This is a genomic window from Rossellomorea orangium, from assembly GCF_019334305.1.
Lineage (GTDB): Bacteria > Bacillota > Bacilli > Bacillales > Bacillaceae_B > Rossellomorea.
In genome coordinates, this window is the sequence record NZ_JAHWGH010000012.1 from 1 (window position 1) to 57,671 (window position 57,671).

The following is a 57,671-nucleotide window of genomic DNA, read 5'->3' on the forward strand; positions in this document are numbered from 1 at the left end:
TCCTCGGCTACGCCTGCGGGGTCTCACCTGTCCAGCGTTTCCCGCAGGAGTCGAGCACCTTCCGCTCCAATCAACTGACGAAAAGTTTGACTATCACATAGGAAATGTGGAGACTTCTTATGCCACTGCTTTTTCATTCGTTTCAGACTGTATATGAATAGCAACAATCTTTGAGAAAACATCCTTTCTTTTTAACTACTAGGTTTTTGTCTCAATTGCTGGCGAATCGAATAGAGGGCTTTTTCCACGGTTTGTTTATTCTTTTCCGTGATTTCCTCTTTTCTTGGAATCGGTTTGTAGATGTCAAGGGCATCGGTCCATTCTGTCGGTAATGGGACGCCAGCTTTACTCTGCCACCTTTCAACCCATTTAGAGGGAAAGAAAGAGGTATGGTCCATCCGGCCGGTCATCTCCATCCAGATCAGACTCCAGGCTCTTGGCACGACTCTCCAGATGTCATATCCGCCGCCGCCGACCGCTATCCATTTCCCGTTGCAATACTCATGTGCAAGCTCATGGGCGATGCGGGGGATCTCCCTGTAGATTTCCATCGTGGCCGAGAGATGGGTGAGTGGATCGTAATAGTGTGCGTCCGCCCCGTTCTGGGTGAGGATGACGTCAGGCTTGAAAAATTCAATGACTTCACGGAAAGATGTTTTATAGGCATCCAGCCATGACTCGTTCTCGGTAAAGGCATCTAATGGGATATTGAATGAATATCCATAACCTTTCCCGTGACCGCGCTCATTGATATTGCCCGTCCCGGGAAAGAGGTACCTCCCTGTTTCGTGGATCGACAGGGTACAAACATCCGGGTCATCATAAAAGGACCACTGTACACCATCCCCATGATGGGCATCGGTATCGACATAAAGAACCCTGGCCCCGTACTTTTCCTGTAAATAGCGAATGGCCACCGAGCTGTCGTTATAAATGCAGAAACCCGATGCCTTGCCTTTGAAGCCGTGGTGCAAGCCACCCCCGAGATGAAGGGCATGCTTCGCTTTACCGGTCATGACATAATCGACCGCCGTTAGCGTACCTCCCACTAAATAAGCACTGGCTTCATGCATTCCTTGAAACATAGGGGTATCCTCTGTACCGATTCCAAACCCTTCAGCCTGATCTTGGGAAAGCTCGCCTGCACTCGCTCGTTTGACAGCGTTTACATAATTCGGGTCATGATTAAGAAAGAGCTCGTCATCTGTAGCCATCCGGGGAGGGACGATATCCTCGGGATCAAGAGCATTCACTTCTTTCAGCAAATCCATCGTTAACGTGATCCGGGTTTGATTGAAGGGATGCTCATCAGAGAACCGGTACCCGAGGAGCTCATCTGAATAGATAAAGACTGCATCCTTGTTCATGATGAAATTCCCGGCATGTTTGGCCATAACACGTCATATCCTTCTTTTTTTAGATCGTTGATCACATTCATCGGATTCATCGTACGCACCCTGAATACGAGGATTTTAAATTCTTCATCTTTTTTATCCGGATAGACGAGGACGCTTTGGATATTGGAATTGTTCCGTCTGATGATTCCTGCCACCTCATAGAGGATGCCTGCTTTATGGGGGACCTTCACTTCGATTTGAGAGCCGGGCTGATGAGCGCCGGTCAATTGGATGAGCGTGTACAGCAGGTCCGTTTCCGTAATGATCCCGACGAGCTTATTTTCCTTCAGGATCGGAAGGCAGCTGATATGGTGTTCGTAAAAAAGGGCCGCGACCTCCTCGACGAAATCCAGAGGATGTCCCGTGATCACTTCCGTCTTCATGATGAATTTAAGAGGGTTTTGTAACTCGGAAGTACTTGGCCCATCATGAAAAATGGAAGGTGTTCCGTCTTTGACATCACGGTCGCTCACAATTCCGACGACTTCCATATCGTCATTTGTGATGGGGATATGTTTGATTTTTTTGTCCCTCATCAATTTGATGGCCGATTCGATCGTATCGTCTGCTTTCAATGTTTCGATTTTCGTTATCATTATCTCTTCTACAATCACGTTCTCCACCCCTTCTAGAAAACTGTTACATTAATACATGAAACGATTCATAAACCGCAGCTGGTCGAAGCGTTGAATGGAATCTGCATCCACCCTTTTCCCGATCCTTGCCATCAGGCAGTTTGCCGGATGTGAACTGATTTCAGGATCATCGGTCGCATAATACTCCAAACCGCCGGCGTTCATCATCTTTTCCATCACTTTCCGGTATTCCCATACGTTCAAACCGGTTCCTTTGAGGTCCCAGTGCCAGTAATATTCAGTCGTAATGACGATGAAGTCTTCCATATGATCATCCATCATGGATACCTTTAATAGATTCTTCCCGACGGCCGCCCCACGATATTTAGGAATGACTTCGATGGCACCAAGCTCGATCAGATTCTCCATTTTTCCCTGTGACCACCGTTCAAGGGGATCGGGATATAAATATGTAACATAGCCGACAATGGTATGGTTGTCGCGGGCAATCAGGATCCGCCCTTCTGGTAAACTGGCAATTTCTACAAGAGCCTTGTGCTGCTGGGCAGGAGGTCTGAAAGCGACGAGGCCCTCATGAAAATCAAGGCGGGATAATTCCTCTGCCGAGATCGGCCCTTCGATAACGATGTTTCCTTTTGACGTTTTTAATTCTGTTGCGTTATAGGTTTTTTTCAATTTCATCTGGACACCACCTAAAGATATTCCTCTATTTCATTATACATGAAATTAAAAAAGAGAGAGCGCTTTCACGAAAAATTCAGACGTTTTGAGAGTGAATATTATTGTGAAATATTTAAATGGAACGCCATTTTACCAGGGTTTTGAGCGGATACAATAGGATCACGCTACATGGCAGATTTTTTAAAAAATTGAGAAAATATCTGATTTATACTATAATGAGATTGTAATTTCTTACATAAGGGGGATGCGGTATATGAAAGTGGAAGCGTTACCAGTGACAAAGGGAAACTATAATCTTGAAAGCTATGAAAATACGTACCAATCATTTGATTGGAAAGACGTCGAGAAAGAATTTTCTTGGGCGGAGACAGGTCGCGTCAATCTGGCACATGAAGCGATCGACCGGCATGCAGTATCTTTCAGGAAGAATAAAGTCGCTCTTTATTACCGAGATGCAGAACGTGATGAAAAATATACGTATTCTGATATGAAGAAGATGTCGAACAAAGCAGGAAATGTATTAAAGCGTTTTGGTGATGTGGAAAAGGGTGACCGTGTGTTCATCTTCATGCCAAGGTCCCCTGAACTATATTTCTCCGTATTGGGAGCGATCAAGCTGGGGGCCATCGTCGGACCGTTGTTTGAAGCTTTCATGGAAGGAGCCGTACGGGACCGCCTGGAGGACAGTGAAGCGAAGGTACTGATCACCACGCCTGAGCTCTTGAAAAGGGTACCTGTAAGTGAGCTGCCGAATCTGAAGCATGTCTTCCTGGTTGGAGAAGATGTTGAGGAAGACGATGTTCATGTGGACTTTATGGCTAAATTTGCTGAAGCAAGCGATAAGCTTTCGGTGGAGTGGGTGGACCGGAACGATGGACTGATCCTTCACTATACGTCAGGCTCTACCGGGAAACCTAAAGGAGTCCTTCATGTTCATAATGCAATGATCCAGCATTACCAAACGTCCAAGTGGGTACTGGATCTCCAGGAAGAAGACGTGTATTGGTGCACAGCGGATCCGGGCTGGGTCACAGGGACTTCATACGGTATTTTCGGTCCGTGGTTGACAGGAGCCTCCAATGTCATCGTAGGGGGACGTTTCAAACCGGAGAACTGGTATAAGACGATTGAAGATTACGGTGTGACAGTATGGTACAGCGCTCCGACTGCCTTCAGGATGCTGATGGGTGCAGGGGATGAAGTCGTGAAGCAGTTCGACCTGAGCTCCCTTCGTCATATCCTGAGCGTAGGGGAACCGTTAAATCCGGAAGTCGTCCGCTGGGGGATGAAAGTCTTCAACCTCCGCATCCATGATACGTGGTGGATGACGGAAACAGGCGGACAGCTGATCTGTAACTATCCAAGCATGGAGATCAAACCTGGCTCCATGGGGAAACCATTCCCAGGGGTCAAAGCGGCGATCGTCGATGATCAAGGAAATGAAGTACCTCCGTACAGAATGGGGAACCTGGCCATCAAGAAAGGCTGGCCATCGATGATGAATCAGATCTGGAATAATCCACAGAAATATGATTCTTATTTCATGCCTGGAGACTGGTATGTATCCGGGGATTCTGCCTATATGGATGAGGACGGATACTTCTGGTTCCAGGGCCGTATTGATGATGTCATCATGACATCTGGAGAAAGGGTAGGGCCTTTCGAAGTAGAGAGTAAGCTTGTTGAACACCCGGCAGTTGCTGAAGCAGGTGTCATAGGGAAGCCTGATCCGGTCCGTGGGGAAGTGATTAAAGCATTCATCGCCCTTCGCGACGGATACGAAGTGACCGATGAATTGAAGGAAGAGATCCGTCAATTCGTGAAAAAAGGTCTGGCAGCCCATGCCGCACCGAGAGAAATCGAATTCCGCGACAAGCTTCCGAAGACACGAAGCGGAAAAATCATGCGCCGTGTATTGAAGGCTTGGGAGTTAGACCTGCCGACAGGTGATTTGAGTACAATGGAAGATTAATGGATGGAGGGACCCCCGCTCTATATGAGTGGGGGGTTACTTGTGAGGTGCAAAACGGTTATTCGCAGACCGATTCAAATGGCAAATCACCTAACTTCCACAGTGTAAAGTCCTTAGAGATGCAAAGATCTCTAAGGACTTTTTCTCTTTTTCTTTTGTTAAATGAAGGAGGCTAAAGCCAGTTTGAGAAATAAGCGGAAGAATTCCGGCTATTGATTAAATAGAACTGGGATCACCTTAAATAGACGGAAAGATTCCGCCTATTTGCTCTAAAAACGTGGAAATGGCTAATTTTGCTTTGCTTAATCGGAATATTTCCGCTTATATCCGGAACAAAGCTTTATTCTGCAATCTTAACCGGAAAATCTCCGCTTATTTTAACGATCACTGGTTACTCAATAAAAGAAGGTTCTTATTAAATCACATATTTACAAACTCTCCATGACTAATTTCATTGATTTACTATGTGAATGAAGGAGGTGGTTTTTTTGGGGAAATCACCGTGAATGATATTGTGAGTATGTGTCTAAAATGATTGCAACTGTATACTTATCCGTTCCTTTGAGAGTAGGGGGTTTTCTAAATGTCTACTCATCATGAAACAAAAAAAAGAGGGAGTCGTCACAATGACGTTTCCCTCTTTTCAATCAATCTTTAGTTCTGTGCTGGTGGTTCACCCGGTTCTGTCGGCGGTTCTGTTCCGCCATCGCCTCCACCGCCGTCACCGCCGCCATCATCTTCTGGTGGTGGCGGTTCTGGTTTGTCCGGTTTATCCGGTTTTGGCGGGGGATCGGTTGGTTTATCCCCCGGTGGTTTCGGGTCCGTACCCGGTTTATCCGGCTTAGGATCCGGTTTTGGTTCAGGTGCAGGTGCCCCGATTTGTACCGTGTTCGATCGGGCAGACTCTTTCCCGGCTACATCGACTGCAACCACATAGAAAGAACCATTTCCGACGGATACAGCATAGCTTGCGCCCGATTGGACGCTTCCGACTTTACCGCCGGATGTGCTGTATACACGGTAACCTACGACGTCGCCGCTTGCGGATGGTGTCCAGGTGATTTTGTTACCATTACCGCTTGCATTGACGGTTCCAGGTGCGGCTCCGTCATCGGAAATCTTGTTTTCCGCGACAAGAACATTTTTAAATCGTTCGTCACCATCAGGAATCAGTTTATCCGGGTTCCCAGGGACAGAACCGAAGATGTTTTTCACAAAGTCAGGGTTCAGGATGACACCCGGCTGTGAAAATTCTTCAGGTGTATTCGGTAATGCCAAGTATTTCTTTCCGTTTACCAACACGTAACGGCTCATGAGTAAGCTGTCATCCGTTTTGGTCGGTACGAATTTAGCGTTGAATAAATCACTTTTTACAAGTCCTGCCTGGCTGCACGCTTCTGATGGAAGCAGTCCGGAGATTGAACAGAAGGATCTTCTGACAATGCCTTCAGGCTGCTTGAACGAGGCATCAGGGTCAATCAGCTCAGGAGCCAGGTCCCTGACATCATTTAGTAAATAAGACCATAAGCGGATATTACGCAATCCGTAATGTCCATATCGAGCTCGTGATGCAGCTGTATTCAATGAAGAAGGTGTATCATAACCGAACCAGGTTCCGAAGGTGATGCTCGGATTTGTTGCCACAAACCAGTGATCTTTATAATCCTGACTCGTTCCGGATTTACCGGCCCAGTCTGAATTGAAGTTCAGGAAGGTTTTCGCGTAACGTCCGGTACCAAGGTTATGATCCAGGGTATCCCTCATCATATCGATTGTTAAATAAGCTGTTTGCGGACTGAATACATCCACAGGGTCAGATTTATGTTCATAAACGACCGTACCATCTTTTTCAACAATTTTGTCGATCATGAACGCATCGATGAATTTCCCGCCATTGGCGAATGTCGTATAGGCATTCACGTTTTCCTCGACGGTCACACCTTCAGTGGTTGCTCCAAGTGTTAACGAAAGGTTATTGTCATATCTGCTGGATAGGGAGGTAAAGCCCATTTTCAGCAGAAATTCTTTAAATGGATTCCGGTTATAGATATTCGCATACGTCCTTACGGCAGGAATATTCAATGACTCCGCCAGGGCGTATCTCGCCGGGAAAAGTCCGCGTTCCCTAAAGGAGTAGTTCTCCGGTTGCCAGCCATTGATGTTAACGGCAACATCAGGAATCGGTGAACCTGGTGAAATATAACCGTATTCCAGTGCAGGCGCGTACGCCAGCAAAGGTTTCATTGTTGATCCGTTCGATCGATGTGATTGGGTCGCATGGTTGATTTGTTCCAATTTAAAATCACGACCGCCGATGAAGCTGATGATGCGGCCTGTTTTATTTTCAATCATCACGGCGCCTACTTGGACCGGCTGTTCCACCTCTACATCTTCACCTGTATCAGGGTCTTTTACCGTGATGGTTTTGGTAGGACCGTACATATCATACGCATCCTTCGTTTTCTGCATTTGGTCATAAATCTTCTTGTTGATGGTCGAATGAATTTCGTATCCGCTTTGACGGACATTCCGGTCTGCCAAAGTATGGTACTTGTCTTCAAGCTCATCATTGTTCTCAAGATCCTGTTCAGAGTAACCATCTTTCTTTGCGAGAACATTTTTCATGATATCCACCGCTCTGCTCTCAAGTTCGGCAGTCAGCCATGGATACTGCTCTTGAGGTGATGGCTTCGGCTTCACGAAATCCTTTGAGATGTCATAGGCAACGGCCTCATCATACTGCTTTTTCGTAATATATCCTTCGCGGTGCATCCGGTACAGGACCGTGTTTTTACGGCTCATCCCGGCTTCAAGATTCTCTTTCACTTCACCATTATTTTTAAATGGTGTATAAGAGAAAGGTGCCTGAGGAAGACCTGCGATGAATGCTGACTGTGGAAGGGTCAGATCCTTTGCTTCCACTCCGAAGATGCCTTTTGCGGCTGATTGAACGCCTGCGATGTTTTGACCGGAGGAATTTCGTCCGAGTGTCGCTACATTCAGATAAGCTTCAAGGATTTCATCTTTTTCAAAGAATCTCTCTAAGCGAAGAGCGAGAAGGATTTCCTTCGCTTTTCTCTCAAATGATACTTCATTCGTGAGGATTTGGTTTTTGATCAGCTGTTGAGTGAGTGTACTCCCACCCGATTGAGTGGATGAATTCGTGAATTCCTGAAGTACGGCACGCATGATCGCTTTTGGCACGACACCGTTATGCTCGTTGAAGTATTCATCTTCCGTGGCAATGACGGCATTTCGCAAATCTTCCGAGATATCTTCAAGCTTCACTTCTTCACGCTCCAGATCTGTCCGGAGCTTCCCCAGATACACATCATCCGAGAAGTAAAGACGAGAGGTTTCCTCGTAGTTGTAAATGTCCTTTTTCATTTGATCATAAGGACGGATCGGTTCTTCCTTGACGAGTGAAGCGAAATAGCCCGCTCCGACTCCTCCTGCAAAGGCAAATCCCAGTACGAAAATCACGACAAGGATCAGTGACAGGTTCCAGAATACTCCGTATGTAATTCTTGCTCGTTTTTGAAATCTAGTATTTGAAAAGAACCTGATTGCAGGGTCTAATTTTTCGAGAAATTTGTTCCATTTTTCCTTCATATATCATTCCCCCCAGAACATTCCCATTATAGCATATTAACAAGAAGGCTGTCGTAAAAAGTCAAATAAAATGGTCTTTTATCACGTGTTTAGTTGACTATTATTTTGGAATATGGTAAAAACCTAATATAGTGATCGTAATGATAATCCGTCATTTGACTGGATTTCTGTACAAATAATACATGCAATGAGAGGAATAAGTAGTCTGCCTTCCCTGTTACAAAGAGAGTCAGTGGTTGCTGTGAACTGACACAAATGGCCGATGAATTACATCCTGGAGCTTTTGTCGTGAACCTTAGTAGCGGCAAACGGTGAGAGCCGTTATCTCTATAGAGTGAAGGATGTTATTCCTTAATTTGGGTGGTACCGCGCGACAGCGTCCCTGCATATATGCAGGGACTTTTTTGTCGTCAGCTTGTTTATCAAAAGGAGGAAAAAAGGATGGATTTATTAAAAGACTTGGAATGGCGTGGGATCACGTATCAGCAAACGGATGCGGAAGGTTTGAAGGACCTTTTGAATAAAGAAAGCATTTCGATTTACTGCGGGATCGATCCGACTGCGGACAGTATGCATATCGGGCATCTGCTTCCGTTCTTGACGCTTCGCCGCTTCCAAAACCAGGGGCATCGTCCACTTGTACTTGTCGGAGGGGCGACTGGATTGATTGGTGACCCGAGTGGGAAAAATGAAGAGCGTAAACTGCAGACCATTGAAGCCATTCATGGAAATGTAGAGAGCATTAAAGTTCAACTGGAGAGCATTTTTGATTTCGATGGAGACAATGGTGCCGTGATGGTGAATAATTACGACTGGATCGGTGCGATGGATGTTGTCACATTCCTGCGTGACTTCGGTAAGCATGTGGGCGTGAATTACATGCTGGCGAAGGATACAATCTCCTCCCGTCTGGAATCCGGTATTTCATTCACGGAATTCACGTATACGATCCTTCAGGCGATGGACTTCAATCACTTATATGACAACTACAACTGTAAGCTGCAGATCGGTGGAAGCGATCAGTGGGGGAATATCACAACGGGCCTTGAACTGATCAGACGCACACATGAAGAAGAGACGAAGGCATTCGGCTTCACGATTCCACTTGTCACGAAAGCGGACGGAACGAAATTTGGGAAAACGGAAAGCGGAGCGGTATGGCTCGATCCGAAGAAAACGTCTCCTTACGAATTCTACCAGTTCTGGATCAACGCGGCTGATGCCGATGTCGTGAAATACTTGAAATACTTTACCTTCCTTTCACATGAAGAAATCGATGCATTGGCTCAATCCGTTGAAACGGAACCTCATCTTCGCAAAGCACAAAAGACGCTTGCTGAAGAGATGACGAAACTGATTCACGGGGAAGAGGCATTGGATCAGGCCATTCGCATAACTCAAGCCTTATTCAGTGGTGAGATCAAATCATTATCTGCTTCTGAAATACTGGAAGGATTTAAAGATGTTCCATCCTTTGAGCAGGCGAAAGGAGAAGAGGTTGCATTGATCGATCTCCTCGTCAATGCAAAAATTTCTCCTTCCAAACGTCAGGCACGTGAGGATGTAGGAAACGGTGCGATCTACATCAATGGTGAACGCGTTACGGATCTCCAGCATGTAATGGTCGAAGCTGACAAGATCGAAGGACAATTTACGATCATCCGCCGCGGAAAGAAGAAATATTTCAGAATTCAGTACGTATAATAGGATATAGAATCTATCAGCGCGGTATCCGTTTCTCTCATTAGGAGCGGGTACCGTGCTTTTATTATGGGAATTTCATGTTTTTATACACAAAAAAACACTGCCCATGGAATGGACAGTGTCTCTTTCACAAAGATTAACGAGAGTAGAACTCAACGATAAGAGCTTCGTTAATTTCAGCTGGTAATTCAGAACGTTCAGGAACGCGTGTGAAAGTACCTTCTAATTTGTCAGCATCGAAAGTTAGGAATTCAGGAACAAAGCTGTTCACTTCCATCGCTTCTTTGATGATGTCAAGGTTGCGTGATTTTTCACGAACTGAGATTGTTTGACCAGGAAGAACGCGGAATGAAGGGATGTCTACGCGAGATCCGTTCACTGTAACGTGACCGTGGTTAACAAGTTGACGTGCTTGACGGCGAGTACGAGCAAGACCTAAACGATAAACAACGTTATCCAGGCGGCACTCAAGTAGCGCCATGAAGTTTTCACCGTGTTTACCTTGTAATTTGCCAGCTTGGTCAAATAGGTTACGGAATTGACGCTCAGTTACTCCGTACATGTGACGAAGTTTTTGCTTCTCTTGAAGTTGTAAACCGTACTCAGAGATTTTTTTACGTTGGTTAGGACCGTGTTGTCCTGGAGCGTAAGGACGCTTTTCTAATTCTTTACCCGTACCGCTTAGAGAGATTCCAAGACGACGAGATAATTTCCAGCTTGGGCCAGTATATCGAGCCATGAATGACTCCTCCTTTATTGTTTTTATTTTGTTGTAAAATAAAAACACCTGTGAATAAACAATTATGTGCATTTTGTTTTCATGTACCTTCGCCCTAGCAGCAGAGGGTTACAAGATACACCTCAATATGTAGAGGAACAAAATACGAGCATAAAGGACTTCACTGAAGCTGCATTATTTTACACAAAGAATATTATATGACGTGAGAGAATAGAAGTCAAGGAAGTATTTTGAGATTCATAAGTCCAGATGAGAATCCCTAAACAAAATAGTCCATAAGTCATTTGTTGTGATATAATAAAAGTTGAAAATTATGTTAAATAGGTGAGCAGATTTGCAAGAATCCAATAGAGAGAAATTTCTTCGGTATCTATTGATCGGTCTGTGCATGCTGGTCGTTTTGGGAGGTTTCATTTATTCCTCTGACTCATCAGAAAAAGTCGATGGGGAAACACCATCCATCCAAGCTGAAGTACTGTCAGTGGGAAGTGAAACTAAGAACCCTGTCATCGCAGTGGCGAAGATGGTAGAAGAGCAGCCGGTCCTTGTCATATATGAACTTGATCGAAATAACCAATATTACTTTAAGGTATTACATAGTGTGTCGTTACATAATAAAGTAAAAACAATGAGCTTGGCAAAGGAACATAATGGAATATGGGTTCAATTGGAAAAGGGGAAGTGGGCGTTGTTTTCCGATGCTTTAGAGGTTGTGAAGGAAAGGAAAGATGCTCCACCAGACGTCACTACTAGCCGGAATCCTTTTTCACAGGAGAAGGGCGGATTCATCAGCCTTCCTGATCATATTCGATTGGATCTTTCAGGCAAAAGCGTGGAACCAAATGAAATTCATTCTATATCAGAAGACGATTCATTATGGATGGTAGTCTTCGAAAAGGATCTGGTACTGGCAAGGAGCCAGTGAAGTAAATGGTGTCACAAACCTTTCAGGTGTGGGTGAGAAAAATGTACGTAATTCAACATGCTTTGCATGAATACAAGTCAAAGCTATTCGATTTAATATATGAAGAAATGTCGGCGGAGAGAGATCAATCTGTTCAATTGCAAAAGTGGCTGACGGTCGTGAAGGATAGCCTCGAAATCGATCGGGCTTTTTTGTATTTTTATACCAATTCAACTTACTACCTCTATCAACCCCATCAGAATGGGGAGGCTCCTCTTACACTTGCTGAAGCCAGGGAAGAATATATTCTAAGTCCGGTCTTAATAGAGAAGGATGGTCTGTCATCCATTAAATTCCACTTCACGAAGAAGGATGGAAGTCCCTTGGCGATCCTTTTAGTAAAGAAGGAGGATTCGGGCGGATGGGCAGATGAAAGCTTGCTCCATTCTTTTTGGAAGGCAAGCAATCAGTTCTTACAGCATACAGGAGGTATCCAGACGGTCCTCGAAGACGAACGGAGATATCGGGAATTATTCAAAGTGACGGAAATTTTCCACTCGACGAGGGATGTGCGTACGCTTCTCGTACAAATCATCGAGACGTTGAGAGAGGTATTCCCGGTGGATGAATTCCATTTATTATTGTCAAATGACCGGTATGAGTTTGGGGAACTCCCCATCAAGAATTTTGACTTTGATCAAGCCAATGAGTCTGCCATGCAGGCATTTGTCAATGGCAGCATTGAAGCTGGGGAAGAAGACGTCCTCTACGCGCCATTAAAAGGAAAGCAGGGTATTTATGGCGTCCTGGAAGTGAAATCCATTTCCCATGATACGTTTACGGACCATAAGATCGAGTTTATTCGCCTGCTTGCTTATACGGCGGGGAGTGCACTGGAGAATGCCAAGCTTTATGAGCAGTCGAAGAGGCTCATCACCGATCTTCAGCTCATCAATGAAACGTCCCATCAATTGAATCTGAACTTACGACTATCCGAAACCGTTATGTTCTTAAAAAAACAGATTAAGCGTTCTTTTCAGGCATCAGCGATCGGGTTCGTCCTCCTTCAAAAAGGAGAGTACACCATTTTAGATGAAAGCTCCCCTGTCTTTTTTGAAGAAAAGGGAAGAAACTATATTTCTTACGTAAAAGAGCGGATCGAAAAGGAGAGGGATGCCATCTTTTTGGGTGATGTCAGCGACCGATTTGAAACAGCGGTCGACTTTCCGTCCATCATGGCCGCACCCATGATTCAAAATGAAGTCCTGATCGGATTCTGCGTGGTACTGCACAAGGAACCTTATATGTTCTCGTTCGATATGTACAAGCTGTTGCAGTCATTCATTCACCATTCAACCCTTGCCATCACCAATGCCACCCTTCGTGAAAAACTCGAGCATATGGTCATCACCGATCATATGACCAAGCTGTTTGCGCGGAATTATTTGGATGACGAAATGGAATCCTCCATGAATAAGGATGACTTAGGCACGCTGCTACTGATTGATATTGATGATTTCAAATCCATCAATGATAACTACGGCCATCAAATCGGTGATGAAGTCATCATAGAGGTGTCCAATCTGATCAAAGGCGTCGTCAGCCATCATGGTTTCGTAGCCAGGTGGGGAGGGGAAGAATTGGCCGCTTATCTGCCTTCCTTGGGAAGGGAAAAAGGCCTGGAAATCGCCCGCCAGATCATTAAAGATGTCCCATTGAAAACAAATCCATCAGTCACCCTCTCCTGCGGATTATCCATCTGGAGAAAGAACGACGACACCTGTCCCAAATCAGTCAAAGAACTGGTGAAAAAAGCAGACGAAGCACTCTACCTCGCAAAGAATAATGGAAAAAATCAGGTTGTCAACGATTGTGATTAAAGTAGTACCAAATTAAAGATGAACTGGGAAGAGCCATTTTGGTTCTTCCTATTTTATTTAGGTCTGCGTAGAGACTGATGTTTAAAAGGGTGATTGGACTAATTTCTTTACATTTAGCTATAGGAATCGATGACCAGATTACCTGCTAACAAAGTTCAGTAATGAAAAATGAAGCAATACATTCAATATTCTATTAGGTGAAGGTAGTTAAGCTTTGAAGTTGTAAAAAAACCAAAAAGTTGATTGTAGCGGAAGGTGCTCGACTCCTGCGGGAAACGCGTGAAAGTTGAGACCCCACAGGGCAAAGCCAGAGGAGGCTCAACTCACGCCCCGCGGAAAGCGAGCACCTGTAGCGGAAATCAACCAGCACCTCACCATATTGAGAACCAATGTTGACACTGGCTTCATATACCTAAACCACACCTTCCTTTATCACTTTAGTGTAACCGCTTTCTTTTTCCTCCCGGTTATCATATTCTAGAATAGTAGTTACTTAGACTTAAAGGGAATACTGGGAGGAATACTGAATGAAAGAAGAGAAACGTTTTGAAACACGGGTGATTCACGAGGGGTATCAATCGTCTCAACATTTTGATAGTTTAGCACCCCCTTTATACCAAACTTCTACTTATACCTTTGCAAATGCGAAACAAGGGGAAAATCGATTTGCCGGTGAAGAAGAAGGATATATATATTCAAGACTGGGGAATCCGACGGTATCCATATTGGAAGAACGGATGGCTTCATTGGAAGGCGGGGAAGCGGCCCTTGCTTTCGGTTCCGGGATGGCGGCTGTGAGCGCAGTGTTGTTCTCCCTGACCAAATCAGGGGATCATATCCTCTGCTCGCAAGGAGTATACGGCTGTACGTTCGGTCTCCTTGAACTACTTCAAGAGAAATTTGCCATCGGACATGACTTTTCTTCCATGGATACAGAAGAAGAGATCCGTGGCAAAATCACGGAGAACACAAGCTGCATTTATGTAGAAACACCGATCAATCCGACCATGCAGCTCATTGATCTGGAACTCGTTGTGAAGGTCGCGAGGGAAAAGGGGATTCCCGTAGTAGTGGACAACACATTCTGTTCTCCGTATCTTCAACGTCCGCTGGAGCTGGGGTGTGACATTGTCATCCACAGCGCAACGAAATACATCGGCGGGCACGGGGACGTGGTGGCAGGCCTTATCGTCGGTTCACAGGAAAAAATGGCCGAAATCCGGATGACCACCCAAAAGGATATCGGTGGCATCATTTCTCCATTCGATGCCTGGTTATTGCTGAGAGGATTAAAAACATTGGCCGTGCGCATGGACCGTCACTGTGACAGCGCTGAGAAGATTGCTGATTTATTAGCGAAACACCCTGCTGTAGAAACGGTTATCTATCCTGGACATGTCAATCACCCTCAGCACGGAGTCATGAAGAAACAAATGAAAAAACCGGGTGGGATGATTTCCTTTACGCTGAGAGGCTCGAAGGAAGAAGCACAGAAATTCATGGATGATCTCGATATGATCAAGATCGCGGTCAGTCTGGGAGATGCTGAAACGTTGATCCAGCATCCTGCCACCATGACTCATGCCGTCGTGCCTGAAGAATCCAGAAAAAGTATGGGAATCAATGATTCTCTTCTAAGGCTCTCCGTGGGACTAGAGGCACCTGAGGATATTTGGAGTGATTTATCACAGGCTCTGGACAAGGCGTAAGAAAAAGAAGAAGTAGCCTAAATTCAATATATGAAACAAGCGCGTGCCACGATATCGTGGCACGCGCTTGTTTGGTTAGACTGTCATCATCAATCATTTATGGCTTGCTCGAGAGTCTTGATGTTTTTCTTCATCAATGTAAGGTAGTTTTCATTGTTTTCAATATCCGATTCTGTTAATACAGAAAGGTTATGAACCTTCAATGGCTTTGCATTGATTTCTTTCTGGATGATCTCAGCAACCCGGGTAGTGACGTTTTGTTCGAAAATGACATAATGAATGGAATGCTCTTTGGCGGTTTCGATGATTTCCTTCAATTCTCTCTGGGAAGGCTCATCGGTAGGAGAGAGTCCGGCAACAGCTAATTGTTCAATTCCATAGGCGTCCTCCCAATATCCATAGGCAGCATGGGAAACAAGGATCTCTGGATGGTCACTTTCTTGAGCCAATGATGTAAATTCAGTATCAATACTCTCTAAATCTTTTTTTAATTCATCGAAGTTCTGGTTGAATGCATCTTTATGTTGGGGGTGAAGATCAATGAGAGCGTCACGGATATTTTCAGCCAACCCAATGGCACGGGTTGGATCTAGCCAAACGTGAGGGTCATAATCCCCGTGATGGTGCTCCTCTTCATGATCGGCATCACTTTCTTCGTGGTGTTCTTCTTCGTGATGTTCCTCTTCATTAGCACCTTCTTCCTCTTCGTGATGCCCTTCTTCAGAGTGATCGTGAGAGTTTGCGATGACATCGACTCCCTTTGTCGCCTCAACCATGATCGTGTCCTCGTTTTCCAGGGATTTAGTGATTTTTTCAGCATAAGACTCCATCCCAAGTCCGTTATAAATAAATAGATCTGATTCTGCGATGCTAATCATATCTTTAGATGTCGGTTCAAAGGTATGGGCGTCAGAACCGGGTGGGAGCAGGGATTCTACCTTGACCAGATCTCCTCCGATCCGTTCGGCAAAATATTGAAGAGGATAAAGGGAAGTCATGATGCTTATTGACTCTTCACCTTCAGATTGACTGGCGTTATTTCCTGTGGTTTTACTAGCCTGATTACAGGCAGAAAGAAACATGGGTAAGATAAGAACTAGTGAAATGAATAGGTGATTTTTCATCTTGATCTCCTTTAAAATAATGTAATCATCACTTTATCGTAATCATTACGTTTTGTAAATAAGAATTATTACGATTTATTTTAGATTTTTCATTGCACATCAATCATTTGTGTGATTAAATACTTTTAAAGCGTAATTGTTACGATTTATATTGGTGCAGGTGATGATCACTTGTTTGAATGGATCATCTTTGGCGGGGATCTACATAGATGTACATCAGAAAACGTAGTGGGAATGTTCCCGGTGCAAGGAAAAAAGCCGTCATCTGGCACATCATCTAAATCGTAATGATTTTGATTTTAGTAAGAAAGGGTTGTTAAACATGAGAGTACCAGTAACAGTATTAAGCGGTTATTTAGGATCAGGAAAGACGACGTTATTAAACCATATTTTGCACAATCGGGAAAATAGAAAAATTGCGGTTATTGTGAATGATATGAGTGAAGTGAATATTGATGCTGCTCTCGTCAAGAGCGGTGGTTTTACCAGAACGGAAGAGAAATTGGTGGAGCTTCAAAACGGCTGCATTTGCTGCACGTTAAGGGAAGACCTCATGATAGAAGTTCAGCGCCTGGTCGATCAGGGGGATATCGATTATATCGTCATTGAGTCCACCGGGATTTCTGAACCGATTCCGGTTGCCCAAACCTTCACGTATCTGGATGAAGAAATGGACATTGACCTTACAAGTAAAACAAGGCTGGATACAATGGTCACGGTTGTGGATGCCAATCGTTTCTGGCACGATTTCGCCAGCGGAGAAACATTGCTGGACCGTAAGCAGGCGAGTGATGAAGGAGACACAAGGGAAGTGGTGGATTTACTGATCGATCAAATTGAGTTTGCCAATGTGATTGTCTTAAATAAGATCGATTTAGTAGAGGACGTTGATGTCATCGAATTAAAATCGATGCTTCAGAAGCTGAACCCGGGTGCAAAAATCATTTCTGCTACCCACTCCAATATCCCGTTGAATCAAGTACTGGATACGAAACTGTTTGATTTTGAAGAAGCAAGTCAGGGAGCCGGTTGGATAAAAGAATTACAGGAAGAACACACTCCTGAAACCGAGGAGTATGGAATCTCTTCCTTTGTGTACCGTCGTAAGAAACCCTTTCATCCTGAACGTTTCATGAAGTGGATGGAGGCATGGCCTGTCGATATTGTAAGGGCAAAGGGATTCTTTTGGCTTCCTACCCGTCATGACATGACAGGCTTATTATCCCAGGCTGGTCCATCGATTATCATTCAGGGAGCAGGGGAATGGGTGGCTGCGTATCCTGCACAAGAAAGAAATGAAATTCTTTCTGAAGAAGTGGAATTGAGAGAGAACTGGGATCCCATTTATGGAGATCGAATGAATGAGCTTGTGTTTATCGGTCTGGAGATGAACAAGGAAGAAATAGAGCAGTCATTGGACCGTTGTTTATTAACGGACAGGGAAATGGGAGAGGACTGGACTGCATTCAAAGATCCGATTCCTGGATTTATAGTAGAAGAGTAATAGATATACCCATAACCGGTTATCGCTTATTCATAATAAATGAGATGTCCTTCTTCTACTACATAAACATCTTCGGACTTTATTAGATATATCAATCGATTAGTCATAATGTACATCAAGAAAGAATAGAAGTAGTATATGGAATAAAACGTAATCATTACGGTTTGTTGAGAGAGGAGTACTATGATCTTTGAAAGAACTAAAAAAGGCAGGACAGGACCTGACAGGTCTTTTCCTGTTTGTATTGATCATCGGATTGTTTCTAGGCGGTGAATGGGTAAAAGGATGGTTACCGGATGCCTTCTTTGGAGGTTCTCTCGTGAATGTCATCACGATATTCTTAAGCATCCTGTTAGAAGCAATCCCGTTTATCTTAATTGGTGTATTTGCGTCTGCACTCATTCAAATATTTGTTTCGGAGAGTTTATTGCAGAGGCTGGTACCGAAGAGGTTCCCTTATCTGTCGTTACTGCCTGCGGTCTTTGTGGGTGCACTGCTCCCGGTTTGTGAGTGTGCCATCGTACCCGTGGCCAGAAGGTTGATAAAGAAGGGGATGCCGACACACCTGGCCATCGTCATTATGGTGACAGCCCCGATTCTGAATCCGATTGTCCTGCTTTCCACCTACTATGCGTTTCAAAATGACCTTACCGTCGTCATAGGGAGAATGGTGATTGCGTTCGTTGCAGCATTGATCATTGGCGCGTTATTGTACAAGCTGTTTGGCAGGCAGAATCCCCTTAAGAAAAGGAGTCACGATCACGAACATGATCATGACCATTCGTCGAATAAGCTGATGCAAACACTGGTTCATGCCAGTGATGAATTTTTTGATATGGGGAAATTCTTAATCATCGGTGCCTTATTGGCAGCTGTGTTTCAAACATATATCGATCGTGAAGCCATTGTGGCATTGGGATCGAACGATTGGGCAGGACCTGGAGTCATGATGGGGTTTGCATTCATAATGTCCCTATGCTCAGAAGCAGATGCCTTCGTTGCTTCTTCATTCGGTAACCTGTTCTCAACGTCATCCCTTCTCGCGTTTCTTGTGTACGGTCCGATGATCGATTTCAAGAATACTTTATTGATGCTTGCCTATTTTAAAAAGCGCTTTGTCTTATTACTTATTGCAGTCGTCACCGTTACCGTTTATCTCTGTATCATGGTCACTCAATTTTGGTTATAAGGAGGGATCGTTCAGTGAATGCATCCGTTCGATTTCATACGTATATAAGGGGAATCATCCTGCTGGGTTATGCATTACTTTTACTTAAGCTGTTTTTGACCTTTAATCTTCAATACTTCATTGCCCCTAAAATGAATGGATATCTGTATTTTGCGTTAGGGGTGTTCCTGTTGCTGGGGGCCATTCAGGTCATTCGTGGAACATCATCTCATACGAAAAGTCATTCATGTGATTGTGAGGGACATGAGCTGCCGAGAGGGGCTATGAAGTCCTTCATGATCTACACGCTGTTTGTCTTCCCTCTCGTTCTCGGGTTCCTGCTGCCTGATAATGTACTGGACAGTGCCGCCGCGGCAAAAAGAGGCGTGAAGATCGGGAATACGATGTTTTCCACTCCACCGGCGATTAGTGATCAGAAGGAAAATGCCGGGGAGCCGAATCAGGAATCCAAGCAAGGCTTGCAGCCAACCCTGGATTCATATGAAGACTTCCCTGTCGAGAAAGACTTCGAAAAGCTCAAAGACATTGTAGGAAGCAAAGAAAAAATCATCGTACGGGATGAACAATATGTTCAAACCCTCAGTATCGTGGATGAAAAACTCGATCAGTATGTTGGAAAAGAAGTGCAACTGACGGGATTCATTTATAAGGATGAAGGCTTTGAGGAGAGTCAGGCGGTCATATCAAGATATGTTGTATCCTGCTGTGTCGCAGATGCATCCGTTTACGGATTGTTGGTCCAGGACAAGGACATGGCGAATCTGGAACCTGATACATGGGTCAATGTAAGTGGAATCATCGATGCGGTGGATTTCAACGGTCGAAAAATGCCAGTCATTACCCATCCGGAATTTGAAAAAGTCGAGCAGCCAGAGAATCCCTATGTGGAAGAGTTTTATATTAAAATAGAATAGACTTGGCTGATATAAAAAAGGAAGGAATCCATTAAAGTGTATTCCTTCCTTTTTTGGTTTAATCTTCTAAATAAGCCTGCTCGGATTTCTTTGCTCCTACACCGTACAGCTCAAACATGATGCCGTAAATGAAAGTGGTCAAGAAAATCGAGCTGACCATGTCGAGAACGAAATGCTGTTTAACAAAGAGCGTCGAAACGATGATCAACGATCCCATGATCGGCACAAAGGCAGAGTGAAACAAGTGTTTATCTTTAATATTGAAATTGCCTAGAATAATGGCAAATGTCGTTAAGACATGGATGCTTGGGAAAGCATTGTAAGGCTGATCATGACTGTAGATCATCCCCACCAGATCTACTAAGGTCCCGCTTCCGGTAAGCTCGGGCCGTGGTACCGTGGTTTGAAAATAAAAATAGATGACAAAACAGACGACTTCACCAATGACAATGATGCCAAGGGTTTTCAGGAACGTCGGGACATCTTTGTACCAGAAATAAAAAAGGTATCCTAAAATAAAGGCGTACCATAAAATATAGGGCACTATGAACACTGGCACGAACGGGATCCATTCATCCAGTTGTGTAGATAAGATGACCGCTTCACGGGTATCGGTATTCAATAACGTGTATATAAAGCCTAATGCCGGCATCACCAGCAAACATAATAAATAGGGTAAGTCTTTTTTCTTAGCTCGCATATTACACCTCTTTTTACCTGTACTCCAATCTGAATATTGTATGGGATTTCACTATATTACGTTCTCATGTTCCTTACTCTTTTCCCTTTAAAGCGGGAAGAAAAACGTGAACTTTTTAACAAGTGACCGAAATTCTTCCAGCACACAAAAAAGCCCTGAAGGAAATATCATCTTCCCGACAGGGCTTTCTCCCTATTATACAGTATTAAAGATGTCTTAAAAGCTCTTCAGTATAGATTTCTAAATATTTCTGATCTTCTTCATTGAATCTTGCTTTTTCCGGACTATCGATATCCAGGACGCCAATCAGTTTCCCGTCTTTTACGAGAGGAATGACGATTTCGGATTGTGAAGCAGCGTCGCAGGCAATGTGTCCAGGGAATTGATGGACATCTTCTACGCGAAGCGTCTGTTGTTCACTGGCGGATGTCCCGCAAACGCCTCTTCCTAAAGGTATCCTGACACAAGCAGGAAGTCCCTGGAATGGTCCGAGTACGAGTTGATTGCTATCTTCTTCAAATAAATAGAATCCTACCCAGTTGATGCGATCCATGAATTGGTTCAGAAGGGCGGAAGCATTGCTTAAGTTCGCGATCTGATTCGGCTCACCTTCTAACAAAGCCTTTAACTGTTTTGTGACAAGACGAAAGCCCTGTTCCTTTGTACCTTGATATTTTTCTACTTGAAACATCATAAACTCCCCCAATTCTACATATTGTGCGTTATTTCATGTCTAAGTGTTACCGAATAGCCTCCAGGCGACAAATCCTGTCGAGAAATACTTAAAGGAAATCCATACGAAAACACGAATTCTTAGTGTAAACAATTTATAATAGAAACATCTATTGAACCATTTTTAGCATATTTCTTCATAACCTTCAATGATTTCGTTTTTTTCTGATGAAGTTTTATACAATACTACTCGCCACTGTTTTTTTCATTCGCCTATTATTTGTGAAAGAAGGGGAAATATGAAAAAACTAGATACCTCCAAGTCGACGAAAGAGTCCATTTTTAAAGCAGCTGTGTACCTTTTCTATGATCATGGTTTCGATGGGACGTCCGTCAGGGACATTGCAAAGAGGGCGAACGTAAATCCTGCGACCATCTCCTATTATTTCAAGGGAAAACAGGGTGTATTGGAAGCATGTTTCACCCATTTTTTCGAGCCATATTTACGCTTTCTCCAGGAAGAGGTGGAAGCACTGAACTATGTCAGTGCGGATCTCTGCCTGAAGCGGGCGGTTTATAAAATATTGAAATTTCAAAGTGACAATCATCAACTGGCCCGTTTCATCTGGAGGGAAGTTTCCATCGATTCACAGGTGGTCCGTGAAATCATTTCCTCCTATTTAATGAAAGAAAGGCACTATATGAAACGTCTATTTGAACAGGGAATGAAGGACCATGCCTTGAAGAAACAGCCCGTGAGCTTCCTGGTGATCCAGCTTAAATCCATGCTGACCATGCCGTTTCTACACAGCCAGCAGTTAAGGGAAGTGTGGCAAATGTTCCCGCAGGAATACTACTTCATCGATCAATATTATAAGAACATCGATCAATGGATCGACCTCCTCCTTGTCTCAGAAGCGAAAGAGGTCATGAAGAAAGAGCTTATCATCTAAAAAGAAAGAACTCTTCTCCGGATGAAGAAGAGTTCTTTCTCTTTTAGATATCCATCAAGGTCCGTCCCTGATCAAGACCTTCAGCCGTGTGGGCATCTGATCCATAGACGGTTTTGATCCCCCACGCCCGGGCCTCTTTCAAGATATCCAGCGGAGGGTAGGACTCACCGCAATGCGGCTTAACAAATCCCGCCCCGTTATAATCAAGCTCGAGATTTCTATCGGCCATTTCCCGGAGGATGGCCGATAGTTCATTTGAGAACGAATGGGAGGCAGGAAACAGCTTCTGAAATTTCTTTACCAACGTAATGTGCCCGATCCTCTCCGGTTTATAAACGCCTAAATCAGCCCTGATCGATTTCAATAACGTTTCATAATACCGCCCATAAACCGCATCCACTGAACCGTAATAATCGATCATCGCCTTGAACACATCGGGACTGAAGTCCAGACAATCCCACTTTCCGTCATGCTGAAGGAAATGAACAGAAAGAATACTGTCATCCATCCGCGGTCCGTAAGTTGTAAGGAATTCCTTTGTTTTATTTTCAAATCCTTCAATATAATCAACTTCAAGACCCGAGCGGATGAGGATTCGACCGTTATACTTCTCCTTCAGGATGTCCAACGTATCAAAGTACTCCGGAAGATGAGATGGATCCATCCCACTATCCTGATCAGGCGTCGTATCAGCGAACCCTTCAGGCAGCGGAGCATGCTCCGTAAACGTTATAGCACTATAATCAAGAGCAATCGCCCTCTCCACATACATCTCAAACGAATCCCTACTACCATGAGGACAAAACGGCGTATGAACATGTCCATCAACCTTTGTCATGAGATTTCACTTCCTTTTGCTCTAATAATCATGCGTGCTGTGAGAGAAATGAACAGAATTCAAGTAAATTTTATATATAAGGGAAGTAAAAAATGTAAGATTATTAGCCCCCGAAAAGATAAGTATTTGAAACTTATAAGTTGATTGGAGTGGAAGGTGCTCGACTCCTGCGGGAAACGCTGGACAGGTGAGACCCCGCAGGCGCAGCCGAGGAGGCTCACCGCCAGCCCCGCGGAAAGCGAGTACCTGGAACGGAAATCAACCAGCACTCACTCATCCAAACGGTGTTACAAAGCCAGCGCAATCAATACAAAACCCAACAATCCTATCCATTTCCCACTATTTTTGCTAAAATTGACGTTTTATCACTGAAAAATTAGAAATTAATAGTCAAAAAATGTCGTTAACATGGTATCATTATAACAATGACAAATTAGTAATGAAACATTCACATTCATATAGATGTCTAACTGAATAGTTGAACAGGGGGCTTAAGATGCAATACGTCATCGCTGGAATAATACTTATCTTAATCGTATTCCTAATCGGATTTATCTCTAGAAAGAAATATTACGCTGAAATTGATCGGTATGAAGCCTGGAAAATCGATATCATGAACAAACCGGTTTCAGACGAGCTTTCCAGAGTGAAACAACTGAATATGACGGGTCAGACAGAAGAATTGTTTGACGGCTGGAGACAGGGATGGGATGAGATTGTTGCGGTGCAGCTTCCTGATGTTGAAGAACTACTATTCGATGCAGAAGAGTACACCGATAAATTTCGCTTTAATAAAACCAAAGAGGTCCTGGCAAGAATCGATCAAGTTCTGACTCAAACAGAAGAGAATATCGAACAGATCCTGAAAGAATTGAATGAACTGGTCGGTAGTGAAGAGAAGAACCGTGAAGAAATACAGGCTCTTCAGGAAGAGTATCGAAACAGTAAGAAGCAGCTCCTCGCCTATCGTCATACATACGGTCAAACCGCTAAGCACATAGAAAATGTCCTCGATAAGCTTTCTGAACAAATCAATCAATTCAATGAACTGACTGAACAGGGAAATTATCTTGATGCACGGGAAATCGTGCTTAGCCTTGCGGAGGAAATGAAAGAGGTTTCCTACAAAATGGAGACGGTGCCGAAGCTGATCACGGATTGTGAAAACGTGTTGCCTTCCCAATTATCAGAACTTGAAGCGGGCTACACCGAGATGAAGGATCAGGGATATACGCTGGACCATATCGAAGTGGATAAAGAAGTCGCCACCTTAAAGGAAACACTCCTGAATTTCAATAAGAATCTGGAAGAGCTTAAGGTTGAAGAAGTGGAAGCAGGTATTCAGGAAATCAAGGTGAAGGTTGAGAACCTTTATGATTTATTGGAAAAAGAAGTCCATGCGAAGCATTTTGTCCAGCAGTACAGGGATCAAACGACTGAGGGGCTGATCAAGGCCAAGGAAGATAATGATGATATTCAATCGGAATTAAGTATTGTGCAGCAAGGTTACCATCTTCATGATGCAGACCTTAGTACTCCGAACGAGATCGATAAGAAAATCATCCAGCTCTCAAAACGCCACGAGATGCTCATGAATAAGGAAGAAACGAATGCAACTGCTTTTTCTAATTTAAGTGATGAACTAAAGGAAATCAGAAATGGGCTTGAAGAACTGAATCAACAGCAGAGCGAGTTCTCCCTCTATCTGCAGAACCTCCGGAAAGATGAACTGGCTACCAGGGAAAAAATCCAGGAGCTTAAGAAGAAGGTTGCTGAAGCTAGCCGGATGATCTCAAAGAGCAATGTACCTGGACTACCAGCGGATTACAAAGATCTTCTTGACGAAGTACACCGGAAGATCGAGCAGGTGAACGCGAGCCTTACAGAAAAACCTTTGAACATGAAGTTCATTCAGGAGACGCTGTTAGGGGCGGAAGATACCGTGGACCATTTTTATACGAAAACGGGGGACCTGATCGAGAATGTCGTTCTATCGGAAAAGATCATTCAATACGGAAACCGCTACCGCAGCAAATACAACTCAGTACGTGAAGGTCTGAGGACGGCTGAAGAAGCCTTCCGTCAATATGATTACCGCAAAGCATTGGAAGAAGCGGCCACTACCATCGAGAAAGTTGAACCGGGCGCACTGAAGAAAATCGAGAAAATGATGGACCTTGAAGGAAAATAATAAAAAGGACTGATGCTATCCTGCATCAGTCCTTTTTTTGTATTAGCGTTAACTTGCTTCAATTATCCGTTTCGTTTGTCCTGCAAGTGCTGCAATGACGAATCCGATGATCGCACCGATCATTGCCGGAACAAGCCAGCCGATTCCTTGAGTGTAGAACGGAAGGAATTCAAGGGATTGACTGACAGCTGTTACATCAACGCCTGCTGTTTTGATTCCATCAATCAAACTGATCAATCCGGTTGGAATCAGGGCTCCCACATAGACGAGAGAATAACCGTTAAATCCATTGTGCATGAATGATAGAAGAATCAGTACTATGGCCAGTGGATAAATGAAAATCAGTACAGGTAAAGATACAGCAATCAACTGAGTCAATCCGATGTTGGCAATGATCATACTGAAAACAGAGATGATGATCACAAGTTTCGGATAAGATACGGGCAGGATCTTTGCGAAATACTGAGAGCACGCAGAAACGAGTCCGACGGATGTTGTAATACATGCAAACGTAATCGCAAGACCAAGGATGATCGTCCCCGTTGATCCGAATAGATGGCTTGCTGCAGCTGAAAGGATCGCTCCACCATTTGCCTGGGCACCGATGGAATCCGTGCTGCTTGCTCCTATATAGCTTAAGGATAAATAAACAAGGGCAAGTCCGGCAGCCGCGATGAACCCAGCGATGATCGTGATCCGGGTCAGACTGGATTTACTGGTGATGCCACGGTCTTTAATGGAATTGATGACTACAATTCCGAACACAAGGGCTGCGATCGTGTCCATCGTAAGATATCCTTCAATGAACCCTTTGAATAATGGCCCGTCCTGATACGCTTCGTGTGGAGTACCGAAATCACCCATCGGACTGATGATGCTTTTGACCACTAAAATCGTCAGGATCAAAATAAGGGATGGTGTTAATATTTTTCCGATTCTGTCTACGAGCTTCGATGGATTCATGGCAAGCCATGCTGTGAGCCCAAAGAAAATGATGGTATAAATAAGTAATGGAGCTCCGTATTTGGCTGCTTCTTCCGGTAAGAAAGGGATGACCCCAATTTCATACGCGACGGTACCGGTACGCGGTATTCCGAAGAAAGGTCCGATTGCAAGGTACATGACAATAGTAAAGATAAGTCCGAATAATGGATGTACGCGATTCGCAAGGGTTTGAAGGTCCCCACCGGATTTCGCGATGGCGATGACGCCGAGTAAAGGAAGACCTACTCCAGTAATAAGAAAGCCGATGATCCCGATCCAGACATGTTCTCCGGCCTGTTGCCCCAGAAATGGCGGGAAAATCATATTTCCTGCTCCAAGAAATAGGGCGAAGAGCATTAGTCCGATCGTTAAGATCTGGCTGAATGATAGCGCTTTCTTGTTCATATATACCCCTCCGTTTGTAATCGTTATCATAAGCAAAAAATATCTTATCATAAGTTTGTAGAAAAGTGTCGAAAAACTAAATAGTCTTACAATTTAGTATATTTAAATAACTTATGTTTTTATTTCCTTTTAGATTCTCGCAAAAATTCTGTCACTTTTCAATAATAATTTTTGGAAAATGAAAAAATTTTTGTGAATCGTTCGTTGAATTATGTTTCTACTATAATTTATTCCTTCGTCAAAATGAAATTCATTTGGGATAGGGATGATTTATGGTAAGATTAGTGATTGAATATAAAAGTCAGTGTCATTCAAAAGAAGGTGGATACTTTGATCTATTTTGATAATAGTGCAACAACCAAACCATATAAAGAAGTACTGGACACGTTCCTGAAAGTGAATGAAAGCTATTACGCCAATCCATCCTCCATCCATTCATTCGGCGGATGGGTGGAAAAGTTGATTCAGCAATCCAGGGAGCAAATCGCTTCCCTATTAGGAATAAAGACAAAAGAGGTATTCTTTACCTCAGGCGGGACAGAATCCAATAACCTGGCGATCAAAGGGACGGCTCTCCAATACGGTCACAGAGGAAAACACATCATCACGACCAAAATCGAGCATCCTTCCGTCATGAATGCATTCAAGCAATTGGAAACGTTCGGGTACAAGGCAACGTATCTCGATGTGGACGCTAACGGGAAGGTCCGTCCCTCTGATGTGAAGGAGGCCATACAGAATGATACGATCCTCGTTTCGGTCATGGGTGTGAATAATGAGATTGGGAGCGTTCAGCCCATCAGGGAGATCGGAATGATCCTTAAACAGTACCCGAAGATCCTCTTCCATGTCGATGCCGTTCAGGCTTGCGGGAAGGTACCCCTTATTCTCGACGAAAAGCTCATCGATTTATGCAGCATTTCCGCCCATAAAATTCATGGCATCAAAGGAACCGGCATGCTGTTTGTGAGGGACGGACTTGAACTGTCACCTCTTCTTTCCGGCGGTGAGCAAGAAGGGAACCTCAGGAGCGGGACGGAAAACACAGGAGGTATCGTTTCGTTTGCGAAGGCACTCCGGATGCACATGGAAGACAGCCGACAGAAGTTGGCTATAATGGAAGAAAACCAAGTATTCCTGAGGAGAGAGCTGGAGAAAATCGAAGGTGTGACCGTTCATACCCCGATCAGGGATCACGCTCCGCATATCTTGAATTTTTCTGTTCAGGATTTTAAAGGAGAAGTGCTCATACATGCCCTGGACCGCCATGAGGTGTACGTCTCGACGACAAGCGCATGTTCATCCAAGCAAAGTAAGCCAAGCCAGACCCTCTTATCCATGGGCGTGCCCGACAATCTTGCCAGTAATTCCGTTCGGATCAGCCTATCGTTCCATAATACAATGGAAGAATGCCAAGAATTTATTACGCTACTCACTAATGAAATAGATCTATTACAACACACAATGAGGAGATCAAGATGAAATATAATCGCATACTCGTAAGATACGGTGAAATTTCCACCAAAGGACGAAACCGAAAAATGTTCACGGCCAAGCTCCGTGAAAATATTCTGCAGGCATTGAAGGATTTCCCGACGATTTCCGTTTCAGCGAGCAGAGACCGCCTTCATATTCAATTGGGGGACGAGAATGGGGAAGAAATCATTCCGAGACTCCAGAAGATCTTCGGAATCCAATCATTCAGCCCTGTCGTTAAGGTCCCTCAAGACATGGAGGAAATCAAGAAAGCGGGACTGGCACTCGTGGAAAAGAGCTTTTCGCCTGGGAAGACTTTTAAAGTCTCTGCCCGCAGAGCGGATAAAAAGTTTGAACTGGACACGAATGAACTGAATTATGAAGTGGGATCCCACATCCTCCGCAATCTGGACGGACTAAAGGTCGACGTGAAAAAACCAGATATCCAACTGAATGTAGAAGTGCGAAAAGAGGGAGTCTACCTTTCCTCTGAAATTTATCAGGGGTCCACGGGGATGCCGGTCGGAGCCAGCGGAAAAGCGATGCTCATGCTTTCAGGAGGAATCGACAGCCCTGTTGCAGGTTATCTTACAATGAAACGGGGCGTGGAAATCGAAGCCGTCCATTTCCACAGCCCGCCGTTTACAAGTGAACGGGCAAAACAGAAGGTCATCGATCTGTCGCAGAAACTGTCTGCCTTCAGCGGAAAAGTGAAGCTGCATATCGTTCCTTTCACGAAAGTACAGCAAACGATCCATGATCAGGTTCCTGAGAATTATACGATGACTTCTACGAGACGAATGATGTTGCGAATTGCAGACGCGATTCGTGAGAAGCATGAAGGACGTGCCCTCATCACAGGCGAAAGCCTCGGTCAGGTGGCAAGCCAGACCCTCGAGAGCATGGAAGCGATCAATGCAGTTACGAACACACCTGTGCTACGTCCACTAATCGCAATGGACAAGCTGGAAATCATCGATATCGCCCAAAGAATCGATACCCATGACATTTCCATCCTTCCATATGAGGATTGCTGTACCATTTTCACGCCGCCGGCTCCAAAAACGAGACCGAAAAAGGAAAAAGTGGAGTATTATGAAAGCTTCGTTGATTTCGGATCTCTTCTCAAAGAGGCTGTAGACGGTACAGAAACGATCACAATCGACGGTTCCACCGGTTCAGAGTCAGAAAAAACCTTTGACGAATTACTCTAAAAATTTAGGATAATTTACCAACGAATTTCCTTGTATGAAGCCATGTGTTTTGACACAATCTATATTCAACAAGGAGGTGAAAACACATGGCAAACAACAGTTCAAATCAATTAGTAGCTCCAGGAGCTCAACAAGCAATCGACCAAATGAAATACGAAATCGCTTCTGAATTCGGAGTTCAACTTGGTCCAGATGCAACAGCACGCGCTAACGGTTCTGTAGGTGGTGAAATCACTAAACGTTTAGTTCAAATGGCTGAACAACAAATCGGTGGCGGATACTCAAAATAATTAAATACAATGGCTACAAAGGAGCGGGTTTCCCCGCTCCTTTTCTATTTGTTATGGAGAAGAGGAAACCCCATTTCCAGGTCATCTCCTTACCTCATTGACAATCCTTTTGTCGAAAAACCTCACATATTGACGGTAATCAGATTTAGCCAAATAATTTAAAAAATTTAAATTATTTTGTATAATAGAGAAGTAGTACCGACAAACAAGGGGGAGTCAGATGTGAAAAGGGAAGAATTGATTGCACCGGAAAAGTACAATTTGGTAGAGGAAGTAGAGAAGTTTGCAAGTGATCAAGACAAGCTTGCCATCAAATGGGAAAATGAAGAAGGAAAGAAAGAAGACATTACATATTCGCAATTATTGAAAGATGTAAATAAAATTGGAAACGTTTTCTACGGGGCGGGTCTAGAAAAGGGGGATGTCATCCTTGTCATGGTTCCACGTCTGATAGAGGCGTACGCCGTCTATCTTGCGGCCCTTAAATCAGGATTAGTGGTGATACCGAGCTCTGAAATGCTGCGGACGAAAGATCTTGAATACCGCATTGATCATGGGGATGTGAAAGGGATCGTAGCGTACGCTCCATTTGTGGAGCAGTTTGAAAACGTGAGGGGGATGGAAAATCTCCAGAAGTTCGTCGTCGGTGAAAAGCAGGAGGGCTGGATAGCCATACAAGAAGAGATGAAAGGTGCATCTGAAGAACTTGCATTCGCTGATACGAAAAGGGATGACATGGCGTTCTTATCTTACACTTCAGGGACGACGGGAAATCCGAAAGGGGTTGTCCACACACATGGATGGGCCTATGCTCACCTGAAAACAGCCGCTCGTGAATGGTTATGCATCGAAGAGGGTGACACGGTTTGGGCGACGGCAGGTCCAGGGTGGCAAAAGTGGATTTGGAGTCCGTTCCTGTCTGTGCTGGGATCAGGAGCTACCGGTCTTGTATACCAAGGGAAGTTCGATCCCAATAAATATCTGCAGATGCTTCAGGATAATCATGTCAACGTGCTATGCTGTACGCCGACAGAGTATCGCTTGATGGCCAAAGTCGATAACCTGGGAACATATAAGCTTGATCATCTGCACAGCGCCGTATCGGCAGGAGAGCCGTTAAACAGGGAAGTCATCGATGCGTTTAAGAGATACTTCGAGATCGAAGTCCGCGACGGCTACGGACAGACGGAAAACACACTTCTCGTCGGAATCATGAAAGGTATGGAACTGAAACCGGGATCCATGGGGAAACCGACACCTGGAAACAGGGTCGAAATCATCAACGACGAAGGCTATCCATGTGAAGTAGGAGAAGTGGGAGACATCGCGGTTCACGTTGAAACCCCTGCCCTCTTCAAAAATTATTATAAAGATCCTGAGCGCACAGCCATGCAGTTCAGGGGAGATTACTATATTACAGGAGACAAAGCCAAGAAGGATGAAGACGGCTACTTCTGGTTCGAAGGCCGCGGGGATGACATCATCATCAGCTCCGGTTACACAATTGGACCTTTTGAAGTAGAGGATGCACTTGTCAAACATCCATCCGTTCAGGAATGTGCCGTTGTAGGAAGCCCTGATGAGGTCAGGGGTTTGATCGTAAAGGCATTCGTTGTACTGCGGGAAGATGTGGATCAGGCTGATCCGGAACTGATTCCTGCCCTACAGCAGCATGTGAAAGAACTAACGGCTCCTTACAAATATCCGCGTAAGATTGAATTTGTAAAGGAACTGCCGAAAACGACATCAGGGAAGATCAGAAGAATCGAGCTTAGACAAAAAGAATTGAATTCTGTCAAAAACTGATCACCCGATAGGGAGCCTATAAGGCTCTCTATTTTTTTATGGTTTTTCCATTTCAGAATTTTTCTATAATATGATACATTTGAGAAATAGACTTTTATGAAAGAAGGAAATGCATCATGGGTACTTTATGGAGAAACGGAATCATCTATACAATGCAGCATGAAGGTCATCAAGTGGAAGCAGTATTTACAGAGAACGGTCTGATCAAAGGCCTGGGCACATCTGAACAATTGGAGCAGGAGTTTACGGTAGATTCTGTGGTGGATTTGGAGCAGAAGGTGATGTTCCCGGGGTTTGTGGATAGTCACATGCATCTGATCGGTCACGGTGAAACACTGATGAGGCTGGATCTTTCCAGTATGAATAGTAAACGGGAAGTGCTCGATGCAATCAAGGAAAAAGCCGGCGGCCTGGAAGAAGGGAAATGGGTCATCGGTGAAGGCTGGAATGAGAATCTTTGGAGTGATGCAGCCGTCCTGACGAAGCAGGAAATCGACGCTGTCGTCCCCCATCATCCCGTCCTATTGAAACGGATTTGCCGACATGCTATGGTCGTCAATTCATTGGCATTGAGAAATGCAGGAATCGATGAACACACACCGAATCCTCCAGGTGGCTTGATTGAAAAGGACGATGATGGATCGCTCAATGGATTACTGAAGGATAAGGCACAGGACCTGATGATCGACGCCCTGCCTTCCATCTCATCCGAGTACCTCGTCGAAGCCTTGACAAAAGGGATCGAAAGCTGCTGGGAGCATGGACTGGTCGGCGGCCACACAGAGGATTTAAGCTATTATGGAAACTTCAAGAAAACGTATGATGCGTTCCTGGAGACAATTAATGTAGGCAAAAAGAAATTCAGGGCTCACCTTCTTGTCCACCATGCAGTCATTGAAGATTGGAAGGAAGAGGGGCATCATTTCCTTGGAGGAAATGAATTCATTGAATTCGGTGCCATGAAAATCTTCGCTGACGGAGCGTTAGGAGGCAGAACGGCGTTACTCAGCTACCCGTACGCCGATGATCCAAGCACGAGCGGGGTCAGCATCCACACCAATGAAAGACTTCAGGAACTGGTGAAAAAGGCAAGGAAGTATGAACTGCCGATAGCGGTCCATACGATCGGGGATCAGGCTTTTGAAAATGTCGTCGATGCGGTCCTGGAGGAACCTTCCGTTCACGGAAGACGCGACCGTCTCATCCACGCCCAGATCCTTCGCAAAGAATTGATTGATAAAATCAAAGGACTGCCCCTTATCCTGGATATTCAACCGAGATTCGTGGCGTCGGATTTCCCTTGGGTGATCGACCGATTGGGTGAGGAAAACATGACATACAACTATGCCTGGAAAACGCTCCTTGAGGAAGGCATTCCTTGTGCAGGTGGATCGGATGCACCGATCGAGCCGATCAACCCGCTTTGGGGGATTCATGCGGCGGTCACCCGCACCAACCCTCTTGATCCTGGGAAAACGGAGTATCGTCCAGAAGAGAAGCTTACGATGTATGAGGCAATCTCCCTTTTTACAAAGGGCAGCGCCTATGCCTGTCACCATGAAGACGATAGAGGAGTGATCTCTGAAGGCTATACGGCCGATTTCACCGTATTGGACATCGATCCATTCACTGTCGAGGAAGACCAATTACTCGGTAAAGTCGTCGATATGACCATCGTGGACGAAACCATTGTCTATAAAAAATAAATAATCATTGCCCCCAAAACCTTTCACCGATATAATGGAGATATTTCGGAAATAGAAATAGTTTTGGGGGTGTTTTTTATGAAGCAAGATCAAGCCGGGATTCTGTATACGGCCTTTTCCTATTTTCTTTGGGGAATTCTTCCGATCTACTGGAAATGGCTCAATCATGTATCAGCGGATGAGATACTGGCCAACCGCATTTTCTGGTCCTTCTGGTTCATGCTTCTATTCCTGTTCGTCAGCAGGCGTTGGAAGGATTTTACCAACTATTTAAAAACATCTCTGACCAAAAAGAAGCAGCTGTTCGCCTTGCTGCTCGCTTCAATCCTGATCAGCACAAACTGGTTTATTTACATTTGGGCTGTGAATACCAATCAGATGGTGGAAGCAAGCCTCGGCTATTATATTAATCCGCTGGTCAGCGTATTATTGGGCGTGTTTATTTTAAAAGAAAGCCTGTCGAAGGCTCAAATGGTATCCTTCGGGTTAGCTGCCATCGGAGTGCTGATCCTGACGATTTCCTATGGGGAATTCCCCTGGATCGCCATCGGTCTCGCCTTCTCATTCGGACTATACGGCCTGGCCAAAAAACTCATCCAAGTCGAATCATCCATCGGACTCACACTCGAAACGATGACCATCGCACCCGTATCCCTGATTTACCTTGCCTACATGTACAAAGAAGGAACCCTTTCTCTGTTCCATGTATCGGGAGGGACGGACCTCTTACTTATGGGAGCAGGTGCGGCGACCGCGATTCCGTTGCTGTTCTTCTCAAAAGGTGCGCAGCAGATTCCTTTGTATATGGTCGGATTTTTGCAATACATTGCCCCGACGATCACGTTGATCCTCGGCATATGGATGTATCATGAAGAGTTTTCGACGACCCATCTCATTTCGTTTATGTTCATTTGGCTGGCATTGACAATCTTTACGGCTTCGCGAGTGCAGTATGCGAGGAAGCGGAGAAGAGAGGCGAGATTGTCAGCGTAATTGAAAACGCTCCAGGTGTGGATACCTGGAGCGTTTTTTGTATGAGATTTGTGAGTGATGTGGCAAGAGGTTGGAGCAATGAGTTAATTGGTTAAAGACTCGCAACCAATCACGTCAGTTCACCCTACAAAAACGACCGTTTCACTTTCTCCCAGAACGAATTATCCTTCAATTTCACCGTTTTGATTACTTTATCACTTAACTTGGCTTCAACTTTTTCCACATGCTGAATGCTTAATGCTTCATTATCCATTCCCATCGCCGGATAATCGTTTCCGTCCTGGACGATCTTCAGGACCAGGCGGCGCTGTCCGCTCACAATAAAGGATGACCCCAGGGTACGATAGCGGTTATTATTCAAGGAAGCCATTTCGCTCACCTGGATACAAGGAAGCATCGGATCGACGACGGCTCCATTGACGGATTTGTTATAAGCGGTGCTTCCCGTCGGAGTGGCGAAGATCATGCCGTCGCCTCTGAACGTTTCAAAATGTTTGTCGTCGATGAAGACGTCCATGACGAAGGTTTTGATGATGCCGGAGCGGATGCTGAATTCATTCAGGCAGTGAAAGGACGTCTGGTTGTCGACGGTCACTTCGATGGTCGGGTATTTACGTACTTCGATCTGCTCGGTTGTCATGGCTTCGATCATCTTGGATGTGTCATCGATATGGAAGTCACAGTACATGCTGAGCGTGCCGCCGGTTGAAATACCTGCATACAGGCAGTCCTCCCTGAAGCCGGTTTGCCGGACGGCCTGAAGGAATGTTCCGTCGCCTCCGATGCTGACGATGATATTTGCGTTCTTCGAAGATTCTACTATATTGAAATCATACCGCCTTGCCAGTTCATATAATTGATCAAGTTTGGCCTGCATTCCTTCTTGTTGAAGGGCATAGAAAAAGATATTTCGACGGTTATTCATCGTATGTACCTCCCAGGATAAAAGATAATTTTTCCCATTTACATAAAATTTTGCTAGAATCTAACTTAGTGAATATTCTATCATGTTTCCCCATGAGAATGATATTCATATCCTTACATAAGATAGGGTAAACGAGGGAGGAATATACAGATGAATGCAAAAAGGTGGACGGCATTAGGAATCGCTGGCGCATTATTCTTTGTTTCGGTAATCGTCAACTTTGCGACCTCTGCTGTGACAAGTGATGTTAATCAAGCATTTGAAGACATGTTCGGAGGGACGGACAATCCATTCTCCGAAGAAATCATCGATGAAGGAAATGCGAATAAACGGATCGCGGTCCTTGAAGTGGAAGGTGTCATCCAGGATACGGGTGGTGCAAGTTCCTTATTCGAAAGCCCGGGCTATAACCACGAGCTCTTTATGGATAAGCTTGATGCCGTTGAAAAAGACAAATCAGTCAAAGGGATCATTTTAAAAGTGAATTCTCCAGGCGGCGGTGTAGTGGAAAGTGCACAGATCCACTCGAAACTGGTGGAAATCATGGAAAAAACGAAGAAGCCGATCTATGTATCGATGGGCGGTACGGCGGCATCCGGAGGCTACTACATATCAGCACCGGCTACAAAAATCTTCGCCAGCAAAGAAACGCTCACGGGTTCACTCGGGGTCATCATGCACAGCATCAACTACTCGGAACTTGCTGAGAAATATGGAGTCGATTTTGTCACGATCAAGAGTGGACCGTATAAAGATATTATGAGTCCGACCCGAAAAATGACGGATGAAGAACGGAAGATCATTCAATCCATGATCGACAATTCCTATGAAGGCTTCGTCGATGTCATTGCGAAAGGCCGTGATATGTCGGAAGCGGATGTCAAGAAGATCGCAGACGGACGTGTGTACGATGGGATCCAGGCGAAGGAAGTCAACCTGATCGATGAATTCGGTTATGTGGAAGATACCATCGCCGCGATGAAGAAGGATTATAAATTAAAAGATGCACAAGTATTTGAATACACAGCAGGTGACCCTTTCTCTGAATTCTTCAGTATGGGTGCAAGAAAAATGATGGGTCAGGATATGGAAGCGGCAGCACTGATGAAGCTCCTCTCAAATCCTGGTTCCCCGCGATTGATGTATCTATACTCTGAATAAGGAAGGTGAATGACGTGAGTGAAAGCTTTGAGCAAAATGAAACGCGTGAACATATCGAAGTCCAGTCGACTTCACCTGACTATTCAGGTAGAATTCCCCGAGACGGTTATTACCTGGCGGGGTTCTGGATACGATTCTGGGCCTATCTTGTGGACTTGATCGTCATCGGAAGCATCACGCGGCTGATCGTAAATCCGATTTTCAGACTGCTGGACATCTCTTTATCCGACGGTTCGATGTTTGCACCGATCTCCATTTTGACGAGCATCGTGTTCTATGGGTATTTCGTTTTGATGACGAAATACTTCAGCCAGACAATCGGAAAAATGGTATTCGGCATCCGGGTCATTGAGCTGAATGGAACGAAACCATCATGGGGAACCATTCTGTTCAGGGAACTGATCGGCCGGTTCATCTCCACGACCATCTTTATTTTATATGTGGTGGTGGCGTTTACGAATAAGAAACAGGGGATCCATGATCTGTTTGCGGACACGACGGTGGTTCAGGAAAAGAAGAAGCTGGAATTTACTCCGGCTGTGTGAGGAAGAGAAGCAAACCTGCTGATGTGGCGGGTTTGTTTTTTTAATGGTTTATTTCCTTTTTGTGGTAAATGACGCAATTACGTGGTGGAATGACGCAATTAATGAAATAATGACGCAATCATGGGACGAAATGACGCAATTAATCAAAAAACGACGCAATCACGAACGAAAATGACGCAATCAACCCCCAGACTTGGCCGTCAGCCCCATTTTTCACCGCAATTTCCACCTCCCCAAGTTTATTTTCCCCCGCAAAGGCCATAATAAGAGGTTGAAGGGTGTGAATTTATGAGCTGGTGGATCTGGACGTTAATTATTATTGCGGCACTTATTATATTTCTATTATTTATTGCAATCATCACGAAGCTGACCGTCACGATTTCCTTATACCATGGGAATGACAATGATCATTTCAAGGTGAAGCTGAGGGCGTGGTTTGGTTTGATCAAATATACCATCGATATTCCACTGGTAAAGCTAGATGATGACGGCCCGAATGTCGTAGTCGAGCAGGAGACGAAGAAAGGAAATGAAAGCAATCCTTCTAAGGAAAAGGCTTCAAAAAAGAAGATCACGCCTCATGATTTTATTGCGAGCTTAAATGATACGAAAGAGGTCGTCATTCACGTCCAGTCCATGCACCGGATCATCAGGGGGTTTCTAAAAAAAGTGAAATTGGATCAAGTACAGTGGAAGACCTTTTTCGGAACTGGGGATGCAGCATCAACGGGGACGTTGACTGGAACGATCTGGGGAATGAAAGGGAGCATCATCGGCATCCTGAGCGGGTACGTGCGCCTTCAATCCATGCCGGTCATTGAGGTGACCCCGACATTTCAGCATGCGGTGATTCAAACTCAATTTTCATGTATTATCCAGTTTCGCATAGGGAATGCTATCCTAGTAGGTTTCAAGATACTTCGGTACTGGAGAGGCGGCCGGGCCAGGTTTAAGACAAAGCCCCTTTCCACCATTTCTGGAGAAAAACATTCAGTTTAACTAGGAGGTCTTCACATGTCAGAACATCCGATTGAAGGTCTGATGACCACGGCAATGGAAAATTTAAAAGAAATGATCGACGTGAATACAATCATCGGTGATCCCGTTGAAACACCCGATGGAAGCGTCATCCTGACCGTTTCAAAAGTAGGCTTTGGATTTGCTGCAGGTGGGAGTGAATTCATCATCGACAGTAAGGGTAAAGATGATAGCGGCAAAGGCGGAGATGGCGGAAGTGACAAGTCATCCCCTAAGCAGCAGCCGTTTGGCGGAGGTAGCGGGGGCGGGGTCTCCATTACGCCAATCGCATTCCTGATCGTCAGCTCGAAAGGAATCAAGATGCTTCATTTAGATGAAAGCACTCACCTGATCGATCGACTGCTGGACCTGGCTCCGGGTGCCATTGAGAAGATTCAGGGCATGATGAAAAAGGATGACAATAAGCAGGACAACAGCAGTCAGGGCAACCACAATCAAAAGCTGGATCTATAATGGTTAATGAGCTTACTCGTCAAGAGTGGGCTCATCTTTTTTTTTCGGGAAGGACCCCTATGATTTGCTTTCCCCCTCCCTTTTTCTGTAGTATGAAAAGTGTACATACCAATTATAGAGGAGGAACAAATCATGGCAAATATCACGTTTAAGAACAACCCTGTCACTTTATTAGGTAATGAGGTAAAAGTAGGCGACAAAGCTCCCAACTTCACAGTATTAGCTAATGATCTATCAGAAGTCACACTGAATGATTCCAAAGGCAAGGTGCGTTTAATCAGTGTCGTTCCTTCCATCGATACCGGTGTTTGTGATGCACAGACGCGTAAATTCAATGAAGAAGCTACGAAATTTGATAATGTAGAAGTATTGACGGTTTCAGTTGACCTTCCATTCGCACAAAAGCGCTGGTGTGGAGCGAACGGAATCGAGAATGTCCAAACGCTTTCTGATCACCGCGATCTTTCTTTCGGAGAAGCATTCGGCGTTCACATCCAGGAACTTCGTCTTCTAGCACGTGCTGTGTTCGTTGTAGACAGCAATGATGAAGTAACGTATGTGGAATATGTGAGCGAAGCGACTGACCACCCGGATTATGACGCTGCCGTTGAAGCAGTGAAAAACGCGAAGTAATCCTGACCCAACCAGAATAATCTTTAAGACATGCTGACCTGACTTATCCGTGGTCAGCATTGTTTTTTTTACAAACGTCTTTGACAAAGGTAAAATAGATGAATGAAAATGAGATAAAGGAATGAATGCCGATGATTAATTCGCCAGTCGAATCACTATTTGGAATAATCGACGAAACGGCTACGTTGCTGCAAGAGGAACTCGCCTGCAGTTATTTAGAAGCCGTGGCCGAAACAGGGGAAAACCTGTTTCAAGGGGATGTCCTTCAGGAAGAAGTCAATGAACTGACCAAGAAGCGTCTCAATAAAAAGTACGATGAAGTAAACCTTTCTCAACTTGAGAATGAAAATATCCGTAAAGCCTTTCAATTCGCGATTTTAAAAGGGATGAAAGAGAACGTGCAGCCGAATCATCAAATGACGCCGGACTCACTTGGGTTATTCATCAGCTACCTGGTGAATAAATTTACGGCAGATATGAATAAGCTGACCGTCCTTGATCCGGCGATCGGAACAGGGAACCTTTTAACGACGGTGTTAAATCAAATGCCTGGGAAAGAGACCGAGTCCATAGGGGTCGAAATTGACGAGGTGCTGATCAAGCTTGCGTATGTGGGAGCCGATCTTCAGAAACATCCATTGCAACTCTTTAACCAGGATTCATTAGAGCCGTTGTTCATCGATCCCGTCGATCTTGTCCTTTGCGACCTGCCAATCGGCTATTATCCGAACGACCTGCGCGCCCAGGATTATGAACTGAAAGCGGAAGAGGGCCATTCATATGCTCACCATCTGTTCATTGAACAAAGCCTAAGGCATACGAAGGACGGAGGATACCTGTTCTTCATCGTGCCGAACGGACTCTTCGAATCACCGCACAGCGCACAGCTGCAAGGTTATCTGAAAGAGAAAGCCGACATCCAGGGCTTCCTGCAGCTGCCGCTTTCACTGTTCAAAAATAAAAACTCGGCGAAAAGCATCCTGATCCTTCAGAAGAAAAAGACAGGAATCAAGCCTCCTAAAGAGGTACTGCTTGCGCAACTGCCAAGCCTTTCGAATCAAAGAGCCCTTCAGGACATCCTGTCGAAGATCGATCAGTGGTTGGTACAGAATAAATAAAAGACTGCCTTTGGGCGGTCTTTTTTTTGCGTTTTATTGAAGGGGTGTTCTGGGTATGCAGGGAGTGAGGAGTTTCCCAATCGTTTTTTAAGTTTATCAACCGAAGTTTCAATCTATCCACCGTTCCTTCAAATAGTATTCACATTTTTGTGAAAATATTTAATTTACCATGAAAACGATGTCATTTCAAGCTTTTTCTTGAAATAGGGTGGAGTCAGTGATTTAATGGGGAATTGAGAGATAAAAAACGATTCAATGAACAGAATAAAGGTAGAGTCGATAGATCGAAAACAAAAGGAGCGATACAACGTGGCAAAAAAAGTGATTGCAATTAATGCTGGAAGCTCTTCATTAAAGTTTCAGCTTTTTGATATGCCTGAAGAAACGGTTATTACAAAAGGTCTCATTGAACGTATCGGATTAAACGATGCGGTTTTCAATATAACAGTGAACGATGAAAAACGTGAAGAAGTAACGGATATCCCGAACCATGAAGTAGCCGTTAAAATGCTGCTTGAAAAGCTGACAGGCTTTGGTATCATCAATTCACTTGATGAAATTGAAGGAATCGGTCACCGTGTCGTACACGGCGGGGAGATCTTCAATGAGTCCGTTCTGATCACAGACGAAGTGATTACGAAAATCGAAGAGCTATCTGATTTGGCTCCACTTCATAACCCTGCAAACTTAACGGGAATCAAGGCGTTCCAAAGCGTGTTGCCGAATGTTCCTGCGGTTGCAGTATTTGATACGGCGTTCCACCAATCCATGCCTGAGAGCTCATTCTTATACAGCCTTCCTTATGAGTACTACGAAGATTTCGGAATCCGTAAATATGGTTTCCACGGTACGTCCCATAAGTATGTATCCCAGCGTGCAGCTGAAATGCTTGGCCGTCCGGAAGAGCAAGTGCGCCTAATCTCTTGTCACTTAGGTAACGGTGCGAGTATCGCGGCCATCGAAGGCGGAAAGTCTATCGATACATCCATGGGCTTCACACCACTAGCGGGTGTTGCCATGGGAACTCGTTCAGGTAATATCGACCCGGCTCTTATCCCGTTCATCATGGAGAAAACGGGATCAACAGCTGATGAAGTATTGAATATCCTGAACAAGAAGTCCGGTATGCTTGGTGTATCCGGGTTCTCAAGTGACCTTCGTGACATCGAGCAGCAGGCTTCAGAAGGTAACGAGCGTGCGGAATTGGCTCTTGAAGTGTTCGCCAACCGTATCCATAAATACATCGGTTCGTATGCATCCCGCATGTACGGTGTAGACGCGATCGTCTTCACAGCAGGTATCGGTGAAAACAGTACACTGATCCGTGAAAAAGTCCTTCAAGGCTTGGAATTCATGGGCGTATACTGGGATCCTGCCCGCAACAAAGTACGTGGAAAAGAAGCATTCGTCAACTACCCGCATTCACCTGTAAAAGTCATGATCATTCCTACGAATGAAGAAGTGATGATTGCTCGTGATGTTGTGGAAAAAGGGAATATCGGCTAATATATAATAAATTAGAAAGAGCGACAGTAACTCCCGAGGGGGGGCACTGTCGCTCTTTCTTTTATTAGCAATTTGAGTCAATTAAATGAACTTATTGATCAAGTTTGAAAGTTTTTTATATAGTGGCTTATTCTTTTCTTTGGAAATAATCAATATGGGCAACACAACGATTAATAAAGCGGCAATTGTAAGTCCCGCTTTAGCTACTGCGTCCAATAGGAAATACTTAGTGTTAATTAATATAACAACTAAAGAACACCCGATAAGAAAAAGGGATTTATAGAATAGATAGTATTCATTTTGGTTCTTTTCATTAGCCAAACTTGAAAGTTTTCCTATTATGACAGAGACAGTAAATACAAATAGAATGGCATATAGTGCCCCTAATAAACCAGATATCATTTCAATTACTTCCTTTCGAAATACCTTCCCTTAAACAGTAAGTATTTATAACCGGTTACTTGTATTAATTTACCACCCTTGTTTTTAAGTTTAAATCGAATTTTTTAAATTTAAGTTTGATTTAAGGTTCTTTAAAGAATAACTTAAGGTTACGACCAGCAAAAGAATTAGGAGAGGTGGAGAACAAATAAATAATAAATGAAAAATCCTCCCCTTCAAAATTTCAGACTATTCCCACCACTCAATCGAACTCCCAGTTCCACATGTGATATACTATACCTAATTCAACGAATGTAAGGAGTGGGGAGAAGTGAACTGGTCAGAACGGGATAAGCAGGTATGGCAGTCAATCAAGACGTGGAGAGAAGAGTTATATGAATACGAAGCGAATGATTTGGAGCATACATATGTGAAATGGTTGGATTACGCGTTTGAATCGATTCCTGAAGATATGCAGGAGCAATTTTTCCAGCGTCTCGATGGCTGGTTGTTTCATATGCACTCTCTGATACAAGGTTCACAGATGCAGAATGATGCACGTGAGCGTATCCTTGTGACGGCGCGGGCGTTTAATCAGGATATTCAGACGGTGGAGGATCTGCATTATCTTACGATTGATCAGCTTCATTACATAGCGGAACAGCACGCGGGACGTCACCGCATCTACTCCCTTCTCCAAGGCGGAGTGACGGGGACCGGCGGCTTGGTGGCTCTTGGTTCGGACCTGCCGGCCATGCTTGTCATCAATCTCCGGTCGGTGCAGCTCATCGCCATCACGTACGGATTCGATGTTCAGACGCCGTTCGAAATGATGACGTCATTGAAGGTGTTTCATGCGGCCACCCTGCCGGCAAGACTTCGGGCCCTTGCGTGGGAGGATCTGATGGAGGATCTGAACAAGAAGGATTCCAATTACTTCTACGATGGATCGGAGCAGCTGACGGATTACACGTGGCTGGAAGGATCCATGAAGCAGGCGCTGAAAGCGATGGCGATTACGATGTTCAAAGGGAAGAAGTGGTCGGGTCTGCCACTTGTCAGTATTGCCATCGGAGCGGGATCCAATTATCAGCTTTCGAGAAAGATCACTGATTTTGCGGAAAAGTATTATCAGTACCGCTACCTGCGCGATAAGAAAAATGAACAATAAACAAAAAGGGGAATGATGTGGTCATCACATCGTTCCCCTTTTTGTTTTTTCCGGATTGGTCCGGTACCAGAGCCATAGGTCATTGATTTCCGAGGCCCGTTCAGAAATTTCATTGTTGATTATGCAGGACCGGTCAAAGTCATCTTCCGCAGCCAGTTCCTCCTGCAGGCGCTCGATCTCCCCGTCAATATCCCTGATTCGGTCTGGAATTGTTCCACGGACGCGCTCCCACTCAAGAAGGATCACTTCCTGTTCCTCGGGAGAATACATCGGCCATTCCTTCAGCATAACGGGAAGGTGGATGCCCAGTCTCGGATTATACGAAAAAAATTCATTCCTCATCTTTCTGGACGCTCCTTACGTTTCATTCTTATTTCATCCTACAATAAATTCTGCGTGAAGCCCAGTGCGAAGGCGATGTCACATCTTGTCCATAAAATAATTATACAAATTGATGAATAAGTATTGATGTATTTCTCGTAAACTGCTAATATAAATTCATCTTAAAGAATAAATATTCATTTATATAGAAAATCAACAGGAGGAGATACGGATGAGTAAAAAAGTGGTATTAGCCTATTCAGGTGGTTTAGACACGTCGGTTGCGGTTCAATGGTTAAAGGAAAAAGAATACGAAGTCATTGCATGTTGCCTGGATGTGGGGGAAGGGAAGGATCTTGATTTTGTACAGGAAAAGGCTTTGACGGTAGGAGCGTCCAAAAGCTATGTCATTGATGCAAAAGAAGAGTTCGCGAACGATTACGCGCTTATCGCTCTGCAAAGTCATGCACTGTACGAAGGGAAATATCCACTGGTGTCCGCTCTATCAAGACCGTTGATTGCCAAGAAGCTTGTGGAGGTCGCCGAACAGGAAAATGCAACGGCGGTGGCGCATGGTTGTACGGGAAAAGGAAATGACCAGGTGAGATTCGAAGTGTCCATCGCGGCATTGAATCCTGATTTAGAAGTGATCGCCCCGGTTCGTGAGTGGAAATGGTCACGTGAAGAGGAAATTGAATATGCGAAAGATAAGGGGATTCCGATTCCGATCAATCTTGACTCTCCATACAGCATCGACCAAAACCTTTGGGGAAGAAGCAACGAGTGTGGAGTCCTTGAGGATCCTTGGGCTGCACCACCGGAAGATGCTTACGACCTGACATCAAGCATTGAAGAATCACCGAATGAAGCAGATGTAGTTGAAATCACGTTCTCAAAAGGGGTGCCTGTGGAACTGAATCACGTGGCGTATCCTCTTGAAGAAATCATTGCGAAGCTGAATGTGCTGGCCGGTAAGCACGGAGTCGGACGTATCGATCATGTAGAGAACCGCCTTGTCGGCATCAAGTCACGTGAAGTGTATGAGTGTCCGGCTGCCATGACTCTTTTAAAGGCACATAAAGAACTGGAAGATCTGACACTGGTGAAAGAGCTTGCGCATTTCAAGCCGGTGATCGAGAAAAAAATGACCGAATTGATTTATGAGGGACTATGGTTCTCTCCATTAAATAAAGCGCTGAAAGCATTCCTTGATCAAACGCAGGTGTATGTGAATGGCGTTGTACGTGTGAAATTATACAAAGGCCATGCCATCGTGGAAGGAAGAAAATCACCGAATTCCCTGTATGATGAAAACCTTGCGACGTATACAAAAGCGGATGAATTCGATCATGATGCTGCCGTTGGATTCATTCAACTATGGGGTCTTCCGACAAAGGTGTCTTCCATGGTAAACGCTGAGAAGAAAGAGAAAGTGACTCTATGAGTAAGTTATGGGGAGGCCGTTTTACCAAAAAGCCTGAAGAGTGGGTGGATGAATTCAATGCATCCATCTCATTCGATCAGGAGCTCGTATTAGAAGATATTGAAGGCAGCGTCGCACATGTGAAAATGTTAAAGAAATGCGGGATTTTGACGGTTGATGAAGCCGATCAGATACTAGACGGACTACACGTGCTTTACGGCAAGGCTGAAAGGAATGAGCTCCAGTTTTCCGTGGAGTATGAGGATATTCATCTGAACCTGGAGAAGCAGCTGATTGACTTGATCGGCGAGGTCGGAGGAAAGCTTCATACAGGAAGAAGCCGTAATGACCAGATTGCGACCGATATGCATCTGTTTTTAAAAAGACGAGTGGAGGAAATCGTCAAGCTCGTGGAGGATCTGCAGGAAGCGATCATCGTCCAGGCAGAGAATAATGTGGAAACGATCATTCCAGGGTACACTCATCTTCAGCGTGCCCAACCAATCTCGTTTGCCCATCATCTGATGTGTTATTTCTGGATGCTGAATCGTGATAAGGAGAGGCTTGTTGATTCGTTGAAAAGAATCGATATCTCTCCATTGGGTGCCGGTGCACTGGCGGGGACGACTTTCCCGATCGACCGTGAGTATTCTGCCGAGCTCCTTGGCTTCGGTTCCTGTTATGAAAATAGTCTGGATGCCGTGAGTGACCGTGATTTCATCCTGGAATTCCTGAGCAACAGCTCGATCATGATGACTCACCTTTCCCGCCTGGCGGAAGAGATGATTCTGTGGTCAACAGAAGAGTTCCGATTCATCGAGCTCGATGACAGTTTCACGACGGGAAGCAGCATCATGCCCCAGAAGAAGAATCCGGATATGGCGGAGCTTGTCAGAGGGAAGACGGGCAGGGTGAATGGGAATCTTATTTCGCTTCTTACGGTTTTAAAAGGACTGCCACTTGCCTATAACAAGGACATGCAGGAAGACAAGGAAGGGATGTTCGATACGGTGAAGACCGTTGTGGGATCTCTGAAGATTTTCACAGGCATGATTTCAACGATGAAAGTGAATAGTGAACAGATGAAGGAAGCGGTCGGGAATGATTTCTCCAATGCGACGGAGCTTGCTGATTATCTGGCGACAAAGGGGATTCCTTTTAGACAGGCCCATGAGATTGTTGGGAAGCTTGTGTTGTATTGTATTGAGGAGGGCTGTTATCTGAAGGATGTTTCTCTGGAAAAGTACGGTGAGTTTTCTTCGTTGATTGAGGAGGATATTTATTCGATTTTGACTCCTTATTCGGCTGTTGAGAGAAGGAATTCGTATGGTGGAACTGGGTTTGAGCAGGTGAAGGTGCAGATTGGGAAGGGGAAGGCTGAGTTGGGGTCTTTTGCTGAACAATCTGTTTAGAAAAAATTAAAACCAATTAGAGAGTGCTGGTTGATTTTCGCTACAGGTGCTCGCTTTCCGCGGGGTGGGCGGTGAGCCTCCTCGGGCTTCGCCCTGTGGGGTCTCACCTGTCCCACTATACCCGCAGGAGTCGAGCACCTTCCGCTACAATCAACTAATGGAATTTCACTTTCTCCTCGGTATTAAAGTGCAAAAGAACGGCTGAGTGGAATCATTCTCCCTCAACCGTTCTTTTTTAAGTATTAATGAAAAAAATCAATCCTCCACTTCTTCCGTCCTTACAACCAGCACGTCACAGTGGGCAGCTCTGGTGATGTGTTCTGATACGCTTCCGATGAGGAAGCGTTCGACGGCGTTGAGGCCGGTGGCACCGCAGATGACGAGGTCCGCTTTGACGTTTTTGGTTGCTTCTCTTGGGATGATCACTTTCGGGGAGCCGTATTCGACGTATGTTTTGACTTTGGTCAATCCGGCTTCGGTGGCTTCTTCCTTGTACTCGTTTAATAATTCTTCAGCATACTTGATGGCTCTTTCTCCTACAGTACGGTCATAGGATTCGATGGCTGCGAAAGAGCGGGTGTCGATGACGTGGATCAGGGACAGAGTGGCGTCATTCCGTTTGGCGATGGCAATCGCTTTTTTGAAAGCCCATTCTGCTTCCCTTGACCCATCTACAGCTACTAATATGTTGTGATATTTTAAACTCATTGTGATCCCCTCCTTACATTCATCATACTATATTTTCCCACTTATATCTGTAGCCAATTTTCGAACAATAAAGGAGAATATACTACTTATTTTTAAGGGGGCATCACGATGAAGAAGAGGGATCCGAAAGAGCAGTTCACGTATGATGAAAATGCGAACCAGCAGGTAAGCCAGCAGATTATGGATTCGTATACGAGCGGTGTCATCGATACGGAAAATGGTCAGTATGGGACGAATGAAAACGAACAATATGAAGAATAGGTAAGGTAAAGCTTGCAGAACCGGTAATTGTTTCTGCAAGCTTTTTATTATGTAATCAAAAAATATACAAAATAGGAGCCACCCCAAAGGCTTTCTTTAATGTGGCTCCTTCCTCTTAAACCATCTTTGAAAACGATGTGTCACGCCTCTTCGTACACAACCTCAACATCCCCTTTATCCTCATGCATCTTGAACAATGCTTCAGCAATCTTATTTCCTGAAAAATAAGAGTCTTCCTGAATAAAACCGTTAATGGTCAAAGTCCCGACATAGATTCCTTTTGGGGTCAATTCCTGGTGAAGGCTGTGAGCCAGGTTCCTGAGTCCTGCTTTCCCGACTGAAAGAGAGGCTACATCAGCACTTGGATGCAGGGCTAAACCACCACCTGTCAATAGTATTGATCCTGTTTCTTTTTCCATGAAAGGAAGGACTTCCTGAACAGCGGAAAGGGCCCCGGCTACGTTCACTTTAAAATCATAGATGAAATCTTCCGGGCGGATGGTCGTTGGTTGAGCGGGCTTGATGGACGCGGCGTTGTACAGAAGAACCTCGATTTCATCCCCGAATTCTGCTCTGACTTCAGATAGGGCGTCCTTCATGGAAGATGTGGATGAAACATCTCCTTGGAACCCTTTGGCTGTGATACCCTGTGATGCCAAATCGCTCTCAAGCTTTTGGAGTGAGGCAAGCGTCCGTGAAACGAGTGCCACCTTGTATCCTTTCAGTCCAAAATTCTTCGCTGCCTCATAGCTGATCCCTTTACCGGCGCCGATAATGACAATCGTTTTATCCATAATGAATTCCTCCAATGATTAATATTTGTATGTGCAAATGAGTGGGTAAAAAAAGAGCGCAACTACCTCACTCTTTTTCAAGCTTCAAACTGGCTTCATGCAACATCCGGCTTAAATCCAGGCTGAAATCCTTCCCAAGCGTCTCGGAATAATCCTGGAACATTTCTTTGATCGACACACGAAATTCACGGTACAATTCTTCTCCTTCATCCGTTAAAGAGATAAAGGTTTGTTTACCTGACATTTTCCGAACAACGATGTTCCGCTTTTCCAGTTTATCGATGAAACGTGTACTGGTGGAAGGGGCAATGGCCAGCTTCTGGCACAGCTCTTTCTGCGTGATCCCCGGCTTGAAGTGAATGACCATGATCATATAAAAGTAAGATGGAGCAAGTCCCCCGGCATCCAGGTGTTTTTCTGCAAGCTTGGTGATGCTGCGGGAAAAACGGCTTGCCGTGAAGTATAAGCAGTGAATCAGAACGTCTTCTTCTTGGTTCATCGTTCAACACCCTTTCATTTGCATATACAAATTATCATAGTGAAGAATAGCTTGTCAACATAAGCGCAAATTATGGCTGCTCTTTCGGTTTTTCTATTATACGGGTACCAGACTTTTACATTAGAATATAAAGGAGACCGTGGAGAAGGGGTGTTGAGATGAAAGCAGTGATTCAACATGAATTTGGGGATTCCCATGTACTGCAATTGGCAGAAGTGGAGACTCCAACGTTAAATGAAGAGGAAGTCCTGATCAGAACCGCTTTAACAAGTGTGAACTATGCCGACATTAAATCAAGGAAAGGCAACAAAGGGAAAGGGAAATTCCCATTCACACTTGGTCTCGATGCAGCGGGGACCATTGTGGAAGCAGGGGAATCTTCTGGATTTGAAGTCGGAGACCGTGTCATCGCTTTTCCGATAGGCGGTTCATATGCGGAGTACGTGAAAGCTCATAAACATCTGACATTCAAGATTCCAGAAAGCCTATGCTTCGAGCAAGCGGCTGCCATGCCGACAGTATCGATCCTGTCTTATATCCTCCTGCATGAAATCGGTCAGGTGAAAAAAAGTGATACCATCGTTGTCCATAGCGGAGCGGGTGGAGTCGGTTCCATGCTCGTTCAATTGGCGAAGCTTGCCGGAGTTGAGAACGTGATTGCAACCGTGGGCAACTTGAACAAAGAGGACTATGTCAAGAGAATGGGCGCAGATCGCGTTTGTAAATACGATACGTTTTCAGAGGAAATATTACAGCAGACGGACGGCAAAGGGGCACAGGTCATTTTCGATTCGGTTGCTGGTGAAGTCACGACGGCAAGCCTGGACTGTCTGGCACTTTACGGAACCCTCGTTCAATTCGGCAACAGCAGCGGCAGTGCGGGTCACTTCAAAACGAGCGATGTTCATTCTTCCTGCCGAAATGTAAAGGGGTTCAGCCTGGGGACGACAAGGAAACATCGACCGGACATGTTGGCTCCCGCAGCAGAGCAGGTCATCGACTTATTCGCATCGGGAAAAGTCAAACTCCCTATTGCGAAGATCTTCGATTTGAGTGAGGCTGCACAGGCTCACGATTTAATTGAAAGTCGTAAGTATGAAGGGAAAGTCTTGATACGAGTATAAATGAGGAGCCTGTTTTCGTACAGGCTCCTTCATTTTACCCCCGACAACCCCCGGTTGATGAACCGGTGCAAGATGCCCGCCATCTCACCGGGCGACTTATCCATCCCGTTTTCCAACCAGTTTTTTATCACATGGATACTTCCGCTCACCATGAACATGTTGATATAGTCATAGGTTTCCTGATCGATCCGGTCATCGGTGCGCCAGTTTTTGAAAATGAATTCATGCGTGATGACCATCCCTTTTTTCAGAAAATACATATCTGTGTTCTCACTTAGGAGTGTTTCGCAAATGTCTCGTTTTTCTGCAAGGTATTCGAATAGCTTCTCTGTCATCTGCAGAGCTTCTTCTTCTTTGGAAAAGTTGTATTGACCCAAAGTCTCCGTCAGATCTGCGATGAATTCTTCTTCGATTTCTTCCAGCAGTTCGTACTGATTGGCATAGTGGGCATAATAGGTGGATCGGTTGATGTCTGCCGTCTCGCAGATGTCTTTGATGGTAATGCTTGAGATCGACTGCTTTTTTAAGAGTTTCAGCAGGCTTTCCTTCAACACCATCCGTGTGTATTTTTTTCGTCGGTCCATTTTCGTGCTCAAATACGTGAATCTCCTTTCCTGCGTAAGTTATCCAACACACCGGCAATAAGTGTTGCGTATTGAACAAACGCTACACAACTGTCCGTTGAATATCCAACACCGTGTTTATTATAATGATAAGGTGAAAAAGTGAAAGAGACAAGAGAGGTTACGTGATGATAAAGATTGCTTCCTGGATCATAAAGCATAAAAAAGCGGTATTGATTGCGTTTATTCTGGCGACGGTTTTGTCAACAGTGGCGCAGTTTTTTGTGAAGGTCAATTATAATATGGTCGATTATCTCCCGGATGATGCCCAGTCGACACAGGCGTTGGATATCATGGAAAGGGAGTTTACCGGGGCGGTCCCGGATACAAGGGTCATGGTGACGGATGTGTCCATACAGGAGGCTATGTCCTATAAAGAAAAGCTCGAAGCCATTGACGGGGTAACGGATGTGATGTGGCTCGATGATATGGTCGACCTGAAGACGCCGTTGGAAGTGGCGGATCAGGAAACGGTGGAGATTTACTATAAAGACCGGAACGCCTTGTTTTCTATCAGCGTCCGGACCGGTGATGAGGTGCGCATCACGGATGAGATTTATAAGCTGATCGGTGAAGATGGTGCGATTGCCGGTGAGGCGGCCAATACGGCGAGTTCTCAGAAAATGGCGGGAAGTGAATCAATGTATGCCGGGATGCTCCTCGTCCCCCTCATCATTCTGATTCTGGTCGTTTCGACGACATCCTGGATCGAACCGCTGTTTTTCCTGACGGCGATTGGGGTCTCGGTCCTTATCAATCTTGGAACGAATATCTTCCTCGGGGAAGTCTCCTTCGTCACCCAGTCGGTGGCGCCGATCCTGCAGCTCGCAGTGTCACTGGATTATGCGGTATTCCTGCTTCACAGCTTCTCTGATTACCGGAAGGAGACCGATGATCCCGAAGAAGCGATGAAGCTTGCCATGAAGAAATCATTCCCGGCGATCACGGCAAGTGCGGCGACGACGTTCTTCGGATTCATCGCCTTGACATTCATGAAGTTTCAAATCGGGTCGGATCTTGGGCTGAACCTTGTGAAGGGAATCTTACTGAGCTTCATCAGCGTGATGGTATTCCTGCCTGCCCTGACACTTATCCTCTATAAATGGATGGATAAGACGAAGCACAAGAATTTTGTTCCGAGCTTCAACGGTATCGGGAACAAAGTATTGAAACTGAAAATTCCAAGCCTGATCTTCGTATTGGTCATTCTTGTTCCGGCCTTCCTGGGACAAACAAATACATCCTTCATTTACGGAACCGGGGAGCAGCCGGAAAACACCCGTGTCGGAAGTGATTTCAAGAAAGTCGAGGAGGCGTTCGGTGAAACGACGCCGATCGTCCTGCTTGTCCCTAAAGGGGATATGGCAAAGGAAGAGAAGCTTGTGGAGGACATCGAGTCCCTTGACTATGTGACGGGGGTCATGGCGTATGTCAATCAGGTAGGGGCAGAGATCCCGCCGGAGTACCTCGACAAATCGATCACGGACGAATTTTACTCGGAGAACTACAGCCGCATTGTCATCAACACGAATCAAGGGACGGAAGGCGACGCTCCTTTTTCCATCGTGGAAAAGGTAGAGAAAACGGCAAGTGATTATTACGGTGACAAAGCATTGGCACTCGGGGAAAGTGTGACACTGTATGATATCAAAAACACCGTCAACAAAGACAATATCGTCGTGAATGTGCTGACGGTCGTGACGATTGCCCTGGTACTGCTATTCAGCTTCAGGTCAATATCTATTCCGATTGTACTTCTGATCACGATTGAAGCGGCGGTCTGGATCAATCTGTCGATCCCGTATTTTACGAATACCTCACTCGTGTTCGTCGGATATTTGATCATCAGTACGGTGCAGCTGGCGGCGACGGTGGATTATGGTATCTTATTCACCGAGGCCTACACCCATTATCGTAAGGGAATGCCTGCTAAAGCAGCGATGATACGGACATTGGATGAAAAGACGTTCTCAATCTCGATATCGGCTGCGATCCTATCGAGTGTCGGATTCATCTTATGGATCACCTCATCCAATCCGATTGTGGGATCCATCGGTTTATTGATGGGAAGAGGGGCACTATTAGCCTTCATCATGGTCCTCCTTGTCCTCCCGGCGCTATTATTAGTGTTTGATAAATGGATCAAGAAAACAACGATCAAAGCAAACTTTTATGAGGAGAAATGATGATGAGAAGAAAAACATTCACCTATAGTGCACTTGCATTGATGCTGTTACTGCCTTCATTTCTGGCTGTACCCGCTCAGGCGGCAACGGATGGAAAGGTGGCTTCGAAAGATGAAGTCGTCTACGCGACCCTTGATGCCGGTGGTGACTTGAATGATATCTATGTCGTGAACACGTTTGAAGTCACGAATGCAGGAAAGATTCTCGATTACGGAGATTTCAGCAGCGTCAAGAATCTCACTGATTTGAAAAAGCTTGAACAAGAGGGGCAGAAGGTGGAAATGGATGCTCATGAAGGAAAGTTCACGTATCAAGGAAATATGAAGGAAGAGACCGAACTGCCGTGGGATGTGAGGGTTGCCTACAGCCTGGATGGGAAGAAAATCGATCCATCCGAGCTTGCTGGAAAAAGCGGGCACCTCGAGATCACCATCGATACTGCAGAAAATCAACGTGCAAGGACTGTCTTCTATGAAAACTATCTGCTTCAGGTTTCCCTGAATCTGCCGAATACGTATGAAAACATCGAGGCAGTCGACGGAATGGTGGCAAGTGCCGGGAAGGATAAGCAGATCACCTTCACGGTCATGCCTGGAAAAGAGAAGAAGATGAGCGTGGAAGCGGATGTGAAGGACTTTGAATTCAAGGGCGTCCAAATCGCCGCTGTCCCGTCCACCCTTCCCATTGATACGACAGGGACGGATAATATGACCGATGACATGGCTGAGCTATCCAACGCCATAGGGAAGTTAAATACCGGTGTGACCGACCTGAAAACCGGCGTCTCCCGATTGAACAGCGGTGCTGCGGAGCTTCGTGACGGTTCAGCTCAGTATAAAAACGGCATCAGTGAAGTGAATGGTTCTTCGTCTCAAATCGTCGGGGCCTCAAACTCCATCGGCGAAGCACTGCGGACCATCAATCAGTCACTGTCGGCAAATCCTGCTGACATGGATCTGTCCGCACTGAATGAATTGCCGGGTGGCCTCAACCAGCTGGCAGACGGCCTGACCCAAGCTGCAAGTGGATTATCCAATCTGCAGGCGAATTACGCTCAAGCCTACCGTGCCCTGGATGGAGCGATAGCTGAGATTCCCGCCAACAACCTGACAGAAGCAGAGATTACTGCGCTATACCAAAGCGGGGCCGATCCAAAGGTAGTGGATAAACTCGTGGCGTCCCACAAAGCGGCGCAAAAAGTGAAGGGGACTTATGCAAGCGTCAAGGAAGCCTTTGCCGCAGTCGGGCCGACCTTGAATCAGGTGAGTGGTTCTGTGAATGACATGAGCGGTCAGCTGACTTCCATTTCAACTAATCTGTCTGCCTCCTTGAAGGAAATGGATATGAGCGGGCTTTCTAAGCTCCAAAAAGGACTTGGTGAACTGTCAGCTAACTACGGAGAGTTCCACTCAGGGTTGGTCAAGTACACAGAAGGCGTGGGGCAACTATCCTCTTCATACGCGAAACTTCATGAGGGGATAACTGGACTGGCCGGCGGAACCAACCAGTTGAAAGGCGGGGTCGCAGACCTACAAGACGGAACAAGCGCGTTGCATGAAGAAACGAAAAACCTTCCTGACAAGATGCAGGAAGAAATCAACAAGATGATGGCCGAATACGACAAATCCGATTTCAAACCTGTATCCTTCGTTTCGTCCAAAAACGAAAAAGTCTCCTCCGTGCAATTCGTAATCAAAACAGAAAGCATCGAGAAGGAAGAAAAGAAAGAGAAGAAAGCAGAACCGAAGAAGGAAAAAGGATTTTGGGAGCTGTTGATGGATTTGTTTAAGTGATTGAATAATGGACTCAGGAGGGGGGATCTCTCTTGGGTCTTTTTATTATGGGAAAAAGGAGAAGGCAATTGAGCATTGCTCGGAGTGAAGGTTTTTGAAATAATGAATATGAATGTTTGGAAAATATTTCATGAGTGAGGTGTTCCATGTTCAAAGCTAATTTTACAAAATCAGGTTTATATTTTCACTCGCTCTTGATCGTCCTGTCGATTACGGTGTTCATTCTTTTTCTACTTCAAGGACGTGGTGGAGAACATTTAGGACAATTGAATCTGGTTAATGTGGTCATCATGATTTGCATGATTGTCAATTTCGGGATCATGAGATATAAACAAGGAAGAAAAATGATTGGTTTCTTCTATTTGGGGGTCTCATTGATTCCCGTCATTTGTTTGATGATGTTCATTCATCTTTTATAAAAAATCTACTGGGACAAGATGAATAGGTAAATTCAAAGGGACCTGTCCCCGTGGTACGTTTACGAATTAAGAAAATACGACACTTCAAAATTATTATCATATTTCTCGCAAGATCTTTAAAATAAGATGTCTTGCCCTATATCGAAGAACCACCAAAATAAAATAAGCGGAGATTTTCCGGTTACATTCAAAACGGAACTTGTTTTGGGGATAAATAAGCGGAGGATTTCCGCTTAAGAACAGGGAAATAACCATTATTTTGTATTTGTGAGTCAATAGTCGGAATTTCTCCTGCTATTTCAGCCTTATTTAAAATTAATGATTAATTAAGCGGAATTTCTCCGTCTATTTATCAGCTCTGGAGCTTAATCTGATTATGCTAGACAATTTATGTTCAACTGACAGCAGTTCAAATCTGAAAAACAGTGATTGTAAATAAACACAGCCGTTCACCCAAGAAGGATAAACGTCCTTTTTTGTTGAACTCCTTTATAGAAACAGTAGCTCTGGAAAAGGAACACCCAAAATAACAGATCTGATAGATTTAAGCGTATGACTACACTAAGGAGATGAAATCATGAAACTACTACTCACATCCGCAGGCGTCAATAACAAAAGCATTCAAGAAGCGCTGGGTACGATGCTCGACAAGCCCATCGCCGATTCCACAGCCCTGTGCATCCCCACCGCTATGTACGGACACCCATGGGTCGGTCCCGGCGTCAGAACATGGGAGTTCATCAGCGGAAATTCAGAGAATCCCATGGTGGACCTGGGATGGAAGTCTGTCGGCGTGCTGGAGCTTACAGCGCTGCCAAGCATTAATCGAGACAGGTGGGTCCCGCTTGTAAAGGAAACAGATGTCTTTCTTGTATCCGGCGGTGACGCTCTCTACTTGGCTCATTGGATGCGACAATCCGGACTTGCAGATCTTTTGCCGTCGCTTGATGCAGTCTATGTGGGAATGAGTGCAGGGAGTATGGTGATGGCGCCTGCCGTCGGAGAAGACTTTGTTGGCTGGAATCCTCCGAACGGCGGGGATGCAGCGCTTGGGATGGTTGATTTTTCAATCTTCCCGCATCTGGATCACGAGATGCTGCCGGAAAACACAATGGCTGATGCAGAGAGATGGGCTGAAAGCATGAAGGGTCCGGCGTATGCAATCGATGATGAGACTGCCATTAAAGTGGTCGATGGAGACGTTGAAGTCATTTCGGAGGGGAATTGGAGGCTGTTTTCCTCTTCAAAAAGTAAACATGGGTACAATGATTAACAGGGTAGGAATAAACGTAACGAAACCGAAAGTGATATTCTTTGTACTATTATTTACTTCCATTCTGATTATACTATTTGTCTGGTCAGAGCTCCGTGGCAGGATGTACGATCTACATTACACTCCAAAGGCAAGCCAAATGTCATTTGAATTCAAGACGCCAACACAGGTTCCATTTACTGAAATGAAGGTGACCGAATTTTTAGTTGGAAAAGATCAACAGGAAGCGGAAATGTCGTTATTGAATGCTGATAAAAATATGATCGATATCCGGGTGACTTCATCAAAACCACAATATGCAAAAGATAAAATCAAAAGAGTGAAAATCGGTCATGATTTTTATGGAGAATTCATCCCGAATGACTCAGGTAGAAGAGTCCTTACCTGGAAAGATGACATGTACTATGAAGTAATCTATTATGCCAAACTAACCCCAAAAGAAGTGAGTAAAACACAGATGATTCAAATGGCAGAGTCTTTTCAATAAAAATTTCAGGTGGTAAGAATCAACGGATGGATCCTACTCGCTATGAAAAGCACCAAAGTATACCAAATTAACCTTACATACACACGACAAAAAGCTGAAGATATCATATTCCATCTTCAGCTTTTATAAATTGGGTTGACAAAATCACTACTTCGTCATACTATATAGTGGTAGTTAGTATTACTGAGTACAGAGCTGAAATAGAGGGGGTGAATGTTTGGAAAACTTAACAGAAATGCTGAAAGGGGTTCTTGAAGGCTGTGTCCTTGAGATCATCAGCCGTGGTGAAACGTATGGCTATGAAATCACGCAGCAGCTGAGAGAACTTGGTTTCACGGATGTAGTGGAAGGTACGGTGTACACCATTACCATGCGTCTTGAGAAAAACAATCTGGTGAATATCGAAAAGAAAAAATCAAGTGTTGGCCCGCCACGGAAATTTTACACCCTGAATGAAGCGGGGCAGGAAAAACTCAAGATCTTCTGGGGTAAATGGGAATTTCTTTCAAGCAAGATGAACGAACTCAAAACAAAAGAAATCATAAGGAGAGGATAAGATGAAATTTATTGAAAAGATTACCGGAAGTTTTGCCGACAAGCGTGAATGGAGAGCGATGGAAGCCCGTGCGAAGACATTGCCAAGTGAGTACCTCAATGCCTATAAGGCGATCCAGAAATATATGTGGACAGCCGGAGGTCTTACCGACTGGAAAGATACGAGCCGGGTTTTCAATGGCATTTTGGATCTGTTCGAGGAAGGGGCGGCAGAAGGCAGGGAAGTCACTGATCTAACGGGTGAAGACGTAGCCGCTTTCTGTGATGAACTGGTGAAAGACTCGGAAAAGTGGAGTGACAAGCACCGGGCGAAGTTGAACGATACGATCGGTCGTGGAAAAAAGTGAATCCATTAAGTGATATCGACTGAATGGCGGGTGATACATGCTGAACCGACACTATTCAGTTGTTTTTTTACCATAGTAGTAAGTGATACTGATTACCAGTAACACTAAGTAGCTTTTAAAATTAAGGGAGGAAAAAAACATGGGTCAGGCAGCGATTTCAGTAAAAGGATTAACAAAATCCTTCAAAGATAAGGAAGTCTTAAAGGGTGTGGATTTTGAGGTGCAGCGCGGAGAGATATTCGCGCTTCTCGGTTCAAATGGGGCGGGTAAGACAACGATCGTCAATATACTTTCGACACTGCTGAAGGCGGATGGCGGGAATGGGAGTGTTTGCAGCTTTGATGTTCAGCATCAACCGGGTC

53 protein-coding genes and 1 other annotated feature (1 of these 54 running past the window's edge) are annotated in these 57,671 nt (G+C 44.8%); of the genes, 36 read left to right on the forward strand and 17 right to left on the reverse strand.

The features are described from left to right. Positions 1-191 precede the first annotated feature (191 nt). From KYJ26_RS06440 to KYJ26_RS06450, 3 genes are read right to left on the reverse strand one after another with little or no spacing between them, the layout of a single operon-like run. On the reverse strand, positions 192-1,367 hold the full coding sequence (locus KYJ26_RS06440) for an acetoin utilization protein AcuC (RefSeq protein WP_219166897.1): 1,176 nt from the start codon (positions 1,365-1,367) through the stop codon (positions 192-194). After that, positions 1,364-2,011, reverse strand: a complete 648-nt coding sequence (locus KYJ26_RS06445) for an acetoin utilization AcuB family protein (protein ID WP_219166468.1) — start codon at positions 2,009-2,011, stop codon at positions 1,364-1,366. Before KYJ26_RS06445 ends, KYJ26_RS06440 begins: the two co-directional genes overlap by 4 nt. A gap of 30 nt (positions 2,012-2,041) precedes the next feature. Continuing rightward, positions 2,042-2,674 carry a GNAT family N-acetyltransferase gene (locus KYJ26_RS06450; protein ID WP_219166469.1) on the reverse strand — a complete coding sequence of 211 codons (633 nt, stop codon included), beginning with the start codon at positions 2,672-2,674 and terminating at the stop codon, positions 2,042-2,044. A gap of 253 nt (positions 2,675-2,927) precedes the next feature. Here KYJ26_RS06450 and acsA point away from each other — a divergent pair, with 253 nt between their 5' ends. After that, positions 2,928-4,646, forward strand: coding sequence for an acetate--CoA ligase (gene acsA, locus KYJ26_RS06455; protein WP_219166470.1), 1,719 nt, complete (start codon positions 2,928-2,930; stop codon positions 4,644-4,646). Positions 4,647-5,300: 654 nt separating this feature from the next. On the opposite strand, the gene KYJ26_RS06460 is transcribed toward acsA, so the two are convergent. Beyond that, entirely contained in the window at positions 5,301-8,258 is a 2,958-nt protein-coding gene (locus KYJ26_RS06460) for a transglycosylase domain-containing protein (RefSeq protein ID WP_219166471.1), read from the reverse strand. Positions 8,259-8,436: 178 nt separating this feature from the next. Next, positions 8,437-8,645: a binding site (T-box leader), on the forward strand. 54 nt (positions 8,646-8,699) lie between these two features. Between KYJ26_RS06460 and tyrS the strand changes: the two genes are divergently transcribed. Further along, on the forward strand, positions 8,700-9,962 hold the full coding sequence (gene tyrS, locus KYJ26_RS06465) for a tyrosine--tRNA ligase (protein WP_219166472.1): 1,263 nt from the start codon (positions 8,700-8,702) through the stop codon (positions 9,960-9,962). Between the two features lie 136 nt (positions 9,963-10,098). Here tyrS and rpsD read toward each other — a convergent pair whose 3' ends face one another. Further along, positions 10,099-10,701: a 30S ribosomal protein S4 gene (gene rpsD, locus KYJ26_RS06470; RefSeq protein ID WP_034765742.1), complete on the reverse strand. Its 603-nt coding sequence runs from the start codon at positions 10,699-10,701 to the stop codon at positions 10,099-10,101. Between the two features lie 334 nt (positions 10,702-11,035). Between rpsD and KYJ26_RS06475 the strand changes: the two genes are divergently transcribed. From KYJ26_RS06475 to megL, 3 genes are all read left to right on the forward strand, one after another. Beyond that, on the forward strand, positions 11,036-11,626 hold the full coding sequence (locus KYJ26_RS06475; protein WP_219166473.1) for a hypothetical protein: 591 nt from the start codon (positions 11,036-11,038) through the stop codon (positions 11,624-11,626). Between the two features lie 41 nt (positions 11,627-11,667). Continuing rightward, entirely contained in the window at positions 11,668-13,485 is a 1,818-nt protein-coding gene (locus KYJ26_RS06480) for a sensor domain-containing diguanylate cyclase (protein WP_257474908.1), read from the forward strand. Between the two features lie 527 nt (positions 13,486-14,012). Further along, positions 14,013-15,194 carry a methionine gamma-lyase gene (gene megL / locus KYJ26_RS06485; RefSeq protein WP_219166475.1) on the forward strand — a complete coding sequence of 394 codons (1,182 nt, stop codon included), beginning with the start codon at positions 14,013-14,015 and terminating at the stop codon, positions 15,192-15,194. An 89-nt stretch (positions 15,195-15,283) separates the two neighbouring features. Here the strand turns inward: megL and KYJ26_RS06490 are convergent, their stop codons facing one another. Then, the gene (locus KYJ26_RS06490) at positions 15,284-16,318 is read right to left on the reverse strand and encodes a metal ABC transporter substrate-binding protein (RefSeq protein ID WP_219166476.1); all 1,035 of its coding nucleotides are present in this window, start codon (positions 16,316-16,318) and stop codon (positions 15,284-15,286) included. Between the two features lie 322 nt (positions 16,319-16,640). Here KYJ26_RS06490 and KYJ26_RS06495 point away from each other — a divergent pair, with 322 nt between their 5' ends. The 3 genes from KYJ26_RS06495 to KYJ26_RS06505 all read left to right on the forward strand — a co-directional run bounded on the left by KYJ26_RS06495 (position 16,641) and on the right by KYJ26_RS06505 (position 19,925). Further along, on the forward strand, positions 16,641-17,822 hold the full coding sequence (locus KYJ26_RS06495; protein ID WP_219166477.1) for a GTP-binding protein: 1,182 nt from the start codon (positions 16,641-16,643) through the stop codon (positions 17,820-17,822). Positions 17,823-18,012: 190 nt separating this feature from the next. Beyond that, positions 18,013-19,011 (forward strand): permease, encoded by a 999-nt coding sequence (locus KYJ26_RS06500; protein WP_219166478.1) that lies wholly within the window; start codon positions 18,013-18,015, stop codon positions 19,009-19,011. 14 nt (positions 19,012-19,025) lie between these two features. After that, positions 19,026-19,925: a TIGR03943 family putative permease subunit gene (locus KYJ26_RS06505; protein WP_219166479.1), complete on the forward strand. Its 900-nt coding sequence runs from the start codon at positions 19,026-19,028 to the stop codon at positions 19,923-19,925. A gap of 58 nt (positions 19,926-19,983) precedes the next feature. On the opposite strand, the gene KYJ26_RS06510 is transcribed toward KYJ26_RS06505, so the two are convergent. Beyond that, the gene (locus tag KYJ26_RS06510) at positions 19,984-20,625 is read right to left on the reverse strand and encodes a phosphatase PAP2 family protein (RefSeq protein WP_219166480.1); all 642 of its coding nucleotides are present in this window, start codon (positions 20,623-20,625) and stop codon (positions 19,984-19,986) included. Positions 20,626-20,830: 205 nt separating this feature from the next. After that, a complete protein-coding gene (locus KYJ26_RS06515; protein ID WP_219166898.1) occupies positions 20,831-21,316 on the reverse strand; it encodes a GAF domain-containing protein in 486 nt (161 codons plus the stop codon). Positions 21,317-21,596: 280 nt separating this feature from the next. Here KYJ26_RS06515 and refZ point away from each other — a divergent pair, with 280 nt between their 5' ends. Next, positions 21,597-22,250 carry a forespore capture DNA-binding protein RefZ gene (gene refZ / locus KYJ26_RS06520; protein ID WP_219166481.1) on the forward strand — a complete coding sequence of 218 codons (654 nt, stop codon included), beginning with the start codon at positions 21,597-21,599 and terminating at the stop codon, positions 22,248-22,250. A gap of 43 nt (positions 22,251-22,293) precedes the next feature. Here the strand turns inward: refZ and hisJ are convergent, their stop codons facing one another. Beyond that, on the reverse strand, positions 22,294-23,088 hold the full coding sequence (gene hisJ / locus KYJ26_RS06525) for a histidinol-phosphatase HisJ (RefSeq protein ID WP_219166482.1): 795 nt from the start codon (positions 23,086-23,088) through the stop codon (positions 22,294-22,296). 496 nt (positions 23,089-23,584) lie between these two features. On the opposite strand from hisJ, the gene ezrA reads away from it, so the two are divergent. Beyond that, positions 23,585-25,279, forward strand: coding sequence for a septation ring formation regulator EzrA (ezrA, locus tag KYJ26_RS06530; protein WP_219166483.1), 1,695 nt, complete (start codon positions 23,585-23,587; stop codon positions 25,277-25,279). A 48-nt stretch (positions 25,280-25,327) separates the two neighbouring features. On the opposite strand, the gene brnQ is transcribed toward ezrA, so the two are convergent. After that, entirely contained in the window at positions 25,328-26,668 is a 1,341-nt protein-coding gene (gene brnQ, locus KYJ26_RS06535) for a branched-chain amino acid transport system II carrier protein (RefSeq protein ID WP_219166484.1), read from the reverse strand. Positions 26,669-26,998: 330 nt separating this feature from the next. Here brnQ and KYJ26_RS06540 point away from each other — a divergent pair, with 330 nt between their 5' ends. The 6 genes from KYJ26_RS06540 to rarD all read left to right on the forward strand — a co-directional run bounded on the left by KYJ26_RS06540 (position 26,999) and on the right by rarD (position 34,153). Beyond that, a complete protein-coding gene (locus tag KYJ26_RS06540) occupies positions 26,999-28,150 on the forward strand; it encodes a cysteine desulfurase family protein (protein ID WP_219166485.1) in 1,152 nt (383 codons plus the stop codon). Next, a complete protein-coding gene (thiI, locus tag KYJ26_RS06545) occupies positions 28,147-29,358 on the forward strand; it encodes a tRNA uracil 4-sulfurtransferase ThiI (RefSeq protein WP_219166486.1) in 1,212 nt (403 codons plus the stop codon). The genes KYJ26_RS06540 and thiI overlap by 4 nt, the downstream gene beginning before the upstream one ends. Positions 29,359-29,444: 86 nt before the next feature. Continuing rightward, a complete protein-coding gene (locus KYJ26_RS06550; RefSeq protein ID WP_034765764.1) occupies positions 29,445-29,648 on the forward strand; it encodes an alpha/beta-type small acid-soluble spore protein in 204 nt (67 codons plus the stop codon). Positions 29,649-29,870: 222 nt separating this feature from the next. Further along, entirely contained in the window at positions 29,871-31,454 is a 1,584-nt protein-coding gene (gene mbcS / locus KYJ26_RS06555) for an acyl-CoA synthetase MbcS (RefSeq protein WP_219166487.1), read from the forward strand. Positions 31,455-31,570: 116 nt separating this feature from the next. After that, positions 31,571-33,160, forward strand: coding sequence for an amidohydrolase (locus KYJ26_RS06560; protein WP_219166488.1), 1,590 nt, complete (start codon positions 31,571-31,573; stop codon positions 33,158-33,160). A 78-nt stretch (positions 33,161-33,238) separates the two neighbouring features. Further along, on the forward strand, positions 33,239-34,153 hold the full coding sequence (gene rarD, locus KYJ26_RS06565) for an EamA family transporter RarD (RefSeq protein ID WP_219166489.1): 915 nt from the start codon (positions 33,239-33,241) through the stop codon (positions 34,151-34,153). 124 nt (positions 34,154-34,277) lie between these two features. Here the strand turns inward: rarD and KYJ26_RS06570 are convergent, their stop codons facing one another. After that, the gene (locus KYJ26_RS06570; protein WP_219166490.1) at positions 34,278-35,078 is read right to left on the reverse strand and encodes an NAD kinase; all 801 of its coding nucleotides are present in this window, start codon (positions 35,076-35,078) and stop codon (positions 34,278-34,280) included. Positions 35,079-35,228: 150 nt separating this feature from the next. Between KYJ26_RS06570 and sppA the strand changes: the two genes are divergently transcribed. From sppA to KYJ26_RS06605, 7 genes are all read left to right on the forward strand, one after another. Continuing rightward, complete coding sequence (sppA, locus tag KYJ26_RS06575) at positions 35,229-36,239, forward strand: signal peptide peptidase SppA (RefSeq protein ID WP_219166491.1); 1,011 nt, start codon at positions 35,229-35,231, stop codon at positions 36,237-36,239. Positions 36,240-36,244: 5 nt separating this feature from the next. Continuing rightward, positions 36,245-36,784, forward strand: coding sequence for an RDD family protein (locus tag KYJ26_RS06580; protein WP_219166492.1), 540 nt, complete (start codon positions 36,245-36,247; stop codon positions 36,782-36,784). Between the two features lie 288 nt (positions 36,785-37,072). Beyond that, complete coding sequence (locus KYJ26_RS06585; protein WP_219166493.1) at positions 37,073-37,783, forward strand: DUF2953 domain-containing protein; 711 nt, start codon at positions 37,073-37,075, stop codon at positions 37,781-37,783. 15 nt (positions 37,784-37,798) lie between these two features. Then, on the forward strand, positions 37,799-38,275 hold the full coding sequence (ytfJ, locus tag KYJ26_RS06590) for a GerW family sporulation protein (RefSeq protein WP_219166494.1): 477 nt from the start codon (positions 37,799-37,801) through the stop codon (positions 38,273-38,275). A 132-nt stretch (positions 38,276-38,407) separates the two neighbouring features. Beyond that, on the forward strand, positions 38,408-38,908 hold the full coding sequence (tpx, locus tag KYJ26_RS06595) for a thiol peroxidase (protein ID WP_219166495.1): 501 nt from the start codon (positions 38,408-38,410) through the stop codon (positions 38,906-38,908). Positions 38,909-39,042: 134 nt separating this feature from the next. After that, positions 39,043-40,026, forward strand: a complete 984-nt coding sequence (locus tag KYJ26_RS06600) for a class I SAM-dependent methyltransferase (protein ID WP_374939759.1) — start codon at positions 39,043-39,045, stop codon at positions 40,024-40,026. Positions 40,027-40,335: 309 nt separating this feature from the next. Continuing rightward, positions 40,336-41,532, forward strand: a complete 1,197-nt coding sequence (locus KYJ26_RS06605; RefSeq protein WP_308807549.1) for an acetate kinase — start codon at positions 40,336-40,338, stop codon at positions 41,530-41,532. An 81-nt stretch (positions 41,533-41,613) separates the two neighbouring features. On the opposite strand, the gene KYJ26_RS06610 is transcribed toward KYJ26_RS06605, so the two are convergent. Continuing rightward, a complete protein-coding gene (locus KYJ26_RS06610) occupies positions 41,614-41,934 on the reverse strand; it encodes a hypothetical protein (protein WP_219166498.1) in 321 nt (106 codons plus the stop codon). A 310-nt stretch (positions 41,935-42,244) separates the two neighbouring features. On the opposite strand from KYJ26_RS06610, the gene KYJ26_RS06615 reads away from it, so the two are divergent. Continuing rightward, the gene (locus tag KYJ26_RS06615; RefSeq protein ID WP_219166499.1) at positions 42,245-43,084 is read left to right on the forward strand and encodes an EcsC family protein; all 840 of its coding nucleotides are present in this window, start codon (positions 42,245-42,247) and stop codon (positions 43,082-43,084) included. Positions 43,085-43,108: 24 nt separating this feature from the next. On the opposite strand, the gene KYJ26_RS06620 is transcribed toward KYJ26_RS06615, so the two are convergent. Continuing rightward, positions 43,109-43,426, reverse strand: a complete 318-nt coding sequence (locus KYJ26_RS06620) for a hypothetical protein (protein WP_219166500.1) — start codon at positions 43,424-43,426, stop codon at positions 43,109-43,111. A gap of 211 nt (positions 43,427-43,637) precedes the next feature. On the opposite strand from KYJ26_RS06620, the gene KYJ26_RS06625 reads away from it, so the two are divergent. Both KYJ26_RS06625 and argH read left to right on the forward strand, forming a co-directional pair. Beyond that, positions 43,638-44,849 (forward strand): argininosuccinate synthase, encoded by a 1,212-nt coding sequence (locus KYJ26_RS06625; protein ID WP_257474910.1) that lies wholly within the window; start codon positions 43,638-43,640, stop codon positions 44,847-44,849. Beyond that, positions 44,846-46,240 carry an argininosuccinate lyase gene (gene argH / locus KYJ26_RS06630; RefSeq protein WP_219166501.1) on the forward strand — a complete coding sequence of 465 codons (1,395 nt, stop codon included), beginning with the start codon at positions 44,846-44,848 and terminating at the stop codon, positions 46,238-46,240. The genes KYJ26_RS06625 and argH overlap by 4 nt, the downstream gene beginning before the upstream one ends. Positions 46,241-46,495: 255 nt before the next feature. Here argH and KYJ26_RS06635 read toward each other — a convergent pair whose 3' ends face one another. Beyond that, positions 46,496-46,948 carry a universal stress protein gene (locus tag KYJ26_RS06635; protein WP_219166502.1) on the reverse strand — a complete coding sequence of 151 codons (453 nt, stop codon included), beginning with the start codon at positions 46,946-46,948 and terminating at the stop codon, positions 46,496-46,498. Between the two features lie 108 nt (positions 46,949-47,056). Between KYJ26_RS06635 and KYJ26_RS06640 the strand changes: the two genes are divergently transcribed. Further along, a complete protein-coding gene (locus KYJ26_RS06640) occupies positions 47,057-47,209 on the forward strand; it encodes a hypothetical protein (RefSeq protein ID WP_219166503.1) in 153 nt (50 codons plus the stop codon). A gap of 140 nt (positions 47,210-47,349) precedes the next feature. On the opposite strand, the gene KYJ26_RS06645 is transcribed toward KYJ26_RS06640, so the two are convergent. Both KYJ26_RS06645 and KYJ26_RS06650 read right to left on the reverse strand, forming a co-directional pair. Then, entirely contained in the window at positions 47,350-48,003 is a 654-nt protein-coding gene (locus KYJ26_RS06645; RefSeq protein WP_257474911.1) for an SDR family NAD(P)-dependent oxidoreductase, read from the reverse strand. A gap of 67 nt (positions 48,004-48,070) precedes the next feature. Continuing rightward, a complete protein-coding gene (locus tag KYJ26_RS06650; protein WP_219166504.1) occupies positions 48,071-48,502 on the reverse strand; it encodes a MarR family winged helix-turn-helix transcriptional regulator in 432 nt (143 codons plus the stop codon). A 158-nt stretch (positions 48,503-48,660) separates the two neighbouring features. On the opposite strand from KYJ26_RS06650, the gene KYJ26_RS06655 reads away from it, so the two are divergent. Beyond that, positions 48,661-49,626 carry a quinone oxidoreductase family protein gene (locus tag KYJ26_RS06655; RefSeq protein ID WP_219166505.1) on the forward strand — a complete coding sequence of 322 codons (966 nt, stop codon included), beginning with the start codon at positions 48,661-48,663 and terminating at the stop codon, positions 49,624-49,626. 29 nt (positions 49,627-49,655) lie between these two features. On the opposite strand, the gene KYJ26_RS06660 is transcribed toward KYJ26_RS06655, so the two are convergent. Then, the gene (locus KYJ26_RS06660; protein WP_219166506.1) at positions 49,656-50,222 is read right to left on the reverse strand and encodes a TetR-like C-terminal domain-containing protein; all 567 of its coding nucleotides are present in this window, start codon (positions 50,220-50,222) and stop codon (positions 49,656-49,658) included. 155 nt (positions 50,223-50,377) lie between these two features. Between KYJ26_RS06660 and KYJ26_RS06665 the strand changes: the two genes are divergently transcribed. From KYJ26_RS06665 to KYJ26_RS06700, 8 genes are all read left to right on the forward strand, one after another. Then, positions 50,378-52,435 carry an efflux RND transporter permease subunit gene (locus KYJ26_RS06665; RefSeq protein WP_219166507.1) on the forward strand — a complete coding sequence of 686 codons (2,058 nt, stop codon included), beginning with the start codon at positions 50,378-50,380 and terminating at the stop codon, positions 52,433-52,435. Positions 52,436-52,437: 2 nt separating this feature from the next. Then, positions 52,438-54,228, forward strand: coding sequence for a YhgE/Pip domain-containing protein (locus KYJ26_RS06670; protein WP_257474912.1), 1,791 nt, complete (start codon positions 52,438-52,440; stop codon positions 54,226-54,228). A 146-nt stretch (positions 54,229-54,374) separates the two neighbouring features. Then, positions 54,375-54,647 (forward strand): hypothetical protein, encoded by a 273-nt coding sequence (locus tag KYJ26_RS06675; protein WP_219166509.1) that lies wholly within the window; start codon positions 54,375-54,377, stop codon positions 54,645-54,647. A 577-nt stretch (positions 54,648-55,224) separates the two neighbouring features. After that, positions 55,225-55,920, forward strand: coding sequence for a Type 1 glutamine amidotransferase-like domain-containing protein (locus KYJ26_RS06680; RefSeq protein ID WP_219166510.1), 696 nt, complete (start codon positions 55,225-55,227; stop codon positions 55,918-55,920). Beyond that, on the forward strand, positions 55,904-56,407 hold the full coding sequence (locus KYJ26_RS06685; RefSeq protein ID WP_219166511.1) for a hypothetical protein: 504 nt from the start codon (positions 55,904-55,906) through the stop codon (positions 56,405-56,407). Before KYJ26_RS06680 ends, KYJ26_RS06685 begins: the two co-directional genes overlap by 17 nt. A 217-nt stretch (positions 56,408-56,624) precedes the next feature. After that, the gene (locus KYJ26_RS06690; protein WP_219166512.1) at positions 56,625-56,963 is read left to right on the forward strand and encodes a PadR family transcriptional regulator; all 339 of its coding nucleotides are present in this window, start codon (positions 56,625-56,627) and stop codon (positions 56,961-56,963) included. A 1-nt stretch (position 56,964) separates the two neighbouring features. Further along, positions 56,965-57,309, forward strand: a complete 345-nt coding sequence (locus KYJ26_RS06695; RefSeq protein ID WP_219166513.1) for a DUF1048 domain-containing protein — start codon at positions 56,965-56,967, stop codon at positions 57,307-57,309. Positions 57,310-57,448: 139 nt separating this feature from the next. Beyond that, positions 57,449-57,671, forward strand: partial view of an ABC transporter ATP-binding protein gene (locus KYJ26_RS06700; RefSeq protein ID WP_219166514.1) — the 5' end (the start) only. Its footprint extends 551 nt past the window's final position; only the first 223 of its 774 coding nucleotides appear in the window; the start codon lies at positions 57,449-57,451; its stop codon lies off the right edge, out of view.

Coding starts and splice junctions, on each gene's coding strand:
- KYJ26_RS06440 (WP_219166897.1), bottom strand. CDS start 1,367: ATGAACAAGGATGCAGTCTTTATCTATTCAGATGAGCTCCTCGGGTAC.
- KYJ26_RS06450 (WP_219166469.1), bottom strand. CDS start 2,674: ATGAAATTGAAAAAAACCTATAACGCAACAGAATTAAAAACGTCAAAA.
- acsA (WP_219166470.1), top strand. CDS start 2,928: ATGAAAGTGGAAGCGTTACCAGTGACAAAGGGAAACTATAATCTTGAA.
- KYJ26_RS06460 (WP_219166471.1), bottom strand. CDS start 8,258: ATGAAGGAAAAATGGAACAAATTTCTCGAAAAATTAGACCCTGCAATC.
- tyrS (WP_219166472.1), top strand. CDS start 8,700: ATGGATTTATTAAAAGACTTGGAATGGCGTGGGATCACGTATCAGCAA.
- rpsD (WP_034765742.1), bottom strand. CDS start 10,701: ATGGCTCGATATACTGGCCCAAGCTGGAAATTATCTCGTCGTCTTGGA.
- KYJ26_RS06480 (WP_257474908.1), top strand. CDS start 11,668: ATGTACGTAATTCAACATGCTTTGCATGAATACAAGTCAAAGCTATTC.
- megL (WP_219166475.1), top strand. CDS start 14,013: ATGAAAGAAGAGAAACGTTTTGAAACACGGGTGATTCACGAGGGGTAT.
- KYJ26_RS06490 (WP_219166476.1), bottom strand. CDS start 16,318: ATGAAAAATCACCTATTCATTTCACTAGTTCTTATCTTACCCATGTTT.
- KYJ26_RS06495 (WP_219166477.1), top strand. CDS start 16,641: ATGAGAGTACCAGTAACAGTATTAAGCGGTTATTTAGGATCAGGAAAG.
- KYJ26_RS06510 (WP_219166480.1), bottom strand. CDS start 20,625: ATGCGAGCTAAGAAAAAAGACTTACCCTATTTATTATGTTTGCTGGTG.
- KYJ26_RS06515 (WP_219166898.1), bottom strand. CDS start 21,316: ATGTTTCAAGTAGAAAAATATCAAGGTACAAAGGAACAGGGCTTTCGT.
- refZ (WP_219166481.1), top strand. CDS start 21,597: ATGAAAAAACTAGATACCTCCAAGTCGACGAAAGAGTCCATTTTTAAA.
- hisJ (WP_219166482.1), bottom strand. CDS start 23,088: ATGACAAAGGTTGATGGACATGTTCATACGCCGTTTTGTCCTCATGGT.
- ezrA (WP_219166483.1), top strand. CDS start 23,585: ATGCAATACGTCATCGCTGGAATAATACTTATCTTAATCGTATTCCTA.
- brnQ (WP_219166484.1), bottom strand. CDS start 26,668: ATGAACAAGAAAGCGCTATCATTCAGCCAGATCTTAACGATCGGACTA.
- thiI (WP_219166486.1), top strand. CDS start 28,147: ATGAAATATAATCGCATACTCGTAAGATACGGTGAAATTTCCACCAAA.
- KYJ26_RS06550 (WP_034765764.1), top strand. CDS start 29,445: ATGGCAAACAACAGTTCAAATCAATTAGTAGCTCCAGGAGCTCAACAA.
- KYJ26_RS06560 (WP_219166488.1), top strand. CDS start 31,571: ATGGGTACTTTATGGAGAAACGGAATCATCTATACAATGCAGCATGAA.
- rarD (WP_219166489.1), top strand. CDS start 33,239: ATGAAGCAAGATCAAGCCGGGATTCTGTATACGGCCTTTTCCTATTTT.
- KYJ26_RS06570 (WP_219166490.1), bottom strand. CDS start 35,078: ATGAATAACCGTCGAAATATCTTTTTCTATGCCCTTCAACAAGAAGGA.
- sppA (WP_219166491.1), top strand. CDS start 35,229: ATGAATGCAAAAAGGTGGACGGCATTAGGAATCGCTGGCGCATTATTC.
- KYJ26_RS06585 (WP_219166493.1), top strand. CDS start 37,073: ATGAGCTGGTGGATCTGGACGTTAATTATTATTGCGGCACTTATTATA.
- ytfJ (WP_219166494.1), top strand. CDS start 37,799: ATGTCAGAACATCCGATTGAAGGTCTGATGACCACGGCAATGGAAAAT.
- tpx (WP_219166495.1), top strand. CDS start 38,408: ATGGCAAATATCACGTTTAAGAACAACCCTGTCACTTTATTAGGTAAT.
- KYJ26_RS06610 (WP_219166498.1), bottom strand. CDS start 41,934: ATGATATCTGGTTTATTAGGGGCACTATATGCCATTCTATTTGTATTT.
- KYJ26_RS06620 (WP_219166500.1), bottom strand. CDS start 43,426: ATGAGGAATGAATTTTTTTCGTATAATCCGAGACTGGGCATCCACCTT.
- KYJ26_RS06625 (WP_257474910.1), top strand. CDS start 43,638: ATGAGTAAAAAAGTGGTATTAGCCTATTCAGGTGGTTTAGACACGTCG.
- argH (WP_219166501.1), top strand. CDS start 44,846: ATGAGTAAGTTATGGGGAGGCCGTTTTACCAAAAAGCCTGAAGAGTGG.
- KYJ26_RS06635 (WP_219166502.1), bottom strand. CDS start 46,948: ATGAGTTTAAAATATCACAACATATTAGTAGCTGTAGATGGGTCAAGG.
- KYJ26_RS06640 (WP_219166503.1), top strand. CDS start 47,057: ATGAAGAAGAGGGATCCGAAAGAGCAGTTCACGTATGATGAAAATGCG.
- KYJ26_RS06645 (WP_257474911.1), bottom strand. CDS start 48,003: ATGGATAAAACGATTGTCATTATCGGCGCCGGTAAAGGGATCAGCTAT.
- KYJ26_RS06650 (WP_219166504.1), bottom strand. CDS start 48,502: ATGAACCAAGAAGAAGACGTTCTGATTCACTGCTTATACTTCACGGCA.
- KYJ26_RS06655 (WP_219166505.1), top strand. CDS start 48,661: ATGAAAGCAGTGATTCAACATGAATTTGGGGATTCCCATGTACTGCAA.
- KYJ26_RS06665 (WP_219166507.1), top strand. CDS start 50,378: ATGATAAAGATTGCTTCCTGGATCATAAAGCATAAAAAAGCGGTATTG.
- KYJ26_RS06670 (WP_257474912.1), top strand. CDS start 52,438: ATGAGAAGAAAAACATTCACCTATAGTGCACTTGCATTGATGCTGTTA.
- KYJ26_RS06675 (WP_219166509.1), top strand. CDS start 54,375: ATGTTCAAAGCTAATTTTACAAAATCAGGTTTATATTTTCACTCGCTC.
- KYJ26_RS06680 (WP_219166510.1), top strand. CDS start 55,225: ATGAAACTACTACTCACATCCGCAGGCGTCAATAACAAAAGCATTCAA.
- KYJ26_RS06685 (WP_219166511.1), top strand. CDS start 55,904: ATGGGTACAATGATTAACAGGGTAGGAATAAACGTAACGAAACCGAAA.
- KYJ26_RS06695 (WP_219166513.1), top strand. CDS start 56,965: ATGAAATTTATTGAAAAGATTACCGGAAGTTTTGCCGACAAGCGTGAA.